The 57,671-nt window shown below is 50.8% G+C and carries 44 protein-coding genes, 1 pseudogene and 1 riboswitch (2 of these 46 cut by a window edge); of the genes and pseudogenes, 4 read left to right on the forward strand and 41 right to left on the reverse strand.

What is annotated here, in order from left to right:
- The 4 genes in view from atzF to AWJ19_RS25875 are tightly spaced (each overlapping or abutting the next) and all read right to left on the reverse strand, a layout consistent with a single transcriptional unit that may run on beyond the window.
- Positions 1-214: the beginning of an allophanate hydrolase gene (gene atzF, locus AWJ19_RS25860; protein ID WP_068728113.1), read on the reverse strand. The gene continues 1,538 nt to the left of window position 1, outside the view; 214 of the gene's 1,752 nt are visible here — the first part of the coding sequence; the start codon lies at positions 212-214; its stop codon lies beyond the left edge, outside the window.
- Positions 211-3,852, reverse strand: coding sequence for an urea carboxylase (uca, locus tag AWJ19_RS25865; protein WP_068728114.1), 3,642 nt, complete (start codon positions 3,850-3,852; stop codon positions 211-213). The genes atzF and uca overlap by 4 nt, the downstream gene beginning before the upstream one ends.
- Positions 3,845-4,519: an urea amidolyase associated protein UAAP2 gene (locus AWJ19_RS25870; RefSeq protein ID WP_068728115.1), complete on the reverse strand. Its 675-nt coding sequence runs from the start codon at positions 4,517-4,519 to the stop codon at positions 3,845-3,847. The genes uca and AWJ19_RS25870 overlap by 8 nt, the downstream gene beginning before the upstream one ends.
- On the reverse strand, positions 4,519-5,235 hold the full coding sequence (locus AWJ19_RS25875) for an urea amidolyase associated protein UAAP1 (protein WP_068728116.1): 717 nt from the start codon (positions 5,233-5,235) through the stop codon (positions 4,519-4,521). The genes AWJ19_RS25870 and AWJ19_RS25875 overlap by 1 nt, the downstream gene beginning before the upstream one ends.
- A gap of 69 nt (positions 5,236-5,304) precedes the next feature.
- Positions 5,305-5,411: riboswitch (guanidine-I (ykkC/yxkD leader) on the reverse strand.
- 240 nt (positions 5,412-5,651) lie between these two features.
- On the opposite strand from AWJ19_RS25875, the gene AWJ19_RS25880 reads away from it, so the two are divergent.
- Positions 5,652-6,980, forward strand: coding sequence for an APC family permease (locus AWJ19_RS25880; protein ID WP_068728117.1), 1,329 nt, complete (start codon positions 5,652-5,654; stop codon positions 6,978-6,980).
- Positions 6,981-7,076: 96 nt separating this feature from the next.
- Here the strand turns inward: AWJ19_RS25880 and AWJ19_RS25885 are convergent, their stop codons facing one another.
- From AWJ19_RS25885 to AWJ19_RS25925, 10 genes are all read right to left on the reverse strand, one after another.
- Positions 7,077-10,703 carry a glycosyl hydrolase 53 family protein gene (locus tag AWJ19_RS25885; protein ID WP_068728118.1) on the reverse strand — a complete coding sequence of 1,209 codons (3,627 nt, stop codon included), beginning with the start codon at positions 10,701-10,703 and terminating at the stop codon, positions 7,077-7,079.
- A 136-nt stretch (positions 10,704-10,839) separates the two neighbouring features.
- Positions 10,840-12,423, reverse strand: a complete 1,584-nt coding sequence (locus AWJ19_RS25890) for a DUF3502 domain-containing protein (RefSeq protein WP_198536641.1) — start codon at positions 12,421-12,423, stop codon at positions 10,840-10,842.
- 68 nt (positions 12,424-12,491) lie between these two features.
- Positions 12,492-13,418 (reverse strand): carbohydrate ABC transporter permease, encoded by a 927-nt coding sequence (locus AWJ19_RS25895; RefSeq protein WP_068728119.1) that lies wholly within the window; start codon positions 13,416-13,418, stop codon positions 12,492-12,494.
- Positions 13,419-13,435: 17 nt separating this feature from the next.
- Positions 13,436-14,362: an ABC transporter permease subunit gene (locus AWJ19_RS25900; RefSeq protein ID WP_068728120.1), complete on the reverse strand. Its 927-nt coding sequence runs from the start codon at positions 14,360-14,362 to the stop codon at positions 13,436-13,438.
- Between the two features lie 184 nt (positions 14,363-14,546).
- Complete coding sequence (locus AWJ19_RS25905) at positions 14,547-16,154, reverse strand: response regulator (RefSeq protein ID WP_068728121.1); 1,608 nt, start codon at positions 16,152-16,154, stop codon at positions 14,547-14,549.
- The gene (locus tag AWJ19_RS36900; RefSeq protein WP_241781890.1) at positions 16,151-16,954 is read right to left on the reverse strand and encodes a sensor histidine kinase; all 804 of its coding nucleotides are present in this window, start codon (positions 16,952-16,954) and stop codon (positions 16,151-16,153) included. Before AWJ19_RS36900 ends, AWJ19_RS25905 begins: the two co-directional genes overlap by 4 nt.
- A 35-nt stretch (positions 16,955-16,989) precedes the next feature.
- Positions 16,990-17,883 (reverse strand): hypothetical protein, encoded by an 894-nt coding sequence (locus tag AWJ19_RS36905; protein WP_241781891.1) that lies wholly within the window; start codon positions 17,881-17,883, stop codon positions 16,990-16,992.
- 28 nt (positions 17,884-17,911) lie between these two features.
- A complete protein-coding gene (gene galA / locus AWJ19_RS25915; protein WP_068728122.1) occupies positions 17,912-20,299 on the reverse strand; it encodes a beta-galactosidase GalA in 2,388 nt (795 codons plus the stop codon).
- A 218-nt stretch (positions 20,300-20,517) separates the two neighbouring features.
- Positions 20,518-21,348, reverse strand: coding sequence for a polysaccharide deacetylase family protein (locus AWJ19_RS25920; protein ID WP_068728123.1), 831 nt, complete (start codon positions 21,346-21,348; stop codon positions 20,518-20,520).
- 38 nt (positions 21,349-21,386) lie between these two features.
- Entirely contained in the window at positions 21,387-21,761 is a 375-nt protein-coding gene (locus AWJ19_RS25925; protein WP_068728124.1) for a hypothetical protein, read from the reverse strand.
- Between the two features lie 166 nt (positions 21,762-21,927).
- Here AWJ19_RS25925 and AWJ19_RS25930 point away from each other — a divergent pair, with 166 nt between their 5' ends.
- Entirely contained in the window at positions 21,928-23,112 is a 1,185-nt protein-coding gene (locus AWJ19_RS25930; RefSeq protein WP_068728125.1) for an alpha/beta fold hydrolase, read from the forward strand.
- A gap of 150 nt (positions 23,113-23,262) precedes the next feature.
- Here AWJ19_RS25930 and AWJ19_RS36005 read toward each other — a convergent pair whose 3' ends face one another.
- From AWJ19_RS36005 to AWJ19_RS26025, 23 genes are all read right to left on the reverse strand, one after another.
- Positions 23,263-25,443, reverse strand: a complete 2,181-nt coding sequence (locus AWJ19_RS36005) for an endo-1,4-beta-xylanase (protein WP_082708118.1) — start codon at positions 25,441-25,443, stop codon at positions 23,263-23,265.
- On the reverse strand, positions 25,440-26,441 hold the full coding sequence (locus tag AWJ19_RS37410; RefSeq protein ID WP_068728126.1) for an endo-1,4-beta-xylanase: 1,002 nt from the start codon (positions 26,439-26,441) through the stop codon (positions 25,440-25,442). The genes AWJ19_RS36005 and AWJ19_RS37410 overlap by 4 nt, the downstream gene beginning before the upstream one ends.
- Positions 26,442-26,470: 29 nt before the next feature.
- On the reverse strand, positions 26,471-27,361 hold the full coding sequence (locus tag AWJ19_RS25945) for an ABC transporter ATP-binding protein (RefSeq protein ID WP_068728127.1): 891 nt from the start codon (positions 27,359-27,361) through the stop codon (positions 26,471-26,473).
- Positions 27,362-27,364: 3 nt separating this feature from the next.
- A complete protein-coding gene (locus AWJ19_RS25950) occupies positions 27,365-30,241 on the reverse strand; it encodes an ABC transporter permease (protein WP_068728128.1) in 2,877 nt (958 codons plus the stop codon).
- Between the two features lie 51 nt (positions 30,242-30,292).
- A complete protein-coding gene (locus AWJ19_RS36915) occupies positions 30,293-30,547 on the reverse strand; it encodes a hypothetical protein (protein WP_241781892.1) in 255 nt (84 codons plus the stop codon).
- A gap of 8 nt (positions 30,548-30,555) precedes the next feature.
- Entirely contained in the window at positions 30,556-31,347 is a 792-nt protein-coding gene (locus AWJ19_RS25955; RefSeq protein WP_241781893.1) for an HlyD family efflux transporter periplasmic adaptor subunit, read from the reverse strand.
- Entirely contained in the window at positions 31,310-32,041 is a 732-nt protein-coding gene (locus AWJ19_RS25960; protein WP_068728129.1) for an ABC transporter ATP-binding protein, read from the reverse strand. Before AWJ19_RS25960 ends, AWJ19_RS25955 begins: the two co-directional genes overlap by 38 nt.
- Positions 32,042-32,141: 100 nt before the next feature.
- The gene (locus tag AWJ19_RS37720; RefSeq protein ID WP_347231155.1) at positions 32,142-33,092 is read right to left on the reverse strand and encodes a hypothetical protein; all 951 of its coding nucleotides are present in this window, start codon (positions 33,090-33,092) and stop codon (positions 32,142-32,144) included.
- A complete protein-coding gene (locus AWJ19_RS37725; RefSeq protein WP_347231156.1) occupies positions 33,089-33,652 on the reverse strand; it encodes a family 43 glycosylhydrolase in 564 nt (187 codons plus the stop codon). Before AWJ19_RS37725 ends, AWJ19_RS37720 begins: the two co-directional genes overlap by 4 nt.
- A gap of 1 nt (position 33,653) precedes the next feature.
- The gene (locus AWJ19_RS25970; RefSeq protein ID WP_068728130.1) at positions 33,654-34,670 is read right to left on the reverse strand and encodes an endo-1,4-beta-xylanase; all 1,017 of its coding nucleotides are present in this window, start codon (positions 34,668-34,670) and stop codon (positions 33,654-33,656) included.
- 66 nt (positions 34,671-34,736) lie between these two features.
- Complete coding sequence (locus AWJ19_RS25975) at positions 34,737-35,234, reverse strand: DUF1854 domain-containing protein (protein ID WP_068728131.1); 498 nt, start codon at positions 35,232-35,234, stop codon at positions 34,737-34,739.
- Entirely contained in the window at positions 35,234-36,268 is a 1,035-nt protein-coding gene (locus tag AWJ19_RS36920; protein WP_241781894.1) for an ABC transporter ATP-binding protein, read from the reverse strand. The genes AWJ19_RS25975 and AWJ19_RS36920 overlap by 1 nt, the downstream gene beginning before the upstream one ends.
- Positions 36,235-37,425 carry an ABC transporter transmembrane domain-containing protein gene (locus AWJ19_RS36925; RefSeq protein ID WP_241781895.1) on the reverse strand — a complete coding sequence of 397 codons (1,191 nt, stop codon included), beginning with the start codon at positions 37,423-37,425 and terminating at the stop codon, positions 36,235-36,237. Before AWJ19_RS36925 ends, AWJ19_RS36920 begins: the two co-directional genes overlap by 34 nt.
- Positions 37,426-37,429: 4 nt before the next feature.
- On the reverse strand, positions 37,430-38,380 hold the full coding sequence (locus AWJ19_RS25985) for a carbohydrate ABC transporter permease (protein ID WP_068728132.1): 951 nt from the start codon (positions 38,378-38,380) through the stop codon (positions 37,430-37,432).
- 15 nt (positions 38,381-38,395) lie between these two features.
- Complete coding sequence (locus tag AWJ19_RS25990) at positions 38,396-39,307, reverse strand: sugar ABC transporter permease (RefSeq protein WP_068728133.1); 912 nt, start codon at positions 39,305-39,307, stop codon at positions 38,396-38,398.
- A complete protein-coding gene (locus AWJ19_RS37730; protein ID WP_347231161.1) occupies positions 39,304-40,434 on the reverse strand; it encodes a DUF5696 domain-containing protein in 1,131 nt (376 codons plus the stop codon). The genes AWJ19_RS25990 and AWJ19_RS37730 overlap by 4 nt, the downstream gene beginning before the upstream one ends.
- Complete coding sequence (locus AWJ19_RS37735; RefSeq protein WP_347231157.1) at positions 40,380-41,846, reverse strand: DUF5696 domain-containing protein; 1,467 nt, start codon at positions 41,844-41,846, stop codon at positions 40,380-40,382. Before AWJ19_RS37735 ends, AWJ19_RS37730 begins: the two co-directional genes overlap by 55 nt.
- Positions 41,847-41,862: 16 nt before the next feature.
- Positions 41,863-42,489: a YIP1 family protein gene (locus tag AWJ19_RS26000; RefSeq protein ID WP_068728134.1), complete on the reverse strand. Its 627-nt coding sequence runs from the start codon at positions 42,487-42,489 to the stop codon at positions 41,863-41,865.
- A complete protein-coding gene (locus tag AWJ19_RS26005) occupies positions 42,470-43,942 on the reverse strand; it encodes a hypothetical protein (RefSeq protein WP_068728135.1) in 1,473 nt (490 codons plus the stop codon). Before AWJ19_RS26005 ends, AWJ19_RS26000 begins: the two co-directional genes overlap by 20 nt.
- Positions 43,943-43,958: 16 nt before the next feature.
- A complete protein-coding gene (locus AWJ19_RS26010) occupies positions 43,959-44,834 on the reverse strand; it encodes a carbohydrate ABC transporter permease (protein ID WP_068728136.1) in 876 nt (291 codons plus the stop codon).
- A gap of 1 nt (position 44,835) precedes the next feature.
- Positions 44,836-45,792, reverse strand: a complete 957-nt coding sequence (locus tag AWJ19_RS26015) for a sugar ABC transporter permease (RefSeq protein ID WP_128083698.1) — start codon at positions 45,790-45,792, stop codon at positions 44,836-44,838.
- Between the two features lie 4 nt (positions 45,793-45,796).
- Entirely contained in the window at positions 45,797-48,706 is a 2,910-nt protein-coding gene (locus AWJ19_RS26020; protein ID WP_068728137.1) for an extracellular solute-binding protein, read from the reverse strand.
- 91 nt (positions 48,707-48,797) lie between these two features.
- The gene (locus AWJ19_RS26025) at positions 48,798-50,198 is read right to left on the reverse strand and encodes an extracellular solute-binding protein (protein WP_068728138.1); all 1,401 of its coding nucleotides are present in this window, start codon (positions 50,196-50,198) and stop codon (positions 48,798-48,800) included.
- A 276-nt stretch (positions 50,199-50,474) separates the two neighbouring features.
- Here AWJ19_RS26025 and AWJ19_RS26030 point away from each other — a divergent pair, with 276 nt between their 5' ends.
- On the forward strand, positions 50,475-51,215 hold the full coding sequence (locus tag AWJ19_RS26030; RefSeq protein ID WP_068728198.1) for a helix-turn-helix domain-containing protein: 741 nt from the start codon (positions 50,475-50,477) through the stop codon (positions 51,213-51,215).
- A 73-nt stretch (positions 51,216-51,288) separates the two neighbouring features.
- Here the strand turns inward: AWJ19_RS26030 and AWJ19_RS37740 are convergent, their stop codons facing one another.
- The 4 genes from AWJ19_RS37740 to AWJ19_RS26045 are packed head-to-tail and all read right to left on the reverse strand — an operon-like array spanning position 51,289 to position 56,275.
- Positions 51,289-52,230 carry an AraC family transcriptional regulator gene (locus AWJ19_RS37740; RefSeq protein WP_347231158.1) on the reverse strand — a complete coding sequence of 314 codons (942 nt, stop codon included), beginning with the start codon at positions 52,228-52,230 and terminating at the stop codon, positions 51,289-51,291.
- A gap of 41 nt (positions 52,231-52,271) precedes the next feature.
- Positions 52,272-52,910, reverse strand: coding sequence for a response regulator (locus AWJ19_RS37745; protein WP_347231159.1), 639 nt, complete (start codon positions 52,908-52,910; stop codon positions 52,272-52,274).
- Positions 52,903-54,648: a histidine kinase gene (locus AWJ19_RS26040; RefSeq protein WP_347231160.1), complete on the reverse strand. Its 1,746-nt coding sequence runs from the start codon at positions 54,646-54,648 to the stop codon at positions 52,903-52,905. Before AWJ19_RS26040 ends, AWJ19_RS37745 begins: the two co-directional genes overlap by 8 nt.
- 31 nt (positions 54,649-54,679) lie before the next feature.
- A complete protein-coding gene (locus AWJ19_RS26045; RefSeq protein WP_241781896.1) occupies positions 54,680-56,275 on the reverse strand; it encodes an extracellular solute-binding protein in 1,596 nt (531 codons plus the stop codon).
- Positions 56,276-57,063: 788 nt separating this feature from the next.
- Between AWJ19_RS26045 and AWJ19_RS37750 the strand changes: the two are divergent.
- Positions 57,064-57,671: pseudogene (locus AWJ19_RS37750) on the forward strand (ATP-binding cassette domain-containing protein) (its annotated part continues 205 nt past the right edge of the window); the annotation flags it as partial.

Raw genomic sequence — 57,671 nt, forward strand, 5'->3', positions numbered from 1 at the left:
AAGGGAATTGCTGCGGGTCCAGCTCCTGCAGACGATCCAGATACGGCTGGAGCCGCTCCAGCGAAGGCGGCAAGATCCAGACTGCTTTATCCTCATCTCTTTTTGAGCGTTCAACGATGACGGAGATAACCTCTGATAAAGTGAAACGGCCGCTCCGGTAGCCCTTTTGCAGAGCACCGATGGTTAACTGTATGGGTATATTAGTCATACTCATGATGCCGCCTCCTCTTGTTCCGGATAGATGGCCGCGATAAGATCTCCTGCACGGACCTGGTCCCCCGGCGATACAAATACATTTGCAATAATACCGGCAAACGGAGCTGTCTGAGGGAACTCCATTTTCATACTTTCTTCTATTATAATAGTCTCGCCCTTCTGCACCCGCTGACCCGGTTCGGCGATCACCTTCCACACGCTTCCCGGCATCAGACTGTTAATACCGGCGCTGCCTTCTGGAAGCACATTAACATCCGTACCGGCCGCCGCTTCTGCTTCAGCAAGGTGCTCTGCGATCCCCAGCTCCTTCCACAGCTCCCGCTCCTGCTGGAAGGCAGACTGCTGCGAGCTGCGGAATTCCGCTGCTTCCTGTTCAATGGAATCAAGCCAAGTGAGGTATTGGCCCAGATTAAACGTCGTCTCTTCCACTTCAACCGTATAGGCTCCGCGCGGGAAGTCTTCCCGCATCTGCAGCAGCTCAGCCTCTGATACGGGATAGAAGGTAATCTGATCGAAAAAGCGCAGCAGCCAAGGCTTGCCGGGTTCGAAATTCGCGGTTTCCCTGAACTTGTTCCACATTTGAACCGTCCGTCCGACAAACTGATAGCCGCCCGGCCCTTCCATGCCGTATACACAGAGATAAGCGCCGCCGATCCCGACCGCGTTCTCGGGAGTCCATGTGCGGGCAGGGTTGTATTTGGTTGTGACCAGCCGATGACGCGGGTCAAGCGGCACAGCTACGGGCGCACCCAGGTATACATCTCCGAGGCCCATAACGAGATAAGAAGCATTAAACACAACCTCCGCAACCTCGTCGATCGATTCAAGGCCATTCATCCGGCGGATGAATTCCAGATTGCTCGGACACCAGGGAGCATCCGGTCTGACGTTCTGCTGGTAACGTTCAATCGCCAGCCGTGTGGCGGGGTCATCCCAGGATAAGGGAAGCTTCACTTTGCGCGATGGCACCTCAATGGTGTCCAGCGATGGTAACTCCAGGTCGATATCAAGAACAATCGCTGCTGCTTCCTTCACCGTAATCTGCGTCCGGTCCAGATGGATCTGCAGGGAACGGATGCCCGGGGTCATCTCAATATACGGAATTCTGCCATTGTCCTTAACGGCCTGCATCAGCACGTAAACCTGGAACCGGTAGAGCAAATCCAGCTCACGGTCCCCGTATTCCACGAGAATATTCTCGTCTCCGGAACAGCGTATGGCTATTTTGAAGCGTCGCCCCTGTTCCTCAAAGGCAAGCAGCGGCATATATTGCCCGCTCGATTGTTCCGGCAGCGCTGGAATCTTAAGCTCTCCGCTTCCGCTTTGTTCTTCCCCAAGCTCCTTCAAAAAGAGTTCCTGTTCAAGCCTAAGCTGCTCGGCCTCCTCTACAGTGATCAGCTTGAACCGGACCTTATCCCCCGGACGCAGCTGGCCGATCTTCCACAGCTCTGCGGAAGCCGTGGTCACCGGGCAGACAAAGCCGCCCAGACTCGGGCCGTCGGGACCGAGCAATATCGGCATATCGCCGGTTAAATCCAGCGCCCCGATTGCATAAGCGTTGTCGTGGATGTTGGAGGGATGCAGCCCCGCGTCCCCTCCGTCCTCCCTGGCCCAAAGCGGAGCCGGGCCGATGAGCCTCACTCCCGTGCGGGAGCTGTTGAAATGTACCTCCCAGACGGTTCCGGTCAGCTGCTCCAGGTAGGCCGGCAGCAGATACTCCTCTGTGCAATGCGGTCCGGGGATGACGCCGATAGCCCATTCCCGGCAAATATCCGGCTGCGACACTTCAGGAAGCGGCCGTACCTGTTCCTGGCGGTTCAGCGGAGCGCCAGGGTTAACCCGGAGCACGCTGCCCGGGCGCAGGGCCCCGCCGCCGTAACCTCCGAAGCCGCCCAGCGTAAAGGTCGAGGCGCTGCCAAGCGTCAGCGGCATATCGAAGCCGCCGGCGACGAGCAGGTAGCTGCGCATACCGAGTGCAGACTCGCCGAGTGTCAGCACAGCTCCGGCAGAAGCCTGCAGCGGTGTGTAGGGCGCAACCGGCGTGCCGTCCAGCCGGGCATCCATATCTGCCCCGGCCAGGACAAACCGGATGTCTCCGCGGAACCGGTAGCTTCCGCCGCGGAGCGTCATCTCAAGCCCGGCTGCCTGCTCACTGTTCCCGAGCAGCCGGTTCCCCATCCGGAACGCCAGCGTATCCATCGGGCCGGACGGCGGGACCCCGATGTCCCAGTAGCCGGTCCGTCCGGGGTAATCCTGCACCGTGGTCTGAACGCCGCCGTCCAGAACCTCTATCGCCCGTTCAGCAGGACTATAGCCGCCTAGCATATTCGTAAATACCCGGCCGCCGCAGAAATCATCCGTTCCGAGGAAGGCTGCGATATAGGCCTGGTTGGTTGTTATCCCGTACACACGCAGCTGCTCCAGGCTGGCAATCATAGCCTGGATAGCTTCGCTGCGGGTATCCGCATGCACGATCAGCTTCGCCAGCATCGGATCATACAGGGTGGTTACCTGCAGTCCCGGCTGAATCCAGGTCTCTACCCGTGTGCCCTCCGGCCATACAACACCGTCGATCCGGCCGTCACTGGGCCTGAAATCATGATGGCAATCCTCCGCATACAGCCGCACCTGCAGGCTGTGCCCCTGCGGCTTGTTCACTCTTTCCTGCAGCCGCCCAATCACGCCAGCGGCCTCCAGCACCATCCATTCCACAAGGTCCACTCCGAAGACTTCCTCTGTAATACCGTGCTCCACCTGCAGCCGGGTATTAACCTCGAGGAAATAGTAGAGGCCTGTAGCTGAATCATATAGAAACTCTACGGTTCCGGCGTTACGGTATTTGGCTTCCGCTGCCAGCTTCCTGGCACTCTCGTGCATCGAACGGCGGGTCTCCTCCGCCAGCAGCGGAGCAGGCGTTTCTTCAATAATCTTCTGGTTCCGGCGCTGGACCGAGCAATCCCGTTCACCGAGTGCGACCGCATTGCCGGCGCCGTCACCGAAAATCTGCACCTCGATATGCCGGGCACGGGCGATATATTTTTCCAGGAAAACACCACCGTCATTGAAATTTTCCGCTGCAAGTCTGGTCACGGAATCAAAGGCTTCTACTAATGCCTCTTCACCGGAACAGATCCGCATCCCTATTCCTCCCCCGCCGGCTGTACTCTTCAGCATAACCGGATAGCCGATTTCAGCAGCCTTCCTTACAGCTTCCTCCAGATTGCTGATCAATCCGGTTCCGGGAAGCAGCGGGACACCCGCCTGCTCTGCGATCGCTCTGGCCGTATGCTTCAAGCCGAACAGCCTGATGTTCTCCGGGTCAGGCCCGATAAAGGCAATCCCGTTCTCTCTGCACGCTTCGGCAAATGCAACATTCTCGCTAAGGAAACCGTAACCGGGATGAATCGCATCCACGCCTGCTTCCAGAGCTTTGCTCAGAATTAGCTCCGCATTCAGATAGCTCGTTTTGGCCGGACCTTCACCAATAAGCAGGGCTTCATCTGCCTGCTCCACATGCAGGCTGTCGCGGTCCGTCTCCGTATATACGGCTACAGAAGCGATCCCCATTTTTCGGAGCGTCCGGATGATCCGTACGGCAATGACGCCGCGGTTAGCAATCAGCACCTTTTTAAACATGGCCCTCTCCTCCTTTGCTATCCCAGATCAGCACCTGTGCCGGGGTCGGATTGTAGGCATTGCACGGATTGTTAAGCTGCGGACAATTGCTGATCAGCACCGTGACCGGAGCCAAAGCTGTCATCTCCACATATCGTCCCGGGCCAGAAATGCCATCGGCAAAAGTCAGCTCCCCCTCCGGGGTTACCGGCACGTTCATAAAGAAGTTCACGTTCGGAGCGAGATCACGTTTGGAATATCCGCTGCGGCTGGACAGCATAAGCATGAACGTATCCCGGCAGTTATGCATCGGCAGCGTATCATGCGAATAACGTACGGTGTTGCTCTGGGCAGAGCAGGCTCCTCCGATGGTATCGTGCCGGCCGCATGTATCTGCTGTAATTTTCATAAGCCCGCGTCCCGATTCGGTCAGTAAGACAGAACCCGTCGTCAGGTAGAGATTCCGCTGATTGGCAATGGTCCGGATCGCGCTGTAATGGTCGCCCGGATCTTCTGCGGAGTATAACAGGGTGTCCACAGCCTGATTCCCCTCCAGATCCACAATCCGCAATATCTGGCCCGGCAGCAGGTCATGCAGCCAGCCTTCACCTGCAGGAATCGTCTTGTCATAAACAGCATCATCTGGATTAAGCACGCTTAATGCCGGTTCAAAAGAATAGGTTGTCATTACAGATTCGCCCCTCTCAGCAAGGTATGTACATTCCAGGTGTTCTCAAAGGCTCTCCGGTTCTCGGGACAATGGGTAACACAGACATCATCCTCCTTGACAGCTTCAGCATCCGTCACCTCAATGAGGATAGACGAAACCGGATAGTCAGAACCCGGGTCCAGCGGATTCGGTGTATTGGAGCACACGAGCAGGATATCGGTTTCTGTTCGGAGTGTCACTGACCGGCCAGCCGCCGGCTGCTCTACATAATGCATAGAGCCGTCAAGCTCGCAGACCACCTTTGAGAAAAAGTTAACCGGAGGCATCAAGTCTCGCGGCAGCAATTGGTTACGGTAGAGCTCTACAATCAGATTTTCCTCGCCGCTGCGGTACCAGTCATTCCGCTGCTTCTGATAGCTGGTCAGTCCGTATTTCCCGTCAGTAGCCTGCCTGGTCGAATACCCGCCTAAAGGATCATGCCAGCCTACCGAATCCCGGATTATAGAGGCAAGCACCTTTCCCTGATCACTCATCAGAATATTACCTTTTGTCAAAAAAGCGGTATGCTGTGCCTTGAGCGTATCCGGCATGTTATAGCGTTCTGCAGGCTGCCATGCATCGAACAGAAGTGTTGACAGATTTGCACGGTCACTGCTTGCAGTCAGCGTGATTGATTTCCCTTTGGCAATACGGCCGGACCACTTCCCCCCGGCTTGAATGATGAATGTAAGCATGACGACTCCTCCTTGAATATGAAAATATAAAAAAGCCCGGGAGAAGCTTCAAAGCAATCGCTTTGAAAGTTCTCCCGGGCTTTTATCCCGCCGTGGACACCGGCCTGACAGCCTCCGGTGCGTCTTCTCTCGGACCAGCCGGATGCGAACATCCCGGAACCCTAGAAGACATTTTGTATTCGGTTTTGATGTTACAAACTCTAACACAACGAAAAGCTCAAGGCAACAAAAAAATTAAAAATTGCAGCACTTTTTGCGATTTACTTATTGTATATGTCAGGTTTATAGTTAAAATAGAACGTAAGTTCCTATTTACAGCTTTAAAAAAAGCTTGTTATAGTCATCTCATTCAAAAACAGTGTCAGCTGTCATGACATTCGGTTTATAATCGGGAACTAGAGGGAGCTGGAGAGCATATGAAAAATACAATAACGCTTAAGAGAGATTTATCCCTGTCACATGTCGTTACTATGGGACTTGCGTGGATGTCGCCGATGATTTTTTTCACCAGCTTCGGGGTGCTGCATGATAGTTCAGGAGGCATGCTCCTTGCAGCCTACGCTCTGGCCTTTATCGCCATTCTGTTCACCGCAGCCAGCTACGGCCAGATGGCCCGGGCTTTTCCGGTATCAGGCTCGGCCTACACGTACGTCTCCAAGGCAATGAATCCGTTTCTCGGCTTCCTGGTCGGCTGGGCGATCCTGCTCGATTATTTATTTTCCTGCATCGTTGCTGTCCTTATGTTTGGCGTCAATCTGAATGCCCAATTCCCGGCCGTTCCTTCTTCGGTTTGGATCATACTGCTGACGTTAATTGTGATGATCATAAATGTGATCGGCATTAAGCCGCTGGCCAATATCAGCAAGCTTTTCGTATTTATGCAAATCTTGTTTATCGCCGGCTTCTGCGGGCTGCTGGTCTATAAAGCGCTGGAGGGCGGTATTACTGCAGATTTAAATCCTCTGGCTGCCCAGGAAGGTGTCCCCTTCTCCGCCATTTTGGCCGGAGCCTCACTCGTATGCTTTTCGTTTCTCGGCTTTGATTCTATTACGACCATGGCAGAGGAAACAAAAGACCCGAGGAAAACGATCCCCCGGGCCATCCTGTTAATTGTCCTGTCTGCTGGCGTAATGTATTTTGTTACAGCTTATCTGATCCAGCTGACCGCTCCCGGCTTCTCCTATGTTAATGTGGATTCTGCCGGATATGAGCTGATGCAGAATCTCGGAGGCAGCCTGCTGGCCGGTATATTCACCTTTGTTATTATTTTCTCCATCCTGTCACAAGGGCTCTCCTCCATGACTACCGTCACACGGCTGCTGTTCGTCATGGGCCGGACCTCGCTGCTGCCGCAAAGGTTCGCCTCCGTCCACCCCAAATTCCGCACCCCTGTTTTTAACATCGTGCTTATGAGCATTGTCTCCTTATCTGCGCTCTTTATCAGCCTGGAGACCGCCATCAAGTTTGTCAGCTTCGGCGCTCTGACAGCATTCCTGTTCGTCAATCTGTCCGTCATTGCCCATTACATGATCCGCCAGAAGCAGCGCTCGCCCCGGGATATCCTCTTCCGGTTCATCTGCCCGCTGTCCGGTGCAGGCTTTGTCCTCTATCTGATTGCCCTGCTGGATTCCGCTTCGTTAATGCTCGGAGCCGGCTGGTTAGCTGCAGGTCTTGTATATTATGGAATCCGCAAATTCGTCTCCAGCAGCAAGGAGAGTCCGGCCCATGTTGTAACAGAGAGTTAAGCTGCGGATTTTTACACAGAAAAGAACCACCCGGCCTGAAATGACCGGATGGCTAATCATAGGGTTTAACGTTTATTGCGTCTCAAGACTGCCGGTTTACTTTATAGCATTATAGATAACCTGCACTGCCTGAGCCCGGGTAGTACTTTCCTTAGGAGCCAGCTTATTCCCGTCTCCGGTAATCACTCCGGCTTCCACTAATGCTCTCATGGATTCTGCTGCATAACCTGATACAGCTGCTGTATCAGCAAAGTTCTCGTAGCTCTGGCCGGTCTTGCCGGATGGCAGTTCACCCAGATGCTTCAGAATATTATAGAAAATAACGGACATGTCCTGCCGGCTGATCACGGCTTCCGGCTTGAACTGGTTATCTCCGGTACCGGAAACCAATCCTAATTGCTTGGCCGTACCCACATATGGCGAGTAGTATTTGTTCCCTGCATCAGCGAAATTGACGGGAACTGCGGAATCTGCTTCGATCCCGTAAGCGTTCATAATCATCATCAGGAAATCAGCCCGTGTCACCTTGCTCTCAGGGGCAAAGACACTTCCGCCTGTGCCGTTCGCGATCCCTCTGGCTGCCATATAACCGACTGCATCACTGTACCAGTGACCTGAGCTGACATCGCTGAATTTCACTTCGTTATATCCCGCTGCATATTGCGACAAATGGGTGGTCTGAAGATTTACCCTCCCGTTTGATGCATCATAACCTCCCCTGACGGGCTTGAGGCTGCCAGCCGGGTCAATGTAGTAGGCGACAATTGCATTTGTCTGCTCGCCTGTACGCGGAGTATAAGGCAGACTGATCTTTACCTTTCCGCCGTTAAATTGTGTAATTTCGGCATTGCCTGCTTTCACAGAGAAATCATATACCGCCCTGTCCCCGATCACGCTCCGGACATTCTCCGGCAGTCCTGATCCAGCAAGCTTGGTAATGCTGATTTCGCTGTCCGCTGCCGCACTGCCCATGGCCGTTACCGATTTATGGTCAAAGGTGATGGCGGCAAGTCCTGCTTCGACCTTTAAATCCGCTGTAGTGCTGTCAGCCAGCAGTTTGAGCGCTTCCTTCGGAACGGATAATTGTACAGCCTGTACATTTGCTGCGCTATCCAGCCTGATCTCAACTGCTGCGCTTTGTCCGGCCGCTTCAGACTGCTTCACTTTTTGCAGCAGACCGCCCATCACGCTTGTATCAAGCTTGGCTGTTGATACCCCTTTAACCGCATCTGCTGCCGTCTTGATAATGACACTGTAGACCATTGTGTTGTCAATGACAGAAGCAGTAGGCTCAGCTGCCGGAGTACCGCTTACTGCCGGAGTACTGCTGTCCCCCGGAGCGCTCCCCGGAATGCTTCCCGGAGAAGGATTAACCGGTTCTGTAGGCGGAACCTGCGTGCCTGGATCTGTTCCCGGATTTGTAGGTGGAACCTGTGTACCCGGATCTGTACCTGGATCTGTCGGAGGAACCTCAGTGCCCGGATCTGTACCTGGATCTGTCGGAGGAACCTCAGTACCCGGATCTGTACCCGGCTGCTCTGTTCCCGGCTCTTCACTGTTTTTTATCAGCACAAAATCGTCATAAGAGCCCCAATCCCCGGCTTTTGCATCCAGGGAGACGCCTATTTTCAGCGTTCCGCCCGTGACCTTGATATTTTCTACAACGGCCTGATTCCATTTATTCCAGCCCTTATTCGCAAAGCTGGCCGTTAACGGCGCTTGATCACCGCTCACAGCATATAACTGATTCTTCACTTCATCTCCGGCGCCCTGCGACCAGGCCGACAACGTGTAGGTTCCATCCGTTAAACCTGTAAGCTCCTGATAGGCCTCAAAGGTGAACGCGCTATCCTTCCAGAATCCAAGCGACTTTTCACCGGTATAACCGGTCCCGGCCGTCAACGGAGTGGTATCCGGAATGGTCCAGCCTTCAGGGGTGCCGTCTTCCTTAACATTCTCAAAGCCGGGATTGATCACCGTAATATACTCAGTGTTATCCTTCTCTTGCAGCTCAAAATGGTCAAGGTTACCCCATTGTCCGTCGGAAAGCTTATAATGCGCTCCGACCGTCAGCGTCCCATCTGTAACTTCAATGTCATTAATGACAGGCTTACTCCATTTTTGCCAGCCTGTATTGGTAAAGCTCTGCACGGCATCGCCGGCAAAAATCTCCGAAATCTCTTCGCCGCCGCCGCCGGAGACCCAGGCTGATAAGGTATAGACTCCGTTCTCCAGTCCCGTGATGGTCTGGGATACAGTAAATTCAGCAGGTGTTGGACTGTAATAGTGCAATGCCGACGAACCGGAATACACGTCCTTATCGATCGTTACTGCACTTTCATCCCCTGTAAGGTTCCACGAAGCCAATCCGTCCTCAAAACCGGGATTTTGAACCAGGCTTGTGCTCGGGATAACAGTAACTTCGCTGGTGGCTGTAAATCCGCCGTCATAGGTAACTGCTGTTACCGTCGCCGTTCCGGGAGAGATTCCGGAGAGCGTTCCTTTGTAAAGATCCACTTTGACAATATCAGGCTGAGAGCTGGTAAATTTCACGCCCTTGTAGGTAGCATTCTCAGGGCTGAGGATTGCCGATAATTTACCATTCCCGCCGACCTCAATCACCGTTTTAGGCTGATCCAGCGTAAGGGATTGAACCGGATAACGGTTAATTTCTACAGCACCGTCGATAAATGCATCCATCGCAATGGTTGGGCTGCCGTCTTTATTCCATGCAGATAACGGATAGTCAAACATAATCCCTGTCGGTTCCCAATAGAATATACCGGTTCCCTTCTGGTTTGGAACAGCATGCAGTTTATTCTGCGCCGCTACAAGCATATTGTGAACGCTGTCAACATCCTCTGAGACATTGCCCCCGACTTCGACAATCATAACTTCCTTACCGTAATTTTGCTCCAGCTTATTCATATTCTCGCTTAATTCATCAATGGAAGAGGTAAAGGTAGCCTCTGGATAATAAGATAATCCGATGATATCGTAATCACTATCCTTAAGACCAGCAGCTACAAGACCGGCATAAAAAGGATCTACGCCCGCTTCTGCTCCATTTGCCCTATGAATAATCACTTTGATGTCCGGAAAAACAGCTTTGGCTGCACTTGACCCTGCCTGAATCAGCTGGACCAGGTTGGAAACATTACTGTAGCTCCCCAGCGGATGCAGCATACCGTTATTGATCTCATTGCCGATTTGCACCCACTCCGGGGTAACCCCCGCCTCTTGCAGCGCTTTCATAACATCGGTAGTATATTCCGATACATGGACCTTTAATTGCTCCAGATCAGCGTCAGCCCATGCCGCAGGCGTGACCTGCTTCCCCGGGTCCGCCCAGCTGTCGCTGTAGTGGAAATCAATCATCACCCGGAAACCGAGAGCGCTTACACGTGATGCCAAAGCAACAACTTCTTCTGTACTGTTATGACCGTTTGAAGGATGGTCTGAAGGATTAACCCAGGCTCTGATCCGGATGGAATCAATTCCATGATCCTTCAGAATGTACAGAAGATCCTGTTCTTCCCCGTTATCATTATAAAATTTATACCCAAGCGCCTCTAATTGCGGCAGCCAGCTGATATCTGCACCTTTGGCGAAGGATCCGGGTGCAGCGGAAGCTTCTGCTTTTCCGGGTAAACCGGTGAATACCGTTGACAGCACCATTGAAATGAAGAGAATGATTGCCAGAACCTTTTTTCTGTTTTTCACATAACAACCTCCCCGAATGTGGTAATGCCTGCAGCATACGGATAACGCTCACCTATGTACGATAGCGACCCGGTTCTGCTTGTATATAAAAGGCTGCGCCAAAGCCGAACTTTGGCGCAGCCCCGAAGCACTGATCTTACTTTGCTTGAGCTGCCAGGAAGGCATCTACCTGAGCCTGCATTTCAGCCTGAACCTTGTCAATGCCAGCCGATTTCAGCTGTTTGATCAGATCTGCCTGACCTTTTGCAAGGTCATCGATCAAACCGTATTCCAGCGGAATCGCATAACGCAGCATGACATTACCGATATTCGCTACTTCATTTTTCACTTTTGCGGTATCAAATACAAACGTTTCAAGCGGGAAATGGTAGACATTTGCCTGCCATGCATTGAACATGTCGTCAGCTTCCTTAGGATAAGCGGCATCCTGACGGTTCAGCGGGGAATTCCAGCCCCAGTTCGAGAACCCGGTGTAGTTGGCAGCTGCAGGACCTGCAGAGAACTTATCGTCGCCTTCCGGATTGTAGTGAGTTCCGGCAATTCCGTACATGGTCAGGTCATGAATTTCCTTGTCATTCTGCAGCAGATCGATCAGCATCAGGGCACGTTCCGGATTCTCCGAGGTTGCATGGATGGACATACCGTTCTGTGTCGCGATTGCAGCAATTTTCTTTTTGTCAGGTGTCAGGTCAGCGATTCCCAGCTCCACATCGGGTTTATCGCGGCGCATTTCGGACAGGTTGGCACCAACGGTACCCAGGTTGTGGGCATAGGAAGAAACCTTGCCTGCTTTGATATCCTGCCATACATCGTTTTTGTTGCTGACTACGTTCTTGGACCATGCGCCGTTGTCGGCCAGATCTTTATAGTATTCAAGCAGGGAAGTAAACTCAGGGGTATCGTAGATGTTGAAGATTTGGCCTGTAGCATCATCAAGCTTGTAAGCCAGCGGCAGCAGGTTGGCATCTACCAGATTGAAATTGTTGTTCTGCTCCAGCAGGATCTGGTCCAGCTCATGGAACTTCCAGCCGTCAGCAGGTTTTGCTCCGAATGCTGTAACGCCCTGCTCATCCTTAGCAACCGTTTTCAAATAATTGGCGTAGCTTTCAGGACTGTTGATTTCCGGAAGATTGTATTTCTTGCGCAGATCTTCACGGTATAATACCACTTTATCTGTTACTTCCACGTTATTGTTCGGAACCATAAAGATCTTGCCGTCTACCTTGGCTTGTTCCCAGTTTACCTTCGGCATAGCAGCCCAGGTCTGCGGCATGTACTTGGAAAGCATATCTTCCGTTAACTCCATGAATCCGCCCTTGAGCGCCTGGTCGTTATAGAAGGCCCAGTTCGCTGTGTACACCAGGTCGAAATCCTCATTGGCCGCAAATTTCAGCGGATACTTCTGCGTCCAGTCCGACCAGTCCAAGAATTCTGTTTCTACAGTAGCATTGATCTTCTCTTTCAATTTGGTATTCAATTCTCCGAATACCTTGTCATAGTCGCCAGGCTGTCCGCCGACCAGGATCATCTTCAGCTTAACCTCTTTGGAAGTATCAGGAGCGCCGGAATCGGTCGCTGTATTGGCAGCATTCGCTCCGCTGTTTGTTGCTTCCCCACCAGTGTTGGCGGCATTATTGCCGCCACCGCATGCACTGAGGATGGTTCCCAGTGTCATCATTGTTGCCAGTGTAACAGTAAGTTTCTTTTTCTTGTTCATCATGACAGGTGTTTCCCCCTAATGAAGTAGTAAATGAAATGAGATCTATTGATAACCGGGATAGCCCGGGATTATCCTTTGACAGCACCGATTGTCAAGCCTTGTACAAAATATTTCTGAATGAACGGATAGGCCAGCAAAATTGGGCCGGTAGCTACAATGGTCATCGCCATTTTCAAGCTTTCCGTCGGCAGATCCGAGTTCACAACCGCTCCTGAAGCCATCATGGCTTTGCGCATTCCGTCCATATTGCCGAGCATTTTGTAGAGATAGTACTGAAGCGGCATCAGATCGGACTTGGAGATATAGAGCAGCGCGTTATACCAGTCGTTCCAGTAAGCCAGGGCGATAAACAGGCCAATAGTAGCAAGGGCTGGCTTGGACAATGGAACAATCAGCTGCATGAAAATCCGGAAGTCACCTGCGCCGTCAATCTTGGCGGATTCGGTGATCGCATCAGGAATACTGCTCATGAACGATTTCATGACGATGATATAGAACACATTCATCAGCATCGGCAGAATCAATACCAGAAGCGTATCTTTAAGCTGCAGGAAGTTAATGATCAGCAGGTAAGAAGGCACTAAGCCGCCGCTGAACAGGGTTGTGAAGAAGAAGTAGAACGAGAACCGGCTGCGCCATTCAAAGTCTCTGCGGGACAGCACGTAGGCAGTCATGGAGGTCAGAAACAATCCCACAACCGTACCTATTACAGTAACAGTAATCGTCACTCCGTAAGCCCGGAGCATTTCAGCCGGGTATTCGAACAGCAGCCTGTAGGCTTCGGTCGAGAAGGTCGACGGAATAATCTGAAATCCATTCTGGATAATTGAGCTTTCCTCACTCAAGGAAGCAGAGATAACCAGCAGGAAGGGCACGATACAAAAAATTGCGAGAATGGTCAGAGTTACATATCCTATAATGGACAAGGTTAATTTGTCAACATTGGTACGCTTGCGTACTTTTTGAATATCTGCGTTTACAGTAGTAGAACTCATTAAGCTGCCTCCTTTGTTTAGAATAGAGCACGATCTTTATCGTATTTGCGCACGGCGTAGTTCGCGAGCATAATCGTCGCAAAGCCGAGCAGGGATTGGTAGAATCCGGCCGCTGCAGACATACCAATTTCATTGGAAGTGGTCAGTGAGCGGAATACGAAAGTATCGATAACATCCGTGTTAGAGAACAGGAGACCATTATTACCAACCATGTTATAGAACATACCGAAATCTCCGCGGAAGATGTTACCTATGGCCAGCAGCACCAGAATAATAACAGTAGGAATCAGGTTCGGAACGGTAATTTTCATAATGCGCTGGAAAATGTTCGCTCCGTCAATCTCGGCTGCTTCATACATTTCAGTATCAATACTGGTAATTGCCGCAAGATACATAATGGTGCCGTAGCCCAGTGCTTTCCAGGCAGATACCAGTACAAGAATAACCGGCCAATAGGATGCGGTGTTGTAAATATCAATCGGCTGCATGCCCAGTCCCTTCAGCAATACATTCAGAGTGCCCACATCAAAGTTAAACAAGTTGTAGGCAATGGCTCCAACGACTACCCAGGAAATGAAGTACGGCAGGAACAGGATGGTTTGCGTAATCTTCCGGAACCATTTGCCCGCAACCTCAAATAACAGAATGCCCGCAAAGATCTGCAGCACGTTATTAACGATGATAAAAGCAATATTATACAGCGCGGTGTTCCGGGTTACACGCCAGGCGTCACCGGAGCCGAAGAAAAACCTGAAGTTATCAAGCCCGTTCCACGGACTGTGCAGGATACCTCCGCTATAGTTGTACTGCTTGAATGCCAGTACGATCCCGGCCATAGGCACGTATGCAAACACCAGGAAGAATAAAACTGCCGGAGTCAGCATAAGCAGCAAGGTTCTATTCTTTTTTACTTTGTGCCAGAATCCGTATTTGTTCTGTTTCATTTCGAATCCCCTTTCCACTCCTCAATATCTCTATATATGTATTATAAAAAAGCGTTTCACTCCTGTGGATTGAGCGCGCCAACAAATACTAGTACTTTTCCAACGATAATTTAATTTATATATACTTAACTTCATACAAAAACGCTGCCCCGGGCGATAATGGCCCATGGCAGCGTTTATTTGGCTATACTTTATTTTTTTTGCGGTACTCTCCCGGTGTCATACCGGTCATTTGCTTAAATTGCCTGTTAAAATAAATCAGATTCTTGTAGCCCATCCGTTCGGCAATCTCATAAATCATCAGGGTAGGGTCCTTCAGCAGCTCTAATACCCGGCTCATTTTGCGTTCTTTGACGTAGTCAATAAACGGAATCCCGTAGTCTTCCTTGAACAGATAGCCCAGATAATTCGGCGTGAAGTTAAACTGGACCGCGACTTCCTTCAGTGTAATCTTCGTTTCCAGATTTTCCTCCACGTAATGAATGATTTCATCAATCAGCTTGCGCTTCTGACGCTGGCGTTTAACATACAGCAGTTCTGACAATTCGAAGAATCTCCGCCGCATCCAGGATACAATGTCATGTATCGTCTCAAACTGGAACAGAATTTCCGGCTGATGGGATTCCCACTGCAGCAGCTCGTACAGATTCTCGTTCTGCTGCTGCAGATCCGCATGCAGCTTGGAAGTGATCCGGATAATCAGATCATAGACATCCTTCTTGCCGGCATTCATCAGCAGCTTCAATAAATGATCATCTATTGCCACCAGATCATACTGGATGATCGCCTCAAGAAGCTGGTCTAATGTCTGGTCAATGTCGGTGCCCGGCGTCCCGCGCAGCACAGGTTCCATGTTATCACGGATCAGCCGGTTTTTGCCAAGCAGCCATTTCGCACTGAGTGCAGCCTGCGCCTGTTTATAAGAGGCATGCAGCTCAGCTTCCATCCGGGCATAACGGCCTACCCCGATCGTTACTGTGCACAGCGAGGACTCTGCGGTTTTCCGGATCAGCTCCTCCATGATCTGCAGAAACTCCTCCTGTGGCAGGCTGCACAGAATAATGAATCTCTGACGGGACCCTATAATCATTGTTCCGCTCTTGTTCCCTTCAAGCAGAGATCTGATCAATTGCTGGGTTTGCCGTATCATCATGCGCGCATTTTCTTCGGAGACATCCTGCATTTTCCATTCCAGATCATCGATTTCTATGATTGCTGCCGTTGCCCCGTTAACTAACAGCGGAAGCAGGGCGGCATGCAGCTGCGGCTCAACAGGTTCAGGTGAAGCCTCATCGAACCAGCGCAGGATAAGCTCCTTGTTTATAAGAGACAGGGCTTCGGTTAAGGACCGGTTCTGCTCCCGCTCCTGTTCAATGGAATGGCATAAATTCCCGAGCATATCGTACAGGTCCTTATCCTTGACAGGCTTCAGCAAATACCCCGAGGCACTGATCTGAATAGCTTCCTTGGCATAGCTGAAATCCTCGTGGCCGCTGATAAATACAATTTTCACTTTGGGATTGATGGTTTTGGCTCTTCTGGCAAATTCCGTTCCGGTCATAATCGGCATCCGGATATCAGACAGAATGATATCTACACGCTCCTGCTCCAGCATTTCAAGAGCATCAAAGCCGTTATTTGCTGTTCCCGCTACTTCTATATCAAATCCGCTGGACAACACTCTGCGCCGCATCCATTCCAGATCAACGGCTTCATCGTCAACGAGCAGTACACTGATCGTCCTCACTATGGGTTCCTCCTGTTGCTTCTGATGCGCCTCACTTTTCTTCATAGGGGCTGCTCCTCAATCTCCGTACGGCCCGTAACCCCGGCCGGCAACAGGAGCCGGACGGTTGTACCCGCCCCGTAAATGCTTGCAATGGACACACCGTATTCGTCCCCGTATCTGAGCTTAATGCGCTCATTCACATTTTTTACCCCGTAACCGCCTGACTGGCTTTGACCGTACAGCATGCCCGTGATCTCTTCCCGCCGCATGCCCACGCCGTTGTCAATAACCTTAAGCTCAATATTATCGCCGACCCTCCGGCCTGTCAGACGTATCGAAATGGATTTTCCAAACCAGGCATGCTTGAATACATTTTCCACAAAAGGCTGCAATACCAGCTTGATTACCTGCATATGCATAATGTCCTCATCCACATCCACATACAGAGTAAATGCATCGGCATATTTGACCCGCTGGATTTCAAGGTACGTCTGTACCTGCTCCATTTCCTTCTCCAGTTCAATGTACACATTCCCCTGATTCAAGGTCAGACGGTAGAAATGGGACAATCCTTCCACCATCTGCGTAACTTTCCCGATTTCACCGAGATTAGCCAGACTGCCTATGGTCGAGAGTGTATTATACAGGAAATGCGGATTAATCTGCGCCTGCAGGGCTTCGAGCTCGGCTTGTTTTTTTGAAACCTCCTGCACATAAACCCTGTTAATAAGCTCCTGAATGTTGGCAGCCATATCATTAAAGGAGTCCGCAATCTGTACAAATTCATCATTTCCAGAGAACCGGATCCGTTTCTGAAAATTACCTTCCTGGAATGAACGCACCAGTCCTACAATCCGGCTCATCTTGCGCCCTGAAATACGTGCTACTACAAATCCGATCAGGTCATGACCAAAAAGCTGAGCGTACAGGCAGCCAGAATCACCATCCGCAGCCTGCCGGCATCCTGAGTCAGATATTTCTGGGGAACAAGGGTTTCAATGACCAGATCACTACCCGGAATCTGCTCATGCAGGCTCAGAAATTTCTCGTGTCCGGCATCATAATCGGCTGTTCCGCGTTGAAATATAGCTGTTCCGGCAGCCTTGTCCACCAGACGAAGCGTAATTCCCTCCTCGACAGGGAATGTCTCAAATCCGCCAAACAAATCCTCCAGCGGAACGGTGATCCGGATAAACCCGACCATTGTTGTGTTATCACTGAAGCTGATCAGCCTGCGGACGTGAGAAATATTATTAAGCTTCTGATCCGTATCAATCTGCAGCCATATATTATCCCGCTTGGAGTTCTGAAGAGACTGAAACCACTCCTGGCCGGTTATCTCCTCCAGAGGGAGAATGTAATAGTCACTGTCTTCTATAGGCTCATTCAGGTTGTCTCCGGGTATCACATTATGGATATTGTCTGGTGTATAGAGCATGAAGCGGATTTTGTTCCCGAACAGCTGCAATGGCGCTGTCAGCTGCGGAAGAATATCATCAATCAAGGTCAGGTAATTCTCGAACGGCGTCCCTTTCAATTCAATCGCCCGCTGAAAAGGCTGGCTTGAGAACAGGTTATCGGACATCCTCTGGATTTCATCCATCTGATACCTTATATTGTTTCTGGCCTGCTCCATCCCGGTCCGGATATTGGTCTCTGCCATCTCTGTCCGGGAATCCGTAAGCATGGAATAGGAGATATAACCAATGAAGACATCTGTCAGCAGTACCAGAAGCAGATAGGGTATCATCATTTTGTAGGTGAAAGGCATGTATGTCGTAAGCCTGCGCATTATTCAAGCCATCCTCTGTTCGAAATTTTTATATTTGTGTATCATCTCCGGATACAGCCTGCAGGTTCAGCTCCGCAGCTGCAAGCCCTTCTGATACAGCACGTAATGTAATGGAACCGGTAAGAGCGGAAGTCTGGATCAAAGCCAGACACCAGCCGTTAAAGGCGCGGCGCAGGGAAGACTTGTCCGGCTCATGGCTGCTCGGATTCCCGTTGCCCACACCCAGCAAGGAACCGGCGCCGGTAACCTCAAAGCGGATCTCGTTATCAGCTGTCGGCACTATATTGCCATCCTTGTCCAGGACAGCAACGCGGACCGGGATCGTATCGGTTCCATCCGCCCGTGCTTCGTGCCGGTCAGGGATTAATTGAATCTGATGAGGCTGGCCGGCTGTTACAACAGATTTGCGGACAACCTCCTGTCCGCCGTGTTTCCCGACAGCTTCCAGCTGTCCCGGCTCGTAGATTACGTTCCAGGTCAGATAACCGTTTCTGTCTACCTGTTGTTCTCCCAGGCTCCTGCCGTTCAGATACAGCTCCACCGTGCCGGTATTGGAGAATACACGAACCTCGACAGCCTTCCCTTCCGAGCCCGGCCAATTCCAGTGCGGCAGCACATGAACCATCGGCTCTTCCGTCCACACAGCCTTCATATAATAATAGCTGTCTTTCGGGAATCCGCAAGTATCCATCAGGCCGAAATGGGAATTGATACACGGCCACAGATAGGGTGTCGGCTCCCCCCGGTAATCAAAGCCTGTCCACATAAAGACCCCGGTTAAGAAGCGGTTATTCGCCAGATCTGTCCAGGCCTGCTGCGGAGTGCAGCCCCATGAAGGAATGTTTGTCCCGTATTCGGAGCAGTAGCCTCTTACCGGATCATCTTCATATATCCCTCTGGTTGCGGTGTAACTTGCACATTCGCTTCCAATCATCAGACGTCCGGGATATTGCTCATGATCACGGATATCCAGATGATCCCGGTGTCCATAGTTGTAGCCGGTGATCTCAACAACATCATTATAGCCATTTTCATTCCAGCCGTGGTTCATGGCAGCACAGGTCGGACGAGTCGGATCTATACGGCGTGTCGTATCCGCTAACGTCTTAAGGATCCGGGCCCCGGTTACGGTGCCTTCCAGTACCTCTTCATTCTCCATGCTCCAGATTATCACGCTCGGATGGTTGCGGTCACGGTAAAGCAGACGTTCCAGCTGGCTTAAGCCATTCGGGCTGCTGTCCAGCTTGCGGTTCTCATCCATCACCAGCATTCCGATCCGGTCGCAGATATCCAGCAGCTCGGGGGTTGGCGGATGATGTGCACTGCGGTAGGCATTGGAGCCCATCTCCTGCAGAAGCTTAAGTTTATATTCTATCAGGCTATCAGGCAAGGCCACGCCAACGCCGGCAAAATCCTGATGGTTGCAAGTCCCTTTGATCACAAGCGGCTCACCGTTCAGGAAGAACCCCTCCTGCGGATCAAAACGGATACTGCGGATGCCGAACACTGTCTCATACCGGTCCAGCTCTTGTCCTTCATGGAGAACTATAGATACTGCCTTATACAAATACGGCGAATCAGGTCCCCAGAGCACAGGCTGTTCCACCTGGAAGCTCTGCTCAAGCTCCGTCTCGGTGAACCACTCGGCATAGGTATCTGCGGACTTGGCACAAACCTGAGACCCGGAGCCGTCATAGATCACGGTTTGCAGAGACACCTGCAGCCCTTCCGTATAGTCATTGCGGATGCGTGTGCGGATATTTACTGTTGCCTGTTCTTTGGCAACTTCGGGTGTCGTTATGTACGTACCATATTCCGCCACATGCAGGAGGTCCATATTTTCCAGCCAGACATGCCGGTAAATGCCGCAGCCTTCGTACCACCAGCCCTCACATTCCGTTGCATCCACTTTAACCACGATAACATTTCTGCCTTCATCCCCGTAACGGAGCACATCCGATACATCATAACTGAATCCGATATACCCGCCATGATGGCTGCCGATTAAATGGCCGTTGACCCACACCGTGCTGGTGCCGGACACCCCGTCGAAACGGATCAGCCATTTGCTTCCCGCTGCCTCTGCCGGCAGCTCAAACACCTTACGGTAAAAGCCGATCCCGCCGGGAAGATAGCCATGGCTCCCGTCTCTGGCTCCCAGATGCTCATCCTGGACATACTGCTGCTCCACACACCAGTCATGCGGTACACTGACAGGGGACCAGTCCAGCTGCTGCTCGCCCATTCCTTTATCGTTAAACGCGATATCCAGCCATTCCCCATCCTTGCGGATGCTTGCATCAGTAATCCCGCCTGTCATTCCGGCCTTTACCGCATAAGGAATCCGGATATCCCCTTTATGAAAGCTCCAATCCCGATCAAATTGTACTTTGCTTCTTCCTGTGCCACTATTCACTCTGCAAATACCTCCCGGTAAAATAATACTCTCATTGTAGAGGAGTTTTGCAGACTTCGGTTAGGACAATCCTATGAATGAATAGTACAAAATGAACATGCATTCCAACATAACACAAAATTAACGGGTCATATATACTTTCATGTCTGCCTATCCGGGCACACAAAGACAGCACCGGCTGCTAATACACCGGTGCTGCTGTAGTAGATTGCAAAATGCTAGTATAACTGCACTGTCTTTCCAGGCGGAACCTCAACCGCATTACCGTCAGCAGAAACCCACACCGCCATAGCACTCGGGTTATACGCCTGGGTGCAGTCAACCGAGAATGTCAGCCTGCTGCAAGCCTCCATGTAATGGATGATTTCAATATTTGTTGCGTACCAGACTTCTTCACGGTTGCTCATCTTTTGACTGAACTCTTCTATCCGCTCCCAGTTATCCTGCACATCAAATTCATAACTGTGTCCCCATACATAGAACAAAGACAGCGACCCGAAACGGTCTAATAGGAAGGCTTCGGCCAGATTTATCAGCTCCGGATGGTTATGATGGCAGGTCGGGTGCCATTCATAGGGATTCTCCGGCAGATTAAACTTCAAATGCGAGTTAACCGTTCTGGCATACTCCAGCCCGCATGCTTTCAGCACCTCGATAACCGCAGCATTATAAGCTCCATATGGGTAAGCCATTCCCGTCACCAGATAGCCGAATTTTTGCTCCAGGTTGCGCTTATCCTCTAATAGCTCAGTCAGCATAAGCTCCCGCGGAAGGTCCGGAAGTACAGGATGAGTCAGGCTGTGAACGGCAATTTCGTGACCTTCATACAAGGCCTCCAGTCCTTCCTGATTCATCCGCCGGATCGTATGTCCATTATCCACCCAGAAGCTGCCTTCATGCTGAATGCCGGAATTCAAGTTAAACGTTGCTTTGAGATTGTACTTATTAAAAATTTCGATCAGTCTTCTGTCCTGCTCCACACCATCGTCATAGCTTAATGTAAAGGCTTTCGTTTTACCGCCGGGCCATAGCTTGGTTCTCCGTTTCATTGGGGGCTCCTTTTATCATTTTAGATAATAAAGTACGTTTACCAAAGCGCAATTCCTACCTTGTCTTGTTCTCTAAGCGCAATCTTGATCATCTCTAGGGCATTTCCAACTCTAAATTCGATATAGTCTCTATCAAAACCTGTATGTTCTATAATAATATCTAAATGATCCATCATCATTATAAACTCATTTCTGAGTTTTTCTATGTCTTCATCAAATACATAAACGTTTGTTTCTTTTAACGAAGATACTAATTCGCATCCGAGCTCTTTAATTACGTCACTCCCCCATAGCGTTCTTCTACAGGATTCAACACCAAACAAATCATTATGCGATTCAGGTACCTGCGCTTCTAAATCCTCCGTGTCTACCGATACATCTCTCTTTGCAATTATACTAACAATCAGACTCATATAATCCCCCTCTCTTCCGCAATTTTAAGCGAAGCAGCTGAGTAACCAATATTATCCTTATCACTTATAAAATAAAATAGCCATTTATCTTTTCATAACAGAGAAATCAGACTATGATTCAATTATAATGAAAGCGTATACCTTACATATGGAGGGCGATTTTAAGATGCACACAAACATTGCAGAGCATGAGTTCAGCTGTACCCGGGACGGGTTAACGATTCGCGGAAGAGCATTTATACCGGCAGGAGATCACCTTCCGGCCATTATTGTCAGCCATGGATTCGGCGGCAATTCTAAGGATCTCTATACATACTGCCAGACCTTGGCTTCTTGGGGCTATGCGGCATTTTGTTTTGATTTTTGCGGCGGCAGTGCTCCCGGACTAGGTACTAGTGACGGAGCAACCACAGAGATGACCGTGCTGACCGAATGCGAGGATCTGATGGCCGTTATGGATTACGTTAAAGGTCTGGATGCTGTTGATGCTGATAAAATAACGCTTATGGGCTTCAGCCAGGGCGGGTTCGTCTCGGCACTGGCCGCAGCCAAGCGCCCGGATGAGATCGAAGCGCTGATACTCATTTACCCTGCACTCTGTATACCGGATCATGCCCGCCAGGGTGCTCTGGCCGGCGCCTCCTATGATGTCAATGATGTGCCTGAGGTAATCGACTGCGGACATATGCAGATCAGTAAAAGGTTCCATGACGCTGTAGTTGAGATGGACCCGTTCGAAAAGATCGTCTCCTACAAAGGCCCTGTCTTGCTGATGCACGGAACGGCTGATCAGGTTGTACCTTATACTTACGCTGTTAAAGCCCAGGAAGCCTATGCGCCGGGGCAATGTCACCTGCAGCTGATTCAGGAGGCAGGGCATTCCTTTACCGAAACACAAAGTGCCAGTGCCTTGGTTTCGATACAGCAGTTTTTGCTCGGTAAAAAAGAGATTTTAACCATTAGGGTCCAGATTACAGGTTCGGAGGGCCGCAAGGAGGAAGGTTCGCACAAGCAGATTGCGGTTCTTTTTACGGGAAACAGTGACAGCACCTGTTTCACAGGGACTATTTTACCGGGGGCTGAGGATGTGCAGGAGTATACCGATGGTCAATTAATCAGCATGAGGGCCGACTATACTTTGGAAGGATCGGATCTTACGGGTGAGGAGTGCCGGATACATATTATCAACCAGAACGTGAACGGCGAATGGAAGCCTGCCATCGAAACTGACAGCAAGGCACTGGCTTTTCTGAATCAGGAGGATTTGACCGCAGTGCTGGAAGGATATACAGACGGGCTAACTGTACGGATCTATTCGGCAGTGCCCGGAACATTTAGTGCTTCCCGTTAAAGGAGGCTGGATGTTTGGAGCGCGCTGCGGTCTAGGATGAAGCTGAGCGGCATGTCCGTTAGACGTTTGAAATGTGGAAGACCCCGGGTCCATTCCCGGGGTCTTGTTGGCATAGCTGTATGAAGTGCATGGCTCACTAAAGCATTACTATTAAGAAAATTGCCAGCGGTATAACTGCAGCAGCCTTTTCCCGCCTTCTCCGCGGAATACAAAATACAGGTCGTGGATCCCCTCTGCTTCAGCAACCTCTGCCGTCCATTCGGCTGCCTTCTTTGACCCGGCTGCTACCTTCACTGTGCCGATCAGTTTTCCGTCCGGCTGGTCCAGCCGCAGTTCGATGATGGACGGCTGATCACCGCCTGCAGCGGACACCGTAATCGCCGAAGCGCCCGGTTGCCCGAAATCGACACCAGCCAGACCGGTCCAGCTTCCGTCTGTAAGTGCGGTTACGACGCGCTCATTCACTGCTTCACCGCTGGAGGATACAGGGGGCTCAACCGCTATGCCTGCGTTCCAGGCAGACGTTGCCGCTGGTACAGACTGATACGGATTAAAGAATTGAATGGCACTTACGCCTTCATAGTTAGCCTCAATCTCCTGAATGGCGCCATCCGCATCGCTGAAGCGTACTTCATTTAAATGAGTGGAGCGGTACCCTTGTGGAACCCCCAGCGCTTTGGACAAGGTCTGGGCATGATACGCGATATACCATTTGTCATGAAACGCAAAAATCGAATGATGGTTGTTACCGCCAACGCCAAAGAAATGGCCGGGATTTTTGAGAATTGTGCCGCGGTATGTCCATGGACCCATCGGATGGTCACTGGTCATATAGGCAATTTCACCGGCAGGCGGACTGCCTTCCGGACGTTCTCCGCTGAAGAAATTGGAGCAATACGTAAAATAATACCGGCCGTCATATTTATTGATGCCTGCATCTTCAAACAGAAACGGAGCCGGAATAGGCTTGGCTTCACCCACAACACTGATCATATCCGGTCCCAGTTCCATCACACGGGCGGTATTCGGCCACTCCTCCTTGCCTTCCGGAATCCCGCCTCCAAAATAAATATACGCTTTGCCGTCATCGTCGACGAATACCGCCGGATCGAACAGCCAGGTCACATCTTCTACTCCCGGCACTGAACGCAGAATGAGCGCTTTGCCCAGCGGGTCCACCCACGGTCCTTCCGGGCTGTCGCTGGTCAGTACACCAATTCCGCTGGCATTATTGGCGAAGTACAGAAAAAACTTGTCTTTACCGTCTATCACCTTATGCACGGCTGCAGGTGCCCAGGATTGGGTGGCCCATTTGGCTGCGCCTTCAGAGCGGGCAGCCACAATTTCGCCATGATCGGTCCAGTTCATCAGATCATCGGACGAAATCACCGTAATCTTATTGATATTGCCATAGGTGTTATCCTTAACCTTCCCTGAGTCGTCGTACTCTAGAACGTCATTGGTCATATACAAGTAGACCCGGTCTTTATACACCAGCGCATACGGATCGGCTCCAAATTTATAAGAGACGAGCGGATTGCCTTGGCCGGGCTCTTTTCCGGTTGCCTTCATGATTCCATTATCTTTTTTGTTTAAAATATTCATAAATGTTCCTCCTAGAGTGTTAATTGAGGTATGGATCGGCCCATAATCTGCTCCCGGAACTTTGCCGGGGTCAACCAGAGCCCAATATGCATATTTGGCCTGCAGCTGTTCATCAAAGAGCAGCGGCCAGTTGTTACGGTTTACCGGAAAGGAACGCAGCCAGGTGTTCATATCGTCTTTGCCCCAGAAAATAACAGCGGTTAACCGGTCCTTATGCTTTACAAAGACATCGAAGATTTCCCGGTACCTGTGCGCCTGTGCAATTTGCAGCTCCTCGGAGAAGCTATCGTAGCTTTGTGAATCATTGGAATAGATGCTCATATCCATCTCTGTAATCTGCTGCTCAATTTCCAGATCTGCGAAGGCAGAAATCATTGAGTCAAGCTCTGCGACAGACGGATAAGTGAGGCTGATATGGTTCTGATGGCCGATCCCCTCTACAGGCACCCCTTTGGCTTTCAGCCGCTGAATCAGGTCGACCAAATATTGCCGCTTATCGGGAATATGCGTGTTGTAGTCGTTGATGAACAGCCTGGCATCCGGATCAGCGGCATGTGCATATTCGAACGCCTTTTCGATATACTCTTCCCCAGCAATCTGGTACCATAGACTGTTACGAAGTCCTCCAGGCTGGTTGTCCCCAGGCTCAATCACTTCATTAACGACATCCCAGGCATAAATTTTGCCTTTATACCGGCCGACGACATTATCGATATGATTTTTCATCCTTGCAAACAGCACTTCCTTGCTGACGAGATTGCCTGTGTCATCATGAATACCCAATCAGGGGTCTGGCTATGCCACACCAGGGTGTGACCCCGAAAGGCAATTCCATTATTGGCGGCAAAATCGGCAATCCGGTCTGCCCGGGTGAAGTTAAAGCTATTCTCCCTGGGTTCGGTTGCATCCCATTTCAGCTCATTACCGGGGGTCAAGCTGTTGAAATGCTTCTTTAGCAGCACAGCATCGGGACTTTCCGGGTCCATAACTTCATCGGCCAGCAGGGAGGTGCCCAGCTTGAAATCTCCGGCAAAAATATCCTGGAGCGCCGGAATATCCAGCTGAACCGAAGCTGACCCTGACTCCGGCTTTGGCTCCGGCTCTGGAGCCGGCTTTTGTCCGACCGTTATATCATCGACATAAAACTCCAGGCCAGGATTGCTGCCGGCTGTAAGAGAGAGCTTCAGCTGCTCAAAAGAATGCAGCAGCTCGTATCTTCCCGAAAGCATGATCCACTCTCTGTCACTTGCCACCCCGGAAGTAATGAACTCCGAACTTTCATGGCCGTTCGTTGTCCGCTGGACCGTGAGGGCAACCGATGCTTCCGGGGTTCCGGCAGGCAGCCTGACCCAAGCGGTCAGGGTATAGAGCTCTCCCTTCTTGAGCAGCGGGGTAATATCCAGCTGCGGACCGTTCCAGCCTGCGGTTCTTCCGGCAACATGCAGACCATAGCTGCTCTCATGCGCGGCTTCAGCGGTAACCGTCAGCTTCTCGTCTCCGCCCCGCCCATACCAGCCTTGCAATGTGCCGTCTTCAAAATTGCGGATTGCCTGGCTGCTCGCAGCTTCCTGCGCGGTAATGGTCGGGGGAGAGGCAGCTTCCGGAGGATTCCGGCTTTCCTTTGTCCTCCCCGCAGCAAGCAACGCAGTAATTCCCGCAATAATGAACAAGAGCACGAGTGCACCCAGAATAATGGGTTGTCGAAGGTTCTTCTGTTTGATCACATCCCATTCCTCCATTGTTTGAAGTAGACCTATCCATTTTTCTTTTGCGGCGGCAAGAGGACAATCCGTCCGTTCTCCAGCTCTACACGTACCTTATTGCTTCCTTTGAATTCCTCAGCATCCAGCAATCCCGCAGGAATCTGCAGCCGTCCGGCTTTATCGACAACAGCATATTCGATATGGCTTTCCTGTTCCAGAAGTAAGCTCTCCGCTTCCAGCCTTGCCAGCTCCTCAGCATAGGAGACCCGCCGAATCATTTCGGAGGATGTCATTCCGTCACGGATTTGCACGACCCGGTCCACCTTGCGCGCCAAATGAGGATCATGGGTTACAATGACAACCGTAATTCCCATGGATTGATTCAGTGACCTGAACAGGTCCAGCACCTGATCGGAGGTTCGGGTATCCAGCGAGCCGGTAGGCTCATCGGCCAGCAGCAGCCGCGGATCATTGGCAAGAGCAATGGCGATAGCGACCCGTTGCTGCTCACCGCCGGAAAGCTGGCTCAGGGAATTCTTCATGCGGTCTTTCAGCCCGACAGATTCAAGCAAAGCTTCGGCCTTCGCCCGCCGCCGCTTGCCGCGCAGAAGAATGGGCAGCTCAACATTCTCAATGGCCGTCAAAAAAGGAAGCAGATTGCGCGCATTATTCTGCCAGACAAACCCGACGGTCTCCCGTTTGTACCGGACAAGATCCTTCTCCGAGAATCCAAGCAGATCTTTCCCGTCGACCAGCAGTTTTCCTGCCGAAGGCTTATCGAGCCCGCCCAGCATGTTAAGCAGTGTCGACTTTCCGCTCCCGGAATTGCCGATAATCGCCATCAATTCCCCAGCCTCCACACGAAGATCCAATCCCTGCAGGGCAACAACCTCGAGATCAGAGGATTTATAGATTTTGACAAGTCCTTCACAATGAATCATTGCTTATTCCTCCCCGAGCTTCAGCGCCTGGGCAATCCGAATTTTCGACAGCCTGTGGCCGAGAATCAGCACACCGGATAGCAGCATAATTCCGAGAATCCCATACAGCTGGACGTAATCGCTGAAGCGGCTTACCAGTTCAAACGGCGGCACTTGTTCGCTTGCGGCAAAAGACATCTGGAACAGCGGCACAAACAGCCTGCTGCTCAGACTGCCGATGCCAGCGCCGATAAGTACAGCAGCTCCAGAGGTTAAGAGCTGCTCGCTAATCAGCATGCCAATGAGCTGCGCAAAGGAGATGCCCATTGCCCGCAGCACTCCGTACTGCAATGTTCTTCCGGACAAGGTTAAAATCCAGAACACTAAAAATCCGAAGAAGCTGATCATGATGGAAATGACAAAGCCCAGCGTCATAATACCGTTGATGGCGAGGCGGAATGAATCATTCTGCGACAATACAAGCTCCTGTGTTGCATCGCGGTAATGCGTAACCGGCAGCTTCATTTCCGTCAGATGCGCATAGACTTCTTTGCCCGCGGCTGAGCTGTCCAGCTTCAGCCAGGTCTCGTACGGCTCTACGGCCAGACGGTTCTGGATGGAGCTCAGATGCCCGACGATCAGCTTCGGCTTACCGGCATCCGGGTCTGTCCCGGATTCTCCGCCGGCGGGCAGCGGACTCCATCCCGGCCAATAGTCGATAATCCCATAGACGATAAACGGCACCTGATCCAGGCCGTCCCATGATAATGAGACATTGTCACCAGGCTTGATCCTGGCAGCTTCAGCGAGGGAACGGGACACCAGCACCGCACTGGAATCGGATGCTATCAGATTCAGATAGCTATTGATCGGGTATTCGAGGAGTCCCGGCTTCATCCAGGCGGTCTTGCCGAAATCCAGGGTATCTATCCCGTACAATGCTGTTTTTCCTGACACGGCCTTCTGGCCTGCGGTAAAACGGGCGTTCTCTTTGCGGAACACTTTCGCAGCCGCTTCTACACCTGCCAGCTCCCGGTATGGCTGAAAGGACGGCTCTGTATATTGCACGCGCTTTGTGCTGTTGCCATCCCCGGTGGGCGCCGCTCCCCCGGCAGAAAGGGCCGTAGTTGATACAACCGGCGCATCGCTTTCCCAGCGCGTCTGCAGCGTTAAATCCGCGCCTGCAGAATAGCGAATCTGGCTCTCCATATTGTCGTTGATTGTACGTGCCGCTCCTGCACTGAACAGACCAGTGGCGACAGTAATGATCAGGAACAGCATCAGCGTCAAATATTGTCCGGAGGACCGGCTGATCTGTATCAGCGTATGATACAGCGCCGGTGACCAGAAGCGGCGGCCCAGCCAGAAGATTAACCGGATAAACCACGGATACAGCCGGAGCACCAGCAGCCCTGCACCCAGCGTAAACAATGCCGGCATAAGAAACACAAGCGGATCCACCTGAAGTGCGCTTGAATCCAACGCCAGCTTGCGCAAATCCTCCTGACGGGTATTAAACCCCCGCAACAGATATACAGCAATGCCGATTAATATGACATCCAGGCCGGTCTTGTGCCAGAATGACAGCTTACGCAGCCGGACGGAGTCGCGTTTCTGATTGACGATACTGACACGTGTCGCAAGAAAGGCGGGAATCAGAATAAGCAGAATAGCGGCACCCACTGCAGCCGCAGCTATCCGATACGCTTCACCCGATAACCCGACCTCCAGCGGAGAGCGGTTCACAAATTCCAGAAATCCGTTTGCCGCCCCCAGCCCCTTGGTGAATTGCACACCCATAAACGGCCCGGCTGTTAACGCAATGAAGCCCAGAAGCAGATTTTCCAGCATATAGGCCGTCATGATCTGCCACCGGCTGGCTCCGCGGCTGCGGAGCACTGCAATATCATTTTTCTGCCGTTCGATAATGAGATTGGCAGTCATGTACAGATAGAACGCAAGCATAATCATGACCGGCGAGTACAGTGACAGAAGCATTACATCCAGCTTATCCGCCTTCCCCTGATACGACAGGATGGTTTCGTTAGCCGGCATATTGATTTCAGCCGCGCCGATCCGGCCTTTGAAATACCGGCGGATATCTTTGTCTGCCTGTACAAACTGATCAATCCCCTCAACTTTGAGCGCCCTGTAATCCAGAGCATACCGCCATTCCATATCTGACACTCTGGCTTTTCCGCCGGTAATAAACTCCCGTTCAAACTGCCCGAAAGGAATAATAAACCCGTCACTGTCCGTTTCGGTCATATAAGACAGATAGGGATCGGCTGCCGCATCGGTCGCCATAACGCCTACGGGAATAATCCGGAGCCTGGTTTGCTCCGATACTTCAGCAGTAAGCTCCTGGCCGAGTTCGCGTTTGACCTTCAGAAGGAAGCTGTCTGTCACCAGAGCCTCAATGATTCCGTCTGTGCGGTCCACCGGCATCCGGCCCGCCAGCAGGCGAACCCGCTGTTCCATATCTGACAAGGATTTTACGGCTCCGGCAGACTTTTGGGTCTTTTGCTCCAGCTCGGAAGCATCGGAGCCGTACACCTTAAACTTTTGGGTAAACCGCTGCTGATAAAAGGAAAGCGCCGGAAGACCCGTCCGGCCCGGTATCGAACGTACGAACTGATCGGCCTTCTGAATGGCTTCGGCCGTTTTTTCATCCATTATTTCCGCAGAATTGGAGGTCGCGATCCGGATAAAACCCGGATATACGTTCTTCTGCAACTGCAATTGGCCGAGCTCCTTTTGCAGCGTCCGCTGCAGAATAGCACCCGAATATAGCGGCATGGAGCTGAACAGCGCGACACAGACCGTCAGCCCAAGCAGCAGATTCAGCTGCAGCCACTTGTTTGTCGCCATTTTGCGGAGAATCATCGTCCATAAAGCCATACGTTCACCTCAATTTTTGCACCTTTGGATAAAGAAGCTGTCAGCCATCCCTTAATTGTTCAAAATGACTTTCTGCCCCTTCTGTAGCCCCTTCACGATTTCAGCCTCTGTCGGAGTCATAAGCCCGATCTCAATGTCCAGCTCCTTGCGCCGTTCGCCGTCGAGCACCTGTACGTAGTAGCGGCCCATATAGGTCCGGATAGCGGCACGGGGAAGAATAAGAACGTTTTCCCGCTTCTGAAGTTCGATGGTCAGCTCAGCGACGTCCCCGACCTGGATGCCCGCGGGTTTGTTATCTATGTCCACAATCAGTGTTACGGCATTGCGGTCGACGTCTCCTGAGTTCCTTTTGCCGGGGCACTTGAAGGCGATTGCAGCACTTTGCCTTTATAGTCCTTTCCCTTATATTTCAGGCTTGCCGGCATGCCGGTCTCCACCGGCAGCAAATCTCCTGCGTCGCCGGCCACATAAGTCAGCTGCAGACTGGAAGGATCGGAGACGGTTACGACAGGCTGATAGGCATTGATATAGTCTCCGGTGTTCAAGGTCTGAATGTACGTTACAGTGCCACTGATCGGTGAATATAACCGCGCTTTGGCCAGCTTGTTTTCCATATGGTCCAGCGAAATTTTTTCCCGCTCATAATCAATTTGCCGCAGGCGCAGATCAGTCGCATTTGCACCAGAAGCTTCTGCCTGCTTATACAGCAGCTGTGCACGTTCCACATTGAGCTGCTGCAATGAATGCTGCATTTCAAGATCCCCTGTCTCCAGCTCCACCAGAAGCTCGCCTTTCTTCACAGTCTGGCCCAGCTCTACGGGGATTCCCTTGAGAACTCCTCCCGACTCCTTGAACGATAAAGCCTCGACATGACCGGATGCAAAAGTGGCTGTCCCCTTGAGGAAGGTCTGAATATTCCCGGTAACAACCTCCTCCATGTCATATTCCTGCTGCACAGGCTGAACGAGCGGCGGCTGCAGCTCCTGTTCAGCCGGCAGCAGCGAACAGCCGGCAAGTCCGGTCAATGCCAGCAGCAGCAGTGAGGCTCCGGCAATACGCAGCCGTATCCTACGTAAGCGGAGAAGCATTGATTGTTTGTGAGACAATTTTTCCATCCTCCAATGCAATGACATGGTCTACCAGATCCATAATGCCGGGATCGTGTGTAGTGAGCAGAATGGTCATTCCGGAGCTTAGCACCAGCTCCCTGAACAATCTGATGACCTGCAGTCCCATACGGCTATCAAGCTCAGCGGTAGGCTCGTCGGCAATCAGCAGCTTGGGCTTATGTACGATGGCCCGTGCAATGGCGACGCGCTGCTGCTCTCCCCCCGACAATTCCGGCGGCCGGTGTTTCATCCGGTCCTTCATCCCCACACGCTCCAGCGCCCACTCCGCGTCTTCACGGCCGGCCTTGGAGGAGCCGGCAATCCGTAGTCCAAACTCGACGTTTTCAAGCGCAGACATAAGGGGAACCAGTCCGTAAGCCTGAAAGATCAACCCTATATCCCTGCGTCTCAGCTCATTGCGCGCTTTGGCGGACAGTCCGGTGATCTCCCTCCCTTCGAACTGCACCGAACCCTCCGTCGGGTCATCCAGTGTACTGAGAACATTAAGCAGCGTGGTCTTCCCAGAGCCTGACCTTCCTTTAAGCGCGACTACAGACCCTCGGGGAACGGCCAAATGAATATCCGACAAGGCAGTCACAGCGGTGTCTCCCCTGCCAAATACACGCTTGATCCCGGATGCCTGTAATAAGATTTCTCTGTTTTCAGGCTGCGTTTCCTTCAACACAGGCATCACTGCCTTTCCAGCATAGTTTTGTAATCGCATTCATATTTGCAGATTATTCCGGGTAATGCTATGTCATAGTACAAGTGAACTATGAATACAACCGTCCTTAAACGGTCTTGTTGTAACAAAAATCGTCAAAATCAGCATATCCGCCGTTCTTCCTGGTAGCATAACAATATAGACCGATCCGGTAGCCCATGAAATGATCCAGCGTATATTTCATCTGCAGCGGATTGCCGATGGCGTGCCAGTTTTGCCCATCAGCGGAATAAAAAAAGTTAACAATATCGATACTCTTGGCAAAATCAAACTCCATCTTCAGATGAATCAGGCTGTGCTCATAAGGCATACGTTCAATAGCCGTCTCCTGACCCTCTTCCCCGGTCACACTCATGGCCACGAAGCGCGCTCCGCTATCATCGACCCAGATACCGACTGCGCCAAAATGATGCTGCAGAGCAACCATACCTGAACGGTCACCCGGAGCGAGTCTCGACGGGTCCAGTAGAACCGAAGCGCTGCATGCGGGTCCTTCCGTACGCTGTGTCAGCGTATTACGGGCATATTCCACACTCTGCGACAGGGCTCCTGTCCGCAGGCGCAGCCTTCCCGGGCGTTCGGTGACAGACCAAAGGTCAGGGTCCGGCACATGATTCCACTGCCAGTTCAGAGCCAGCCGGTTCCTGTCATATTCAAAGCCGTCGCTGATCACCAGCGGCTTTACTTCCTCTGCCGGCAAAGCGGCTGCAAATTGCTGCGGAACCTTGCCATCGACACCGAATACCGGCCAGTCATCCTCCCAATGCACCGGAACAACACATGGAATGCGGCCGACAGAGCCGTGGTCCTGGAACAGCACAGCGAACCAGTCCCCTGTCACTGAATCGACAATACCGCCTTGTGCTACACCGTTATTCTGGTATCCCATATCGTCGTCCAGCACAATCCGCCGTTCGTAAGGGCCCAGCAGTTCAGCCGAGCGGTAGACCATTTGTCTGCGCCGCCGGTTACCGTTACTAGGCCATTCTATAAAGAACAGATAATAGTAGCCGTTCATCCGGTAAGCATGACAGCCCTCACAGCGAAGGCCGATATCCTCAGTCTCCGTCTCAAAGAGCAGCTGATCAAGGCCCCCTCTCTATGGGCGCGGGCGTCCGCCGTCAATTCAGTAATCCGGATGCTGCCGTTCCCGTGAAACACGAACACCCGCCCTTCATCAAAAAGCAGGCTTGGATCATGATGCAAGCCCGGAATTACGAACCGTTCCCAAGGGCCATTCTCGATTTCCTTCGTCTGATATACATAGAACTGCTGCATGTCATTGCTTGAGAAGCAGACATAATAAATGCCCTCATGATAGCGCAGGCTGGTTGCCCAGGAGCCTTTCCCGTAAATGCCCTTGCCGTTCAGCAGCTTGTGGGCGCTGTTATCTTCAAAGCTGTCATAGACATAGCTGACCATTTCCCAATTCATCAGATTTTTCGATTTCATAACCGGACAGCCGGGCATCGAGTGCATGCTCGTGCTGATCATATAATAGCAATCACCTACCCGGATGACGCTTGGATCAGGAACATCAGCCCAGATGACCGGATTATGGATGGTAGTAGTATTCATGTTATTCTCCCGCTAATTTCAAAATATCCCAGTATGCCTGCTTAGGCTCATGTTTGCCGTCGAAAACGAACGGCCAGTTTTTCCGCCCACGTACCGGGAAGTTATCAAGCCATGTATAGTCATCCGCTGCTCCCCAGAAGGTTACGCAGTCAATGTACTGCTTGTATTCCTTGAACAGCCGGAAAATTTGCATGTAGCGCTCAGCCTGCTGCTCAAGCATTCCCTCCAGGGGAGCCGTCAGATCGGTCCGGCGGTCCTCGAACTGGAATACGGAGAGGTCAAGCTCCGTGATATGCAGCTTCATGCCAAGACTCGCATACCGTTCGATAGCTGCTCGAATGTCATCCAGCGGAGGATGCACCAGATTCCAGTGAGCTTGAAGCCCGATGCCGTGAATCGGTGCGCCCTGCTTCAGGAGCGTCTGCACTAGACGATAGATTTTCTCCCTTTTCTCCGGATCAGATTCGTTATAATCATTGTAAAAGAGCTGGGCATCGGGATCAGCGGCATGCGCATATTCAAACGCTTTTAATAAAAAATCTTCTCCGGCGATATCCAGCCATTTCGATGGGCGCAGCCATTCTCCGCTTTGGTCGGATATCGCTTCGTTGACCACATCCCATGCATAAATACGGCCTTTGTAGCGGGATACCACTGTATCAATATGCGACTTCATCCGCCCCAGCAGCGTTTCGCGATCTGCCGGCCCGCCGTCACTATTCTCGAATACCCAGGAAGGGGTCTGATTGTGCCAGACAAGCGTATGGCCTCTGACCACAATGCCATTGTCTTCGGCAAACGTCATTAAGCGGTCGGCCTCCGTAAAGGTATACCGGCTTTCTTCAGGATGCAGCCGTTCGAACTTCATCTCATTTTCCGCGGTAACGCTGTTGAAATGCCGGACTAACAGCTCCCGCTGCACCGACAAGGTGTGCGGATTCACAGCTGCACCAATCCGAAAATCAGACTGAAACGCCTCATATAATTTAGGTAGTTTATTGCTCTGAAGATTGTTCATAGCTTGTTAACCCCTTTCATCATCGCTTATAGAATTTGCCCCTGCAAGTGATAGATGGGCAGCCGTTCATAACGTATCTTCCAGCAATTTGCGGCTGTGGCCGTCAAGACTCCGCCAGTCGGTAATTTGACAGCGCTTGCCGCTGATATCTGACAGAATGACACGCCCCCCGCTGTGCAGCTGCACATAATCCTGGAGATTCCTCATCGCCAGCCGGGTTGGTCCCAGATGTGTCTTCAAATCCCACAGCCAGAGATCTGACTTGAACTTGACACTCACAATCCGGTTAACCCGCGGTAAAAAATACCGGTATTGCAGCTCCCTGCGCAGCTCCTCCCTGCTGTCTTGCTCTAACTCCGCCAGCTCCCGGATGATGCCAAGCTCTTCTCCCTTCGCATTTCGGACAGAAATGTATTCCTCGTCAAACCGGAACGGAAAAGTCCGGTAAACCGTGAGCTCCTCATAATGGATATTTTCAACTTTCCCTCCCAGCACGCCGCCTGCTCCACGCTTCAGGTTTACAGCTGCAGGGGGAAGGATACGGATTTCATAGAGATCCTTCATCAGACCTCCACCCCCTTGATTTTCGACAACTCTTTTTGCGCGTCAACCAGTTTACGGTAAATCCCGCCGGGGATATTCACCAGTTCTTCATGTGTGCCAACCTCAGTGATGCGCCCTTTGTCCAGCACGACCAGCCGATCGGCGTTACGGAGCGTCGACAGCCGGTGGGCGATGGCAAACGTCGTTCTTCCGTGAACCAGGCGGGCAATCGCCTCTTGAATCTGACGTTCGGTTTCGGTATCGACTGAAGCAGTGGCTTCATCCAGAATGAGGATACGCGGATCATGAATGACTGCCCGGGCAATGGCGACCCGCTGCTTCTCTCCCCCGGACAGCTTGTGTCCACGCTCACCAACCTGCGTGTCATAGCCGTCGGGCATACGGACTATAAAATCATGCGCATTGGCAATTTGGGCCGCCCGCATAATTTCTTCCGGTGTGGCTTCCGGCTTGGCGTAAGCAATGTTCTCGGCGATAGAGCCTTCAAACAGAAAGGTCTCCTGCAGCACAACGCCGATTTGCTTGCGCAGTTCGGTCTGGCTGATGCTGCGTATCGGAATGCCGTCAATAGAAAGGGAGCCTTCGTCCGGATCGTAGAACCGGCACAGCAGGTTAATAAAGGTGGATTTCCCTGCTCCGGAGTGACCCACTAGACCAATCATTTCACCGCTTTTCACCTGAAGATCAACTTCCTTAAGTACAGGGTTATGCTTCTCGTAGCCGTAGGTTACTTTAGTAAACGCCACATCCCCCTTGATAATCCCGATCGGTACCGGATGATGAACGTCCATTACTTCAGGCACGGTATCCAGCACCTCGAATACCCGGTAGGCGGCAGCCATGGCCGTACTGGTCCAATTGATCATCTGCTGAATCCATTCCAGGGGACCGAACAGCATACCCAGATATGACAGCAGCGCCATCAGTGTGCCTAATTGCAGTGTGCCTTCCAGAACTTTGTGTCCGCCATGATACCAGATGAGCAGTGTTCCCGCTCCGGTCACCAGGCTGAATACTGGAAAATGAACTGCCACATCCCCTCCATCCTCAGATTATTGTGCACCACTTCCGTATTGGTCTGCTCATAGCGGGACATTTCAGTTCGTTCACGGCCAAACGCCTTAACAACGCGGATGCCTTGAAGAGAATCGCCGACCAGCATGTTCAGCCGCAAAATGGATCTCCACTGCTGATAGGCAAGCCGTCCGATTTTGGGCCAGATCTTCATCGACAGCAGGACCATAAACGGGACAGGAATCAAGGCAAATAACGTCAGCTTCCAGTCGAGACTGAATAAAATAAACAGCACAGCCACAAAGCGAAGCAGCTGCCCGATCACATAAATGACGCCGTCCGTCAGAAACTGCCGCATCGCTTCCGCATCATTATTCACCCGGCCAATGAACTGGGTTGTCTGCCTCCGGTCAAAGAAAGCAAGCGACAGCTTCATAAGCGCACTGAAAATATCCTTGCGGAAATCACCCATCAGCTTGGAGCCTACCCAGATGCCGATCAATCCCCGGACAGCCTGCATGGCTGCCATCACAAGGGTAGTCAGCCCCAGTCCGCCGATTACAGCGAGCAGCCTGGTGCTCTGCCGGGCAGCTCCGAGCACATCGTCAATCATGATCTTCGTCAAATACGGGGGAATCAGCTCCACCAGTGTAGTCAGGATCAACAACACTCCGGCAATCACCATTTGAAGCTTGTAAGGCTTCGCATATCTTAGCATCCGGATGGCCAGCTTTCCCTTGTTCATGCACTGGGCGCAGACCTGCATCCCTTCATCGAGCGGATTTCCGCATTGCGGGCAGCTCCGGGGAAGATCCCGTTCGGAGAGAACCGGCAGTTCTTCGCTATGCGCCGCAGCTTTGATCAGCTTTGCGGCATAATCAAACATGGGGATCAATGCCGCGGTATAACGGACTGCAACAACCGGTCCAAAGTCTGTGTCGATATGCAGCGATCCTCCCCCTACGGCTGAAACTGCCCGTGCATCCTTAATTTCAGCAAGAGGCAGAGTCAGCCTTGGCGCCTCATCTCTGTGCCAGACGACCAGTTTTTCTTCTGAAACAGCGATCCATTGTTCGCCAAAACAACCCTCCGGATCCAGATCTGCTTTGCACTCAAGCAGCAGCGGCTCGCTGACTTGCCTCTGGAAGAATTCCGGCAGCTTAAATTTTGTCTGCATAATGTTATCCTACAATCCCGGTACGCTCGATACTTTCGACAAAATACCGCTGTACAAAGATATAAATGATAATTAGGGGCAGAATGGCCAGTAAAATCCCCGTATCCTGTACCATGCTTTGATAGAACGGGTCCACTTTTGAATTCGCGCCGTCCGAGAGCATAATCCCCAGATTGTAAGGCAGGGAACTGAGTTGAATGGACATGACCTTGCTGGTGGTTAAATAGGTCGTCGTATAAAAGCTGTCGTTCCATTGCCACACGAAGGAGAAGAGCAGGACGGTCATGATTGCCGGAACGGTATTGGGCAGAATAATCCGTAAAAAGGTTTTGCCGATCCCCGCTCCGTCGATATAAGCCGCTTCTTCCACCTCCATCGGTATCCCCCGGAAAAACTGCCGGAAGATAAAAATGTACAAACCGGCCTTCATCGAGTTTGCTGTCAGCGAGGTTAGAATGAACGGCCAGTAGGTGTTCAGCAGGTTCAGGGACTTGCCTCCGGTAAGCAGCGGTATCAGCCCCATCAGTGTGAAATCCTTCAAGTTCAGATAGACCGGAATCAGGATAGTGGTCGGCGGGACCAGAATTGTCAGCATCACGCCCATAAACAGCAGATTGCTTCCCTTAAATTTGAGTCTGGAAAAGCCATACCCGGCCAGCGCACAGGAAATGGCCGTCAGAAGAGTCGTCAGGCTGGACAGCAGGAACGTATTCCCCAGCGTCGGCCAGTAATCCATAATGGTAATGACCTGTCTGAAGTTATCCAGCGAAAAATGCTCCGGCACCCATATGACGATTGGGGAATATAAATCCGTTTTATCCTTGATGGAAGTAGAGATTTTCTGCAGAATCGGAAACAGAATTACAAAAGCAAGTCCAGCAACCAAAACCAACCGGACAATTGACCACAGCCATCGTTTCCACCACTCGATCGCAAGAAACTTAGAAGCCTGCAATACTTTCACCCTCTTCTAGTTTTGGTAGAATACTTTCTTTGAAATCAGGTAAGTGCTTATTAACAGAATCAGGGATACAGCTAAAAAGTAAATCCAGGCCATCGCCGAGCTCAGTCCGAAGTTGAACGCTTCAAACCCGGTCTCGCGGATCAGATCTGTCATTTCGTTCGTAGAGAAAGAGTCGATAATGGTGTATACAACATTGACCAGAATCAGCGGGCTGACCATCGGAAAAGTAATTTTCCAGAACGCTTCATATCCGGTCGCGCCTTCCATCTTGGAGGCCTCATACAATTGCGGCGAGATCGTCTGTATCCCGGCAAGGAAAATTAACAGCTGAACGCCTGACTGGCTTACAATCTGATAGATACGGTCAACCGCTCCGGTCAGATAGTCAACAATAGTCTCGCTTACACCGGCCTGTATCATCAACCGTGCCAGCTCGAAGCTGCCTAATCCGCTGACAGCCTTGCCGCCGGCGTTGCTGTCATTCACCGCCTGTACCAGACTGGTACTCTCCAGATTCATAATCACGCCGGAGGCTAGAATGACCGGCAGGAAGAACACGGCCCTTGCCGCCGTTCTCCCCAGAAACTTCTGATTAAGCAGCACGGCAAGGAACAAGCTAAAGATCACGATCAGCGGTACGTTAACAACCATGGTTGAAATGGATTCTGTCAGCGTCCGGTTGAAGCTGGTGTTGACGGTCAGAGCCTCCACATAATTTTTGAAGCCGGCATAAGTAATGATGATACCGTTCGAATTGGCTTCAATATTGCTCAGGCTGAAGCGGAAGGACGCAATAAGCGGCACGAGGAAGAAGAACAGGAAGCCCAGCAGCCAAGGCAGCACATAGAGGAAGCCGTATATTGCCTTACGCTGCGAATACGTTCTCCGGGACGTCCGGAGTGGGGCAGTCAGTTTCATGTATGTCCTCCTCCTGTCGTGTAGCTTTCCGCTTCGATCACTTTGCCCTCAGCGGTGACCTGCGTACCGTTATAATTCACAATGACATAAACTCCATTCCCGTATACCGTTTTGAAGACACCTTCGCCCAGTTTCTCATGGGAAGCGATGCTTTGGCCCTGTACATTACGCAGCACCGAGTTCACCTCGCCGTAAATCTCCGCGGCTTCGTTCATCCACAGCTCGTAGTTCACTGCATACAGGTCGGTATATTCCGTATCCTTAACCTTATAGTTGGGTTCGGCAATCCACTCGAAGAAAACACCCGATCCGTACTCCAGACATTTCAGGATATATTGCTTGGGGTTCGTATAAGTAGACAGATTATATGGTTTACCTGTATAGCTGATATGGCCATGCACAACCATCGGATAGAAGGGAATGGATTCATCCTCAATCTTGAAGCCGCTGCTGGACAGCGGAGCTTCGGTCAGATCCGTCACATAAGGAAGCGCGTAATCGTTACCGCCGCTGGCCATAACCTCCAGGCCCTTTCCGGCAATGCCGGCTAATGCTTTGACCGAGATTTCCTGCGACTCCGTACGGTCCATCTGCTCATGCTTACGGTAATCGCTGTTCAGCCTGTCTGCCAGATCGCGCAGGGAAATGCCTCCGGTATTTAACTTTCCGAACCCTTCAAGCATCTGTTCCACAACTCCCCCTACCAGACGGGGAGCCACAACATAAGCGGGAGTCCTGTCCCTGTCCCGCCGGTTGATTACCGGGTTGACTGGATAGAGCGTCGCCGGGATGTCCCGGAGTGTACGCGCCGCATCCTTCGTCACACTGAAACCATCGTCGGAGAGGGTTGTCAGGATGGACATATCCGGAAACAGCGAGATGCCCTGCCGGCCGGTATACTGGGCGAGCTCCTTCAGGCCTTTCTTGCCTCCCACAGCGCCATCCACGTGGATACGGTCCGGAATTCCATGATTCATCCCCCCGTTGAACCAGCCTGTGTATTTCAGCTTGATATTATGGATCCCCTGGGCCTGAACCTTATCGAGAATCATCTGCGCCTGGCCGAAGGTGGTCAGCGGCTCAAGCGCGTTGTACGGAATCCCGATAACATGCTTCTTCTTCGTGATGCTGCCGTCAAGCTGGAGATAGAACGCAGATCTTCAGCCTCTGCAGCCGGCTGCGGAAGTCCGTCTTTGCCGAGCAGATATTGCTGGTAGTATTGGGCCATGCCCTGGTAGGTCGCGTTCTCTCCGGTGAGAAAGACATACCTCACCTGAAAGTCCGATTTCATCGGATTTTCCTGAAATCTTGGCAGTGAACGCTGCTGACCGTTGGCATCAAGCGTTACACTGCCCTTGTTCACCACATAAAAACTCGGATACGCATAGTTATAGCTATTCAATCTGCCTGCTACATCTGCATTGATTGTCGCAACCGGGGCGCCTTCTTCGATAATGCCCAGGAACGCTTTTTGTTCCTTGAGTATGCCAAAGACCGGCAGGCGGACTGCTTCTTCCCTTGAGACCACATCAGCCGTATCCATCGTTTGATCCGTGCCGTATACAGTCTGCTGGTAAGCAGAATATCTTGTTTTACCATTGTTGAAATGAATCAAGGCGCCCGAGCCGTCCGGCACCAGGATGGAGCCTTTCTCTTCCTGGCCCGCGGCTCCGAAGAAGCTGAGCAGGGAGACCGAATTCACAGGATATTCAGCCGGATAATAAATTCTTTCAACAGGAACCCTGGCGATCAGGCTGTCTCCATCAAGCGTATATTCGATAGCCGCCTGAAAGATACGCGGCTCCTCCCCGGCCTCCTCCAGATTGAATTCGGCTGCATCCTTCTGCAAATCCTCTTCCGTATATCCGATCGCTTCAAAAGCCTTCAGTGCCCGTTCCAGCTGCAGCCCCTGCAGGGCGCTGTCATTGCGGACATAAGCTGATTTCTCCGTTTCTTCTTTATAAGCAATAGCGACCGCACGTTTACCTGTCTTATCCATTTTTCCCGTCAATTCCTCATAGCGTTCCTTGCTCAGCGTGGCGGGAAGATCTTCCGCGGAGGCCTGAACCGTTCCGAATTGATAGGACACACGCACTCCGTCCGGGATGGTCTCTGAGCTGATTTGCTTGTATGCGATGCTGTCCGTAAAAGTATTGATAGAGTTTATCTGACCAAAGCTGTTGTAGAAATCCAGCTGCAGCTGGGAAGACAGCAGGCCTTTGTTGACTCCTGCCGCCAGGGTATCCTGATCCCGCTCCGGCGGGTTACTGAACCAGAGCTGGTTGCTTTCGGTATGAAGCACGGCAATTTCGCCTGTTTCTTCATTAATGAACAAACGCATCTGTCCGTTCTCTGCCACCCCTTTCATCCCTGCCAATCGGGAATCCGAGAATGCAGCATTCAAAGGCTTGCCCTGTTCAAATACAGCTGCAGCCGGACTGCCGGCTGACTTCGCCTCCTGGCCCGGACCGGAACAGCCGGCAAACAGACTGCCCAGCATCACCAGACTAAGTAGCAGAGCTTTTCTCGCCTTACACATGGATATGCCTCCTTTCCTAGCTTCTCAGAACGATCTCTTGATATATAGTCATGAAGAAATTGATAATTTGCTGCACCAGGCTGAAGAACAGCAGACAAAGAAAGGCCATAAACGCCATAGCCGCAACCGTCAACAGGATGGTCACTATAGTCTTGCCTGGCGTGAACTGCTGCACCGTCATATTTCCGACAAACAGCAGAAATATAAACCAGATGGTGGCCAGGCTTCCCGAGAAATAATAGAAAGAGGCCTCCTGAAGCGAGATAAAATTGCTGAGCCATATCCACGGAAGATTGATGATTACCAACGGAAGCATCGCAAAGCAGGTGGACGTAAATATTTCAACAAATTTGCCTTCCCCGTCCATCAAAGTTGTTATCGACCAATTCGCCACGGTCCAGAATAACACCGGGATAAGTACATACAGCACTTCCAGAAGACTGTTCATGTAATTCGGATTGTACATCGACACGAGGAAACCGCTGTATTGGGTACTCAGCACATTGGTCAGCACCATCAAGCCAAGGATGATAAAAGAGATTACAAGATTCGTTCTGCGGCTGCGGTCGTATTTCAGGTCCCAGAACCCGTTAAAGGGGTGTGCCATCAGCTCAAACGGGTATTTAACCAGCTCTTTGTTCACGCGGGACCACCTTCTTTCTCACCTTCATTTTTCTAAACTTAATCCAGGCAAAGACGGCAATGACAAGGAGGAATACAGCAGCCACAATTTCTGTAAAATGGGCACGCAGCACCTGTTTGCGATGCAGCAAATAGGCCTTCGAATAATTGGTCTTATCCATACTTTGTTTAAAATATTTCATCGCTTCAGCGTAATCGCCCTGACGCAGAATGGCCTTGCCGATGCCGGAATAAGCAAAATCCAGATTGGCGTTCATGTTGATCGTCTGCCGGAACAGCTGCAGCGCCTGCTCCTCGTCACCGTTGTAATAGCTGCGGACCGCCTGATTCAGCGTCCGTCCGTACTCCGTACTCCGGAATACGGTGATCTCGCCAAGCGCCTTATCCAGCACGATAAAATCATCGCCGATCCGCTCCAGGGCCGCGGGAGTATTAAAGTAACCCAGCTGGTTGCCCATACCGCCGAATACATACAAGAGATAGCCGTCGCCGTTGTAAGTGAACACCCGGCCGTGGTTGGCATCCAGAATCGAGTACATTTCACTGTCGCCGATATCAATGTCGGCTAACCGGGTATAGCCGGTTGTAACCGTGGCGTAGATGTCCCCTTCCGGTTCCCAGTAGCCCAGCCGCCGCAGAATATCACTGCCCTGGGCATTAAGCTTCTTCACATTATTACTGCGTTGACCGTTGGTCGCATAAATAAAGCCTTCTTCATTGATATCCAGATTGGTGAACTCGGTCGGTGTGTACATGACCATCTGGCTCCGCTGTGCTTGTGTGGATATACGTTTCCAGAAATATTCGACCGGATCAATCGTGACTTTGTTAGCGCCAATAAACGAGGTGAAGTCCCCCCCGGAATTAAACTCCATGAATCCGTCATACACACCGGTAGCCATGACATACAGGCGCTGCGCTTTATCCACAACAAGCCGGACGGGCTGAAAAGTGAAATTCTCCGGCAGCTGCTCAGACTGCGGGCTGTCAATCACCTTCACAACATTGTCGCGGGAATCAAGCTGCACTACCCGCCTGTTTCCGGTATCGGCAATATATAAATCCTTATTCTCTGTGACGAACAGTCCAAGCGGACTTTGGAAGGTCTGTACCGCCCCGTCCTGCTTGAAGGAATCAATGATCCGCTCCAGCTTGAACTGGCTATCCAGTATCAGGATCCGGTTATTACCGGTGTCCAGCACATAAATATCTCCATCCGGGGTCACATGCATATCGGAGGGATCCTTCAAGGGTCCTGTACCGAGGCTGTCTCCGGTCCACAGTTCCGTCGCCTGATAAGCTGCCGGTGAAGCTACCGGCTCCCCCCAGTAAGAGTAGTTATACGAAGAGCTGCTCCCGTCAGCCATAGCGGGTGCTGCTGCCGTCATAACGCCGAGCAGCACACACACAGCCAACAGGATGTACGCCCTTGCCCGGTTAGCAACATTCTTCATCGCGTACGCATCCTTTCTACTCCTTCATCCCGGACGTCGCCATCGTCTGAATGACGCTGCTCTGGGAGATAATGAAGAGCGTAATGGGAACCACCATGAGCAGCAGCGCCACAGCCGCCCCGACACCCGCTCTGGCTATACCGCCTAGCACAATCTGGCCAAGCGCGTAGTGAAGTGTCTTAAGATTCTCACTGTAAATAAAGTTGCCCCCGTCACTTCCCCACAGCATCGGGAACTGGAGGATCATCAGCGTCAGCCAGGCCGGCTTCACATTCGGCATCACAATGGTCCAGAAGATGCGGTATTCACTGGCTCCGTCGATCTTGGCAGCTTCCAGCAGGGCATCCGGAATCTGTTCCATGAACTGCTTCATCAAAAACAGTCCGAGCGAGAACGAGAGGGACGGTACAATGATTGAAGCATGGGTGTTGATCCATCCCAGCCAGGACATCACCATATAGTTAGGGATCGCAGTGACCTGGGCGGAGAACATCAGCGACAGGACTACGATGGTGAACAGTACCTTGGAGCCCGGGAACCGGTATTTGGCAAGCGGGTAGGCAGCCGCCGAAGCGAGCAGAATATGTCCAGCGGTGCCTACGACCGTAATGATCAGCGTATTCATGATGTACCTGGACAGTGGAACCCAGGAATTCCCCATCAACGAGAACAGGTCAAAAAAGTTATCCATCGTCGGATTGATAACGAGAAAACGCGGCGGGAAGATAAACAGCTCATCGAGCGGCTTAAACGCGTTATTGACGGCATAGATCAAGGGCAGTGCCATGAAGCAGCCAAAGGCGGCCAGCAGCAGGAAGAGCAGAAAGCTGACTGTAAATGAACGGTTGAGCTTCTTCGTTCCAGAGATTAACCGTATCGTTTTGACGCTCAATTCACTCCCCCACCTTTCTGAGCAGTTTTTGTATAAGCAGGTTTGCACCGAGCATCAGACCAAAGAGTACAGTCGCGATAGCCGAAGCATACCCCATCTCAAAACGGATCGTGCCGTAGTCCATCAAATGGGTCACAATCGTATGGGCCGCATAGTTGACACTCGGAAATCCTGCAAGTGCGATGGCAACATCAGCTACGGCAAAAGAGCTCGTAATCTGCATGACAGCGCCGAACATCAGCTGCGGCCGCATGGAAGGAAGCGTGATGAACCACAGCTCCTGCCAGCGGTTTTTTATACCGTCAATAGATCCGGCTTCGATCAGGGTGTGGTCGACCGTCTGCAGTCCCGCGATAAAGGCCAGGAAGCTGGTGCCGAGACTCAGCCAGAGCTGTACGATAATGATGATGGTCAGAATGTATTGTTCATTGGTCAACCACTGAACCGGTTCAAGGATGAATCCTGTTTTCATCAGAAAACCGTTCAGATAGCCGTAGGCATCACCGGAGAAGAAGATCAGCCAAATGAAATACACATTTCCAGCAATGGACGGCGCGTAGAATACCAGCGTCATAAATGCGCGGATTTTGGGTGACAGTTCATTGATGATCCAGGCAAACAGAAAACAGGCGATATAACTGACCGGACCGGTAATTACCGCGAACATCAGCGTATTTTTAAGTGCAATCATAAATACATCGTCACCGAGCAGCAGCCTGGAATAATTTTGCAGACCGACAAATCTCGGAAACTCCAGCATGTTAAAGTAGAAGAAGCTAAGTATCATGGAAAAGACTACCGGAATGACGGTGAACATGAAAAAAAGGATCATGTATGGAGCCATCAGGATATAATGATGCTTGCTCTTCTTGATCTCCCTCCAGTTTCGGGTCCATACCGATTCCTTCAACGCAGGGCTGTGAACCGGTACTGACCGATCGGCGGCTTCCACTTGCATCTTCCTACCCCCCAAACGAATACGGCAAATTGAACTCTTTGCGCTTAATTGCTATTTCATCATTGATATACAGAATATAATCCGACAGGGCTTCCCGGGGATTCTCATTGCCGTTGACAACCTTGCGGAAAGCGTTATCAAGATGCCGGCCTGTGAAGTAACCGCCCGGAATCTGGGGAATGCCTTCGACCCACTGCCACTGGCTCTCCAGATTGTTATAATCCTTGACCGGCCACGGAAGCTGCTCCAGGGCCTCTATATTGGCCGTCGGATATCTGGCCGATTCACCGAGCAGGCCCTCCATCTGGCGGCCGTACATAATCTGGGTGTTGCTGTCTGTCCACCATTTCATGAATTCCCAGGCGGAATCCTTGTCATCCGCGTTCTCCAACATCAGCACCCCGGTCGTATGGCTGGCCACTTTATGATTGACCGAGTGGTCCGGAAGCTCCGTCCCCGGAACCAGAGTGAAATCCCACAGGCCCTTGATTTCCGGTGCCATAACCTTCAGATTGTTGTAGATGGTGTAGTCTGCGATCCCGATCGGCATTTCGCCGGTCCGGAACCGGTTCGGAAAGTCCGCCTGAAGCGGGAATTTGTAATTCGTATAGAATTGCGTCCACTTCTTGAACGCTTCCATGGAAATATCAGAATCCAGACCGCTTTTCTGTCCTTCTTCACGGTAGAACGACCCGTCATGCTGATACAGCAGCATGGAGAAGGTTGCATTCGGCACAATCGTCGCATTGTTCGTCGGATTCTCGATGGGAAGATAGAATTCCATATTGTGCTTCTGCAGAACCGAGATCATATTGTAGACATCCTGCCAGGTCTCCGGAGGCGTCAGGCCAAGCTCCTGCAGAATATCCTTCCGGTAGAACAGCATCGGGAACGTCTGCTGCTCCGGCAGCGCATATATACCGCCATTGTATTTATAAGGTTCCAGAGCACTGTCTCTGAATCTGGAAGAAATCTCCCTGAAATCGGAGAATTGGGTCAGATCGGCGGCAGAGTCACGCATCGCGTAATTGACCGGAATATCCTCGCCAATCTGCATCGCGACATCCGGTCCTTCACCGGACAGGGTCGCAGGCAGCAGAATATTCGCGGGCACGAGCCGGAGATGAACGGATATATCCGTTTCAGGCGTAAAGGTTTCGTCAATCATACTTTTGAGTACCTGGGCCTGATCCCGTCCGGTCGTAATCCAGACGGTTACGGATTTCTGATTCTCCGTGGTGTTGCCGATGCTGTCATAGTCTTCCGTATAGGAGGAGAACAAGGCACCGACCTCATGCTTCATTTTGGCCAGGGCCGATGATTGCGCCTTGGGCAGCGTATGCCCCGGTGAAGACACTACCAGGTAATCCAGCGTAAGCGGCTGCTCGCGGACCGTAAGAATCCAGGTTCCGAGTCCGCCCACATTCGTCTTGAAGGTGGTCAGGCGCCGGGGAACGGTCTCCGGGTCCTTGATCATCTCATCCAGCTGATGGACCAGCGTATACAGCACAGCTACCTTGTCGCTCCGTTCTCCGGTAGATTTCTCCAAATATTCAGCAACACTGCGAATGGTCCCGGCCTGGGTTTTGAACACCTCAACCATATCCGGTATCCGTTTTACCAGCTGGTAATCGCGATACGCATCCGGTGTATTCGACGTGATGATCATGATTTTTCGGTACATTTCATTCAATTGGAGCACGCTGGACTCAACCGTCTGCAGAAGCGGAGCAAGATCGCCCAGCGTCACCGTCATGCGGAGCTTGTGCCTGCCCTCGGTCAGATGAAACAGATAGGGCTCCTCTCCGCCCAGCACTTCCATCTTCCAGTCCATATTAAAGGCGAACTGGATCCGCTTCATTTCTTCAAAAGGAATCACCCCGTCAATCGTCAGGCTCCTTGTGGCGAACACGCCCCGCAGCTGATCCTGCTTGACTTTGAGCGCGATCTGGTATAATCCGTCTTCCGGTACATCGATCTCCCATTCAATCCACTGCCCCGGAAGCTTCCAGTTCAGTCCGCCAATCGTGTTAATGCGGATTTTGGAAACATCGTAAGGCTCGACCGACGGACTGGACCTGTCAGAAAGCGGGTACAAGGTCGGGGAAGATTTCAGCGCAGCGTCTTCTGCCTGAACGACGACATACTGGCCTTCCGCCGGTTTGAGTCCGAGGGACTCATAGGTGCTTGCCAGCTCAGCGTAAGGCTTAATATCCTCATCCTGATACAGCTCAATATAATCAATTGCCATCGGCTCTCTGACCGCGGCAAGTGTGATCTCTTGTTCACCTTGCCCGAAATAAAACTGATAGGGCTCCTCATAATAACCGTCGCTATCAGTGAAGGGAGACAGCTGCCACTGCGGCTTCTCGATCTGAGAAGGTCGCAGATCATTCCCGCGGTCATCCCGTCTGACTTCAGCCTCACGGCTTCCCCATAAGCGGTAAAGAATCAGATTCTCGGATTCCGCAAAGGGAATCTTCCCATTAATGGCCAGCGATCTTTCAATCGACGAGCTCTTGCCTTCGACCGGGAAGTAGTGAATCCGTGCATTGTACAGACCCGCTTCCGCAATCTCAGCCTTCCAAGTGATGCTGCCCCTGTCCGGTGTAATTACCGCCTGTCCTTCAAGTCCCTCATAGCCGCTGACAACCTCAAAGTCTTCACCGTCTATACGGGTATAATGTTCGCCTTCAATAAGTATAATTTTGTCCGGCCGCCCGCTCGCTGAATGGGCCTGCCTGTATTCCCCATAGCCGTCCCCGGCGGTATTATCCGTAACCGGGACAAAGTCGTTCATTGCGTAGATCCGCTTCTGCGGGGCATCACCCGCACTGACGGCTACCGCAATAAGAACGCAGGCAATGATTACAACAACAATGCCTATGCCATATTTCCTCTTTCTGATGTTCAACGCTTCTCCCCTCCAGCACCAGAGATTGCAGTTTAATAATGAGTCCCCATTATAGAATGCTTCATCTACATGGGGACATCATGATCAACGGTTATTTTTTATAAACTTCGTCAATGGCAGCCTGCACCTTCGCCTTATATTTCTCGACGACAGTCGATACCGAATTGCCTGAGGTCAGTTCACCGATAATGTCGTAGTACGGCAGATTCGGGAACGTATTATGGTCAAGAACCACCATGTTCGGAGCGACCATTTTGGCGTTTTCAATATCTTCCTCGGTGGTGAAGACGGACTCATACGAACCTTGGTCAGGATAATCGTAGATGGAGTCGATATCATTAATCTTCTCCCAGATGTACATCAGCTGTTCCGGATTCTCCACGGCCTTCGGAATCGTCAGTGCCTGATAGAGCGCTTCGGCAGAGTGATAGGTGGTAGCGCTCGGACCTTTCGGGAACGGAACGAAACTGAGCTCATAATCCTGCATATCGGTCTTGAAGCCGTTCAATTCATACAGCGCGCCGGCATACATCAATGTGTTGCCTTGGCGGAAGAATTGGGCCGGTTCGGTCCAGTCTCCTCCTTCAGTCGGACGGGACACCTTCTCTGTGGCGAGACGGGATACCAGGCCAAAGGATTCAAGCGTTTTCGGATCATCCAGAGTCTGTTTGTCGCCGCTTGTCAGTGTGGCTTCGTTGGAATAGAGCGCCTGATCCATCAGCCCGTTGTTAGCCAATCCCCAAGTGTCCAGCTTGCCGTCATTGTTTGTATCCTTGTTGGCTTCCTTGGCTACCTGAATGAATGTATCCCAGTTCCAGTTATCCTCATCGACATATTCCTGGAGCGGTTTCATTCCCAGCTTGTTCATCAGCGTTTTGTTGTAGAAAATGCCCTGAACCAGATTGGCCTGGTTCTCGGTGAATGCATAACCCCTGCCGTTATACTGCATGTATTCATTAGTCGTCTTCTGATTGAAGACCCGTGCATTCTTCGTATATTCATCGATCGGCCATAGCAAATCCTGTTTGACGAGCGCAGGAATCATGTAGGATTTACCGAGACGGACGATATCGCCGATTGGTTCACCTGCCAGAAGGGAGGCGGTTACCTTGGCCTGATACTCACCGAAATCAATATTCACATATTCAACCTTGAAGTTGTGCTTTTTCATCAGTTCATCCAGATTCTTTTTTCGCTGGATATTATCCGGATTATCCTCCGGAATCGTCATATCCCACCAGGCTACAATCTTGATGGTCCTGCCGCCCATGTCGAAATCCATTTCAGGCGTAGCCTCCACATCCTCCTCAACAGCAGTGTTACTCTCTCCATTGTTCCCGTTGCCGCTGTTTTCCGCTGCTTCAGTCGGTGCCGGAGTTGCTGTGTTGCCCTGCGCATTGCTGCCGCTTCCCGAATTACCTCCGCTGCAAGCCGCAAGCGTGAATACCATTGTCAAACTGAGTAGCGTGGTACAGAGTCTTTTGTATAACATTTTGGGACCTCCCCTTCAGTGATTGGGTAACAATCAAAAGTGTAGCGCTTACATTTTTGATCGACAACCTGCCTATTTTCAGGGTTGAACCCGTTCATTTATAGATCATTACGGCCTAAAAATGCACTTTGTTGAACAGGTAAACAAATGCACGGTTAATAAAAAGTTGCACATTGTCACTCCCCTCCGGGTTGAACCATAATAAAAAGCGTAGTCAGGATTTATGAACATCAGTCGCTGCGGATGACTATTTTTGATGAAAGCGGGGAAAGCATCTTGTATAAGATACTGCTTGTGGATCCTAATTCAGATTCATCGGAAACCATGCTGCATATGTTGGACTGGAACCAGGCGGGTTTTTGCATTCACACTACTGCGGATAATATTACTGACGCACTGTACCATGTGGACAATCCTGCCCATATTCTTGTATTAATAAATATAAAGCGCTTACAATCCTTCGGTCTGCAGTTGTGCGGACTCATTCGCCAAAAAAGCCGCATTCCGATCATATTAATTGGCGGAGGACAGGATTTCAATCTGGCCCGCCAAGCTCTGCACTATCAGGTAAACGATTACTTAACCGATCCTGTACAGTCATCCGAGCTGCTGGATTGTCTGGGTATACTCAGGCGTAATCTTGATGCATCGCTTGAAGACGCCGTTAAGGCCCCGCAGCCTCATTGCCAGAACTCTATCATAGATATGGTTAAAAAATATGTTCAGGAGGAGCTTCACCAGAATATTTCGCTGAAAAAGATCTCCGAAGCCCTTCACTTCAACTGTGCCTATCTGGGACAAAAGTTCAAAAGTGAAGAGCAGATTTCCTTCAACGAATACCTGCTCCAGCAGCGTATGGAGAAGGCCAAGCATTTGCTGGAAAGCACTGAAATGCGGATCTACGAGATCTCCAGGGAAGTCGGCTACTCGGAAACGGACTGGTTCTATAAGAAATTCAAGGAGTACACCGGAACAAGTGCCAACGAATACCGCAAGCAGACATTGATTACTGCATAAATAAATAGACACACAAGAAACAGCGGCGATTCATGACCTTTAAGTCACGTATCGCCGCTGCCGGATTCAACGACTAATAATTGGTGAACGTATCCCGGTACTCCTGAGGTGTCATTCCCGTTACTTTCTTGAAAAAACGAGTGAAGGAGTGGGCCGCTTCATAACCGACCGCCGCCGCTACTTCCCTGATTTTGATCCCCTCCGCTTTCAGCATCTCCATCGCACGGCGGACCCGGCACTCGTCTATATAATCAGACAGATTAATACCTTGTTCCTGCTTGAAAAACCGGGAAAGATAGGTTGGATTAAAGTGATTCAATTCAGCCAGACGGACAAGAGACAGGTCCTCGCCCAGATTATTGTCGATATAATGGCAGATCCGCTCTATGGCATTTGTAGCCTGATTATGCTCATCAGACTGTCTGGCGGCGAGGATGGCATCTGAAGCACTTGACAAGTATTGAAAGGATTCTGCGATTGAAGCATGCTCATCTAACCTCATTAATCTGCTCCAGTCCCCTATTTGTTCTTTCTGCAAGCCCCAGCGGTTGATACAAGACAGAAACATAAGTGCCAGTGTATAGTAAGCTTCTGTTACCTGGTGGATCCCCCAATGATCTTGCAGAATATAACAAACGGTATCATTCAGAGCTTCGTGTAACTTCTCCTTTCGGCCTGCTTCAAGATGGGCCGCGATAATTTCCGTACGTGAGCTGATCCGCAGTTCTTCCCTCGTCTCCCCTGTTCCGGCTTGCCCGCTCCAGATGACAGAAAGCCCGCTCACGGTTCTGAGCTGCTGCAATTGACGAAGCCGGTCGTATTGGGCGGATACAGCATCCCAGGTGCAGGGGGCACAGACGGTAAAGGCAACCGGCAGCTGAAGCTCCTCCAGGCAGGCTTCCTGGATAAGCTCCAGTGTCCCCTCCAGGTAACGCTTCAGCTGGTGTTCTGAATCCCTCAATTCAACCGTAGCCGGCTGAAGGAACCACAGCAGCCCCCCGAACTTATCCTCCATTCCGGCATGCTTTGTTTTTCCTGCCAGATAAGAATCCCAAATCAGACGGCCGTTGAGAGCTTCCGGTTCGATTCTGTATAGCTCGCTTCCTCCGGATGCTCTGGACGGCCCAGAATCAGGGTCACAGGCGCATGCGGATCAAGTCCGATATTCAGTAGACCGAAGTCCCCCTCCAGCATCCCGGCATCTTTTCCGAACATCCGGCTGTCCTGAAGAAGATGCCTCAGATATTTCTCCTGAGCCATCAGCTCCAAGGCTAGCAGTTGTTCGGTGGACTGGACGATAAGCTCCTCAACCCTCCTGCCCTGTTCAATCTCCTGCAGCGTCTCCTCAACGGATGATACCACTTTGTCATAGCCTTCGGTTTTGAGGACATAACGCATTCCGGACATCTGAATGGCTTGATAGGCATAGTCAAATTCACTGTATCCGGTCAAAAATATAACTTTACACCTCGGCCAGAGTGTTCTGATTTTCTCCGATAGCTCCAGGCCGCTCATGCCGGGCATACGAATATCAGTCAAGACAATATCAATCCGTGTCCGGTCCATCCAGACCAAGGCTTCTTTGGACGAATACGCCTTGCAGACATCCAGCTTTTCCGGCATAAATTGAGTCAGTACTTCATGCAGGGTATCTGTAATAATCTCTTCGTCATCCACCACGAGCAGTCTATACATCGTCACCTTTCCCCCTTAAACCAATCCGTATCATCACTTTAAGTCCCCCCAGCCCGCTTCTTGAGATCTCGAGTCCGCCGCCATCCCCATGGATCAGGCTGATTCTGCGGTGAATATTCATCATCCCGGTCATCTCCTGGAATTTCAGCGGGTGCAGCAATTTTTCCTGAAGCATTTTTATTCCTGCATCGTCCAGCTCATTACCGTTATCTTCTATTACAATGCGGGCCTCACCGGAGGAGGATTCAAAGGATACCCGCAGCATACCCTCCTCAGGCAATTTCTCAAGACTGTGTTCATAGGCGTTCTCGATTAGCGGCTGGGTAATCAGCCTGGGAACACGGATGTCTCTCATCTCTTCCGGCAGCTCGTCAAACTGGACTTGTATCCGCCTGGAAAAGCGAAGCTTCTGGATTTCGGTATACATTCGGGAATGCCGGATTTCCTCCGACAGCTTTACATAGTCCTCCCCGTTGCGGGTAATAAACCGAAAATATTCACCAAGCATACCTGTAAATTGTTCAATGCGTTCCACATCCCCGGTTTTGGACAGTGAATTCAGGATAAAAAAGCTGTTATACAAAAAATGAGGATTGATCTGTGACTGCAGTTGTTTAAGCTCTGCCTTTTGCATCATCAGCTTTTGTTTGAAGTCCTGATCAATCAAGATTTGCAGCTTGGCGATCATCTGGTTGAAGCGCTGGTACAAATACCCGAATTCGTCAGAATGCTTGTGTTCGATCTGGATATCAAGACTTCCGTCCTCCATACGGCGGAAGCTCTTGACCAGCTGGAGCAGGGGCCTGTGTACCATCCTGTATGTCATAACTGTATAAACTGAAACTGCGCACAGGGAGGCCAGCGCAAACAGCCATGCCCACATTTTGAATTTAGCAAGCGGCCGCCGTACTTCTTCCATAGGCAGAAAGTTCGCCACTGACAGATCAAGCTGTTCCGAGAACGCTTTGTCAATATGATATTGCCGGCCATCCGCCTTGAAGCGCGACCACCTTCCTTGGACTTCCCGCAGTGCAGTCATATTCTTCTTAAGGATGTTATCCGTCTCCTCATCATTTCCCAGCGCGAACGTTGAATCCTCCGCTAGCAGATAGGAGCGGCTCCCCGGATATAAGTTGACCTGTCCCAGTGAGCTTCGCAGCTTCCGGTTATCCAGCTCGACCTGCACAATAAATAGCGGTTCATCGCCTTTAACTCCACTTTGTTTAATAGCAATCATATGAAGCAGACCGTTATAGCTGATCAGCTTTTTATCCGACTTATAAGGAATGGAACGAAAATAGGAATAGCTTTTTGTGTCAAAATTCTGCATCGTACTCTGGACAGACAACGTTTTATCGATCTTACGTACATGAATCCGGATATCCTTGATATAATCACTGCTTGTTTTGATCGTGGCTAAGCGCTGAAACAATTCGTTTAAGCTGGAACGTCTCTCCACGCTGCTCATCATATCCCAGGTAACCGCAAGACGATTCAGATGATTATCCTCAAGAATATCGAACTGCTGCATCTCGATCCAATCCAGCTCGCGGGTCAAATCACCCAGATAATCCGTCAGCTGCGCCATTGTCGCTGTAGATAAATCACGGCTGGCATTATTGTAGCTCCAGTTATATAAATAGACGCCTAAAAGCAGCACCGGTAAAATAATGATCAGATACATCATGACCATTCTGGACAAAATTGTGGTCCGAAAGGAACGGATAGGTGCATTCAATGGTAAAAGCCTCCGATATTATATAAGTTAATCACTCAGACTTGCTGGACTGTCCTTCATACCAGCGGTTGACCTCTTCGGTCATTGCATTGCCGCCAAGCCGGCCCCACTCCTCTGTGAAACGTTCGAATTCATCCAGAGGGCTTCCTAGAATAATGTCCATATACGTATCCAGCTGCATATTGATCAGCAGGCTGTTCTTCTCAAGCATGGTCTCGGTCGGACTGCCTACAAAGCTCTCATATAGAAGCTGATCGCTCCGGATATATTGATCGAGTACCGAAAATACTCCCTCCGGGCCGTAAATCCGTTCCCAGCCCCAGCCGCTTTCTTTATCCTCGCCTCCACGCTGATAAATATCGATCATCTGCTTAATGGACGCCGCCTCATCCGACAATACGGAAAAGTCGCCAGTCCGGCGGCCATGCTCCAATTGGTAATAGGCATTGAGATTTTTGCGGCCCGGAGCAGGTGTTACAGGAGATAATCCCCATACCGGATATGGATTGCTGTAATATGTTTTATAATCTGCTGTCTTGCCCCAGTTTGTTTTCAGATACAGATTGAACATTTTGATGAGCGCTTCAGGATATTTATATTCCTTTTTCACAGCAAAAAACTGGTTGGTTGCAAAAGGAAGAGGTACCTTGGGTTTACTTCCAGTGGCCGATACGATCGGATAGGCACGCCACTGTGCTTCCGGATTCTGCTCACGGCTTAATTGAAGCCAGAACGAAGCCCACTGCTCTCCATACACAATACCTATTTTCCCTGCACCTACCATCTTTTTGACTTTACTGCCATCATTAAGGGAAAACTCAGGATCCATTTGACCGCTGGCATACAATTTTTGAAGTGCGGCAAGCGCTGCTTTGACCTGAGGCTGTATGCCTCCATACACCAGCCGGCCGTCCGGATCTTTCAGCCAAAGGTTGGGGTACGCCCCATAACCAGCCATAAAGTCCGCCAGACCGGCCACCGGGTCCCACAAATAATTAGTAGCAGCAAGTCCAAAAGTATCATCCACACCATTATCGTCAGGATCCTGCTCTGTAAACGCTTTCGATAATTGGAGCAGCTCCTCCATCGTATTCGGCGGCTCAAGTCCGAGCCGGTCTAGCCAATCAGTGCGTATCCATAAATATTGGGCAGCTTCAATGGATGAAGCGGTTTGCGGGATACCCATCAGCTTGCCGTCGATTGTCGCCGCCTCGAAAGGACCTGATCCCTCTTCCCCAAGCGTCTCTCTTGTGAATGAAGATGCATTCTTTTCATATACCGCACTTAAGTCTTGAATCAGTCCGGCATTGCTGAGCTGCCTTAGCTGCTGTGCATTCACCCTCACCACATCCGGAATACGGCCGGAAGCCAGCGCCATGCCAAACTTCTTAAAGTACACCTCGCCGTCAGCGATCCATTCGTAAGTAATCTTGATTCCCAGTTCCTGCTCATATAGCCGGGTCCAGCGGTTGTCCTCCAGTGTCTCCCCCGGTAAATGATCCAACAAATCATCATCTTCACTGAATTCTTTCACGAAGGACATTTCCACAGGCGGAGTATATTTGCTGAAAGCAAGCTCATTGTTTATCCTCTCTGATAATTGTTCAGGGGAAGCACGCCTGTCCATCCTCAAACTCCAAGTCATAGCGAAAGATACTAAACAGACTGCAAAAACCAAAATCAGCATTTTGATTGGCTTGCCTCGCATATTCATGCTCATCCCCCGTATGTAAGAAAAGTTTGATATATCATTATCAATGATTCTCCGATGATTTTGCAACACACAAATGTTTATTTCGTTACCCGTTCTTTACTTATTTTTTAAGCACTGACCCAAAATGAAATAACCGCCACCTCCATGGTAGCGGTTGAAAATGAATACGGGGTAACACGGGTACGGGCTGGTTGCGGAAAGCGACATTCATCTGAATGTTAATCAGGAGGGCGATCCTGAAGAGGACCGGAAGATGGTGGGCACTATTTGGTGCAGGTTTTTGGAAGTAGAAAACCGCATCACCTTTCTTTAATTTTCCTTTCAACATTGAAATATAATGAAATGTAAGATATCTTTCGAAATTATAGGTTGCCGCAGTTTAATAAAGGGGCTACATTTCAAATGAAGGAATTAATAACGAAAAATAAGAAATTCGTTGGAATTACCATTCTGTTAGTTTTGCTTACTTCAATAACATGTTTGTATCCTTTGTGCTGCAATTTACTTTTTTGATTTACAGGCAAAACTATGCTGCAAAATTTAATACGGAGCATCTCTCCTCCCTTTTACGGAAAATGTATAAAATGAACTATGATGCGTACAGCAAGCTTGAACCTACCTATTTGATTAACAGGATATTTTCAGCTGTGGATACCTTATATATGTTCACGATCTCCAGCTTTTAGGGTTTAACGCAATCCAGCTTTATCATTGTAGTTTCCCTTATATTGGCTTATTCGGTTCACTGGTCTATATTTTTATTTCTGCTGATTCTTATTCCCGTTAATATTTTTGGATTCCGTTTTATTAACAAGAACTTGAAGCGTAAGATGGAAGCCTTGCAATATGAAGGTGCAACTGCTAACAAGGATTTAGTATCTACACTGTCAAATGCTGATAATATTAAACAGCTGCCTGATTATGCATTCCTGGAGAAGGCTGTACTGCCTGGATTAGGCAGAATGTATCAGACATTGGATAATACAAATAAGTTTGCACAGGGTTCCGGCGCTATCATCGACTTTATCAATCAGCTTTTTCAGAATATAACCTACGTGGCCGTTGCTTATTCAATTGCCCAAAAATGGTTGCCGATGAGCAGCATTGTCATAATTGGTGTTGTATTACTCTTATTTTTCAACTCCTTAAGAGGATTAACGGAAGTAAATTTAAATCTAAAAACATTAGAAACCAGTCTGGACTTCATTAAGAGCGATTTAGAAGACAACATAGAGGCGGATGGTTTTGTACATATCAAATCAATTGATTCAATTACATTAGATAAACCTGAGTTTACACTTGGTAGATT

It is taken from the genome of Paenibacillus sp. DMB5 (assembly GCF_001517085.1).
Classification (GTDB): domain Bacteria; phylum Bacillota; class Bacilli; order Paenibacillales; family Paenibacillaceae; genus Paenibacillus_AQ.

Coding starts and splice junctions, on each gene's coding strand:
- AWJ19_RS26005 (WP_068728135.1), bottom strand. CDS start 43,942: ATGAAGAATGTTGCTAACCGGGCAAGGGCGTACATCCTGTTGGCTGTG.
- AWJ19_RS26025 (WP_068728138.1), bottom strand. CDS start 50,198: ATGTTATACAAAAGACTCTGTACCACGCTACTCAGTTTGACAATGGTA.
- AWJ19_RS37725 (WP_347231156.1), bottom strand. CDS start 33,652: ATGAATACTACTACCATCCATAATCCGGTCATCTGGGCTGATGTTCCT.
- AWJ19_RS26045 (WP_241781896.1), bottom strand. CDS start 56,275: ATGGACAGGCGTGCTTCCCCTGAACAATTATCAGAGAGGATAAACAAT.
- AWJ19_RS25880 (WP_068728117.1), top strand. CDS start 5,652: ATGAAAAATACAATAACGCTTAAGAGAGATTTATCCCTGTCACATGTC.
- AWJ19_RS25990 (WP_068728133.1), bottom strand. CDS start 39,307: ATGAAACTGACTGCCCCACTCCGGACGTCCCGGAGAACGTATTCGCAG.
- AWJ19_RS36005 (WP_082708118.1), bottom strand. CDS start 25,443: ATGAAAAATCATATCGATAATGTCGTCGGCCGGTATAAAGGCAAAATT.
- AWJ19_RS37740 (WP_347231158.1), bottom strand. CDS start 52,230: ATGGAGGATAAGTTCGGGGGGCTGCTGTGGTTCCTTCAGCCGGCTACG.
- AWJ19_RS37720 (WP_347231155.1), bottom strand. CDS start 33,092: ATGAACGGCTACTATTATCTGTTCTTTATAGAATGGCCTAGTAACGGT.
- AWJ19_RS36900 (WP_241781890.1), bottom strand. CDS start 16,954: ATGAGCCGGATTGTAGGACTGGTGCGTTCATTCCAGGAAGGTAATTTT.
- AWJ19_RS25930 (WP_068728125.1), top strand. CDS start 21,928: ATGCACACAAACATTGCAGAGCATGAGTTCAGCTGTACCCGGGACGGG.
- AWJ19_RS25875 (WP_068728116.1), bottom strand. CDS start 5,235: ATGCTTACATTCATCATTCAAGCCGGGGGGAAGTGGTCCGGCCGTATT.
- AWJ19_RS25950 (WP_068728128.1), bottom strand. CDS start 30,241: ATGGCTTTATGGACGATGATTCTCCGCAAAATGGCGACAAACAAGTGG.
- AWJ19_RS25960 (WP_068728129.1), bottom strand. CDS start 32,041: ATGCCTGTGTTGAAGGAAACGCAGCCTGAAAACAGAGAAATCTTATTA.
- AWJ19_RS36905 (WP_241781891.1), bottom strand. CDS start 17,883: ATGCGCAGGCTTACGACATACATGCCTTTCACCTACAAAATGATGATA.
- AWJ19_RS25890 (WP_198536641.1), bottom strand. CDS start 12,423: ATGATGAACAAGAAAAAGAAACTTACTGTTACACTGGCAACAATGATG.
- AWJ19_RS25975 (WP_068728131.1), bottom strand. CDS start 35,234: ATGAAGGATCTCTATGAAATCCGTATCCTTCCCCCTGCAGCTGTAAAC.
- AWJ19_RS37735 (WP_347231157.1), bottom strand. CDS start 41,846: ATGTGTAAGGCGAGAAAAGCTCTGCTACTTAGTCTGGTGATGCTGGGC.
- uca (WP_068728114.1), bottom strand. CDS start 3,852: ATGTTTAAAAAGGTGCTGATTGCTAACCGCGGCGTCATTGCCGTACGG.
- AWJ19_RS36925 (WP_241781895.1), bottom strand. CDS start 37,425: ATGCAGACAAAATTTAAGCTGCCGGAATTCTTCCAGAGGCAAGTCAGC.
- AWJ19_RS37745 (WP_347231159.1), bottom strand. CDS start 52,910: ATGTATAGACTGCTCGTGGTGGATGACGAAGAGATTATTACAGATACC.
- AWJ19_RS25945 (WP_068728127.1), bottom strand. CDS start 27,361: ATGATTCATTGTGAAGGACTTGTCAAAATCTATAAATCCTCTGATCTC.
- AWJ19_RS25870 (WP_068728115.1), bottom strand. CDS start 4,519: ATGACAACCTATTCTTTTGAACCGGCATTAAGCGTGCTTAATCCAGAT.
- AWJ19_RS25970 (WP_068728130.1), bottom strand. CDS start 34,670: ATGAACAATCTTCAGAGCAATAAACTACCTAAATTATATGAGGCGTTT.
- AWJ19_RS25925 (WP_068728124.1), bottom strand. CDS start 21,761: ATGAGTCTGATTGTTAGTATAATTGCAAAGAGAGATGTATCGGTAGAC.
- AWJ19_RS25895 (WP_068728119.1), bottom strand. CDS start 13,418: ATGAGTTCTACTACTGTAAACGCAGATATTCAAAAAGTACGCAAGCGT.
- AWJ19_RS25905 (WP_068728121.1), bottom strand. CDS start 16,154: ATGAAGAAAAGTGAGGCGCATCAGAAGCAACAGGAGGAACCCATAGTG.
- AWJ19_RS26015 (WP_128083698.1), bottom strand. CDS start 45,792: ATGCAAGTGGAAGCCGCCGATCGGTCAGTACCGGTTCACAGCCCTGCG.
- AWJ19_RS25920 (WP_068728123.1), bottom strand. CDS start 21,348: ATGAAACGGAGAACCAAGCTATGGCCCGGCGGTAAAACGAAAGCCTTT.
- AWJ19_RS25900 (WP_068728120.1), bottom strand. CDS start 14,362: ATGAAACAGAACAAATACGGATTCTGGCACAAAGTAAAAAAGAATAGA.